Origin of the sequence: Kitasatospora sp. NPDC059812, from assembly GCF_042732075.1 — a bacterium.
In the GTDB taxonomy this organism is placed as follows: domain Bacteria; phylum Actinomycetota; class Actinomycetes; order Streptomycetales; family Streptomycetaceae; genus Kitasatospora.
Genome location: NZ_JBHWIO010000012.1, coordinates 63,445 through 120,083, shown reverse-complemented (window position 1 = coordinate 120,083; position 56,639 = coordinate 63,445). Strand labels below are relative to the sequence as shown.

The 56,639-nt window shown below is 71.5% G+C and carries 46 protein-coding genes and 2 pseudogenes; 20 read left to right on the top strand and 28 right to left on the bottom strand.

Translation table 11 applies throughout. The annotated features are described in order from the left end of the window. Positions 1–158 precede the first annotated feature (158 nt). Positions 159–1,871: an ABC transporter family substrate-binding protein gene (locus tag ACFV6D_RS09330; protein ID WP_380559012.1), complete on the top strand. Its 1,713-nt coding sequence runs from the start codon at positions 159–161 to the stop codon at positions 1,869–1,871. A 23-nt stretch (positions 1,872–1,894) separates the two neighbouring features. Here the strand turns inward: ACFV6D_RS09330 and ACFV6D_RS09325 are convergent, their stop codons facing one another. From ACFV6D_RS09325 to ACFV6D_RS09235, 19 genes are all read right to left on the bottom strand, one after another. Next, positions 1,895–2,944: an ABC transporter ATP-binding protein gene (locus ACFV6D_RS09325; RefSeq protein WP_063347953.1), complete on the bottom strand. Its 1,050-nt coding sequence runs from the start codon at positions 2,942–2,944 to the stop codon at positions 1,895–1,897. Between the two features lie 158 nt (positions 2,945–3,102). Next, positions 3,103–4,260, bottom strand: coding sequence for an ABC transporter ATP-binding protein (locus tag ACFV6D_RS09320; RefSeq protein WP_380559010.1), 1,158 nt, complete (start codon positions 4,258–4,260; stop codon positions 3,103–3,105). Then, entirely contained in the window at positions 4,250–5,302 is a 1,053-nt protein-coding gene (locus ACFV6D_RS09315; protein ID WP_063347954.1) for an ABC transporter ATP-binding protein, read from the bottom strand. The genes ACFV6D_RS09320 and ACFV6D_RS09315 overlap by 11 nt, the downstream gene beginning before the upstream one ends. Before the next feature lie 16 nt (positions 5,303–5,318). Beyond that, on the bottom strand, positions 5,319–6,233 hold the full coding sequence (locus ACFV6D_RS09310) for an ABC transporter permease (RefSeq protein ID WP_063351165.1): 915 nt from the start codon (positions 6,231–6,233) through the stop codon (positions 5,319–5,321). A gap of 76 nt (positions 6,234–6,309) precedes the next feature. After that, a complete protein-coding gene (locus tag ACFV6D_RS09305) occupies positions 6,310–7,236 on the bottom strand; it encodes an ABC transporter permease (protein ID WP_063347955.1) in 927 nt (308 codons plus the stop codon). Between the two features lie 117 nt (positions 7,237–7,353). Next, on the bottom strand, positions 7,354–8,979 hold the full coding sequence (locus ACFV6D_RS09300; RefSeq protein ID WP_380374694.1) for an ABC transporter substrate-binding protein: 1,626 nt from the start codon (positions 8,977–8,979) through the stop codon (positions 7,354–7,356). Positions 8,980–9,151: 172 nt separating this feature from the next. Beyond that, positions 9,152–10,168 (bottom strand): ABC transporter ATP-binding protein, encoded by a 1,017-nt coding sequence (locus ACFV6D_RS09295; RefSeq protein WP_063347957.1) that lies wholly within the window; start codon positions 10,166–10,168, stop codon positions 9,152–9,154. Continuing rightward, positions 10,161–11,213, bottom strand: a complete 1,053-nt coding sequence (locus ACFV6D_RS09290) for an ABC transporter ATP-binding protein (protein ID WP_063347958.1) — start codon at positions 11,211–11,213, stop codon at positions 10,161–10,163. Before ACFV6D_RS09290 ends, ACFV6D_RS09295 begins: the two co-directional genes overlap by 8 nt. 19 nt (positions 11,214–11,232) lie before the next feature. Next, entirely contained in the window at positions 11,233–12,177 is a 945-nt protein-coding gene (locus ACFV6D_RS09285; protein WP_063347959.1) for an ABC transporter permease, read from the bottom strand. Continuing rightward, on the bottom strand, positions 12,170–13,096 hold the full coding sequence (locus ACFV6D_RS09280) for an ABC transporter permease (RefSeq protein WP_063347960.1): 927 nt from the start codon (positions 13,094–13,096) through the stop codon (positions 12,170–12,172). Before ACFV6D_RS09280 ends, ACFV6D_RS09285 begins: the two co-directional genes overlap by 8 nt. 140 nt (positions 13,097–13,236) lie before the next feature. Beyond that, the gene (locus ACFV6D_RS09275; protein WP_063347961.1) at positions 13,237–14,874 is read right to left on the bottom strand and encodes an ABC transporter substrate-binding protein; all 1,638 of its coding nucleotides are present in this window, start codon (positions 14,872–14,874) and stop codon (positions 13,237–13,239) included. A 429-nt stretch (positions 14,875–15,303) separates the two neighbouring features. Beyond that, a complete protein-coding gene (typA, locus tag ACFV6D_RS09270) occupies positions 15,304–17,208 on the bottom strand; it encodes a translational GTPase TypA (protein ID WP_063347962.1) in 1,905 nt (634 codons plus the stop codon). Positions 17,209–17,480: 272 nt separating this feature from the next. Continuing rightward, positions 17,481–19,340 (bottom strand): ABC transporter family substrate-binding protein, encoded by a 1,860-nt coding sequence (locus ACFV6D_RS09265; RefSeq protein ID WP_380559008.1) that lies wholly within the window; start codon positions 19,338–19,340, stop codon positions 17,481–17,483. 103 nt (positions 19,341–19,443) lie between these two features. After that, positions 19,444–22,053 carry a SpoIIE family protein phosphatase gene (locus ACFV6D_RS09260; RefSeq protein ID WP_380423917.1) on the bottom strand — a complete coding sequence of 870 codons (2,610 nt, stop codon included), beginning with the start codon at positions 22,051–22,053 and terminating at the stop codon, positions 19,444–19,446. Between the two features lie 254 nt (positions 22,054–22,307). After that, a complete protein-coding gene (locus ACFV6D_RS09255; protein WP_380559006.1) occupies positions 22,308–25,061 on the bottom strand; it encodes a SpoIIE family protein phosphatase in 2,754 nt (917 codons plus the stop codon). Between the two features lie 179 nt (positions 25,062–25,240). After that, positions 25,241–25,657 carry an NUDIX domain-containing protein gene (locus ACFV6D_RS09250; RefSeq protein ID WP_063347964.1) on the bottom strand — a complete coding sequence of 139 codons (417 nt, stop codon included), beginning with the start codon at positions 25,655–25,657 and terminating at the stop codon, positions 25,241–25,243. Between the two features lie 10 nt (positions 25,658–25,667). Further along, a complete protein-coding gene (locus ACFV6D_RS09245; RefSeq protein WP_380559004.1) occupies positions 25,668–25,856 on the bottom strand; it encodes an SPOR domain-containing protein in 189 nt (62 codons plus the stop codon). 179 nt (positions 25,857–26,035) lie between these two features. Then, on the bottom strand, positions 26,036–27,388 hold the full coding sequence (locus ACFV6D_RS09240; protein ID WP_380559002.1) for a DUF4190 domain-containing protein: 1,353 nt from the start codon (positions 27,386–27,388) through the stop codon (positions 26,036–26,038). 249 nt (positions 27,389–27,637) lie between these two features. Beyond that, positions 27,638–28,456: a methyltransferase domain-containing protein gene (locus ACFV6D_RS09235; protein ID WP_380559001.1), complete on the bottom strand. Its 819-nt coding sequence runs from the start codon at positions 28,454–28,456 to the stop codon at positions 27,638–27,640. 160 nt (positions 28,457–28,616) lie between these two features. Here ACFV6D_RS09235 and ACFV6D_RS09230 point away from each other — a divergent pair. From ACFV6D_RS09230 to ACFV6D_RS09205, 6 genes and pseudogenes are all read left to right on the top strand, one after another. Beyond that, positions 28,617–29,764, top strand: a pseudogene (locus tag ACFV6D_RS09230) (dihydrofolate reductase family protein). Positions 29,765–29,821: 57 nt separating this feature from the next. Then, positions 29,822–30,487 carry an HAD-IA family hydrolase gene (locus ACFV6D_RS09225; protein ID WP_380558999.1) on the top strand — a complete coding sequence of 222 codons (666 nt, stop codon included), beginning with the start codon at positions 29,822–29,824 and terminating at the stop codon, positions 30,485–30,487. 90 nt (positions 30,488–30,577) lie between these two features. Then, positions 30,578–30,847, top strand: a complete 270-nt coding sequence (locus ACFV6D_RS09220; RefSeq protein WP_380558997.1) for a type II toxin-antitoxin system Phd/YefM family antitoxin — start codon at positions 30,578–30,580, stop codon at positions 30,845–30,847. Continuing rightward, positions 30,840–31,104 (top strand): annotated as a pseudogene (locus ACFV6D_RS09215) (type II toxin-antitoxin system RelE/ParE family toxin). Before ACFV6D_RS09220 ends, ACFV6D_RS09215 begins: the two are co-directional and overlap by 8 nt. 526 nt (positions 31,105–31,630) lie before the next feature. After that, the gene (locus ACFV6D_RS09210; protein ID WP_380423923.1) at positions 31,631–33,046 is read left to right on the top strand and encodes an AAA family ATPase; all 1,416 of its coding nucleotides are present in this window, start codon (positions 31,631–31,633) and stop codon (positions 33,044–33,046) included. Continuing rightward, positions 33,043–33,675, top strand: a complete 633-nt coding sequence (locus ACFV6D_RS09205) for a hypothetical protein (RefSeq protein WP_380423924.1) — start codon at positions 33,043–33,045, stop codon at positions 33,673–33,675. Before ACFV6D_RS09210 ends, ACFV6D_RS09205 begins: the two co-directional genes overlap by 4 nt. A 468-nt stretch (positions 33,676–34,143) precedes the next feature. Here ACFV6D_RS09205 and ychF read toward each other — a convergent pair whose 3' ends face one another. Beyond that, positions 34,144–35,217, bottom strand: a complete 1,074-nt coding sequence (gene ychF, locus ACFV6D_RS09200; protein WP_063347971.1) for a redox-regulated ATPase YchF — start codon at positions 35,215–35,217, stop codon at positions 34,144–34,146. Positions 35,218–35,447: 230 nt separating this feature from the next. Here ychF and ACFV6D_RS09195 point away from each other — a divergent pair, with 230 nt between their 5' ends. Continuing rightward, complete coding sequence (locus tag ACFV6D_RS09195) at positions 35,448–36,110, top strand: DUF6542 domain-containing protein (protein ID WP_380558995.1); 663 nt, start codon at positions 35,448–35,450, stop codon at positions 36,108–36,110. A gap of 22 nt (positions 36,111–36,132) precedes the next feature. On the opposite strand, the gene ppgK is transcribed toward ACFV6D_RS09195, so the two are convergent. Further along, entirely contained in the window at positions 36,133–36,879 is a 747-nt protein-coding gene (gene ppgK, locus ACFV6D_RS09190) for a polyphosphate--glucose phosphotransferase (protein WP_063347972.1), read from the bottom strand. 168 nt (positions 36,880–37,047) lie between these two features. Further along, a complete protein-coding gene (locus ACFV6D_RS09185; RefSeq protein ID WP_063347973.1) occupies positions 37,048–38,022 on the bottom strand; it encodes a 4-hydroxy-3-methylbut-2-enyl diphosphate reductase in 975 nt (324 codons plus the stop codon). A gap of 87 nt (positions 38,023–38,109) precedes the next feature. Here ACFV6D_RS09185 and ACFV6D_RS09180 point away from each other — a divergent pair, with 87 nt between their 5' ends. Together ACFV6D_RS09180 and xseA are read left to right on the top strand one after the other, a co-directional pair. After that, the gene (locus ACFV6D_RS09180) at positions 38,110–39,474 is read left to right on the top strand and encodes an APC family permease (RefSeq protein WP_380374720.1); all 1,365 of its coding nucleotides are present in this window, start codon (positions 38,110–38,112) and stop codon (positions 39,472–39,474) included. A 10-nt stretch (positions 39,475–39,484) separates the two neighbouring features. Next, on the top strand, positions 39,485–40,705 hold the full coding sequence (gene xseA / locus ACFV6D_RS09175) for an exodeoxyribonuclease VII large subunit (RefSeq protein ID WP_063347975.1): 1,221 nt from the start codon (positions 39,485–39,487) through the stop codon (positions 40,703–40,705). A 28-nt stretch (positions 40,706–40,733) separates the two neighbouring features. Here the strand turns inward: xseA and ACFV6D_RS09170 are convergent, their stop codons facing one another. After that, entirely contained in the window at positions 40,734–41,228 is a 495-nt protein-coding gene (locus ACFV6D_RS09170; protein ID WP_380558994.1) for a GNAT family N-acetyltransferase, read from the bottom strand. A 178-nt stretch (positions 41,229–41,406) separates the two neighbouring features. Here ACFV6D_RS09170 and ACFV6D_RS09165 point away from each other — a divergent pair, with 178 nt between their 5' ends. Together ACFV6D_RS09165 and ACFV6D_RS09160 are read left to right on the top strand one after the other, a co-directional pair. Continuing rightward, a complete protein-coding gene (locus tag ACFV6D_RS09165; protein WP_063347976.1) occupies positions 41,407–41,664 on the top strand; it encodes an exodeoxyribonuclease VII small subunit in 258 nt (85 codons plus the stop codon). 113 nt (positions 41,665–41,777) lie between these two features. After that, entirely contained in the window at positions 41,778–42,380 is a 603-nt protein-coding gene (locus ACFV6D_RS09160; protein WP_063347977.1) for a malonic semialdehyde reductase, read from the top strand. Positions 42,381–42,532: 152 nt separating this feature from the next. On the opposite strand, the gene ACFV6D_RS09155 is transcribed toward ACFV6D_RS09160, so the two are convergent. Further along, a complete protein-coding gene (locus tag ACFV6D_RS09155; protein ID WP_063347978.1) occupies positions 42,533–43,048 on the bottom strand; it encodes a DUF4245 domain-containing protein in 516 nt (171 codons plus the stop codon). A gap of 236 nt (positions 43,049–43,284) precedes the next feature. Here ACFV6D_RS09155 and glpX point away from each other — a divergent pair, with 236 nt between their 5' ends. After that, on the top strand, positions 43,285–44,325 hold the full coding sequence (glpX, locus tag ACFV6D_RS09150) for a class II fructose-bisphosphatase (RefSeq protein WP_063347979.1): 1,041 nt from the start codon (positions 43,285–43,287) through the stop codon (positions 44,323–44,325). Positions 44,326–44,412: 87 nt separating this feature from the next. Here the strand turns inward: glpX and ACFV6D_RS09145 are convergent, their stop codons facing one another. Next, a complete protein-coding gene (locus ACFV6D_RS09145; protein ID WP_380434508.1) occupies positions 44,413–44,796 on the bottom strand; it encodes a WhiB family transcriptional regulator in 384 nt (127 codons plus the stop codon). A gap of 313 nt (positions 44,797–45,109) precedes the next feature. Beyond that, entirely contained in the window at positions 45,110–45,835 is a 726-nt protein-coding gene (locus tag ACFV6D_RS09140) for a DUF1707 domain-containing protein (RefSeq protein ID WP_380342132.1), read from the bottom strand. Between the two features lie 205 nt (positions 45,836–46,040). On the opposite strand from ACFV6D_RS09140, the gene ACFV6D_RS09135 reads away from it, so the two are divergent. The 3 genes from ACFV6D_RS09135 (at position 46,041) to ACFV6D_RS09125 (ending at position 48,397) form a co-directional block, all read left to right on the top strand. Continuing rightward, positions 46,041–47,708, top strand: a complete 1,668-nt coding sequence (locus ACFV6D_RS09135; RefSeq protein ID WP_063347981.1) for a fumarate hydratase — start codon at positions 46,041–46,043, stop codon at positions 47,706–47,708. 159 nt (positions 47,709–47,867) lie between these two features. After that, complete coding sequence (locus ACFV6D_RS09130) at positions 47,868–48,140, top strand: type II toxin-antitoxin system Phd/YefM family antitoxin (protein ID WP_063351171.1); 273 nt, start codon at positions 47,868–47,870, stop codon at positions 48,138–48,140. Then, complete coding sequence (locus tag ACFV6D_RS09125) at positions 48,137–48,397, top strand: Txe/YoeB family addiction module toxin (protein ID WP_363372471.1); 261 nt, start codon at positions 48,137–48,139, stop codon at positions 48,395–48,397. Before ACFV6D_RS09130 ends, ACFV6D_RS09125 begins: the two co-directional genes overlap by 4 nt. A gap of 57 nt (positions 48,398–48,454) precedes the next feature. Here the strand turns inward: ACFV6D_RS09125 and ACFV6D_RS09120 are convergent, their stop codons facing one another. Then, positions 48,455–49,213 carry a GntR family transcriptional regulator gene (locus ACFV6D_RS09120; protein WP_063347983.1) on the bottom strand — a complete coding sequence of 253 codons (759 nt, stop codon included), beginning with the start codon at positions 49,211–49,213 and terminating at the stop codon, positions 48,455–48,457. Positions 49,214–49,410: 197 nt separating this feature from the next. On the opposite strand from ACFV6D_RS09120, the gene ACFV6D_RS09115 reads away from it, so the two are divergent. Further along, positions 49,411–49,629 (top strand): hypothetical protein, encoded by a 219-nt coding sequence (locus tag ACFV6D_RS09115; RefSeq protein ID WP_063347984.1) that lies wholly within the window; start codon positions 49,411–49,413, stop codon positions 49,627–49,629. A 246-nt stretch (positions 49,630–49,875) separates the two neighbouring features. On the opposite strand, the gene ACFV6D_RS09110 is transcribed toward ACFV6D_RS09115, so the two are convergent. Next, a complete protein-coding gene (locus ACFV6D_RS09110) occupies positions 49,876–50,160 on the bottom strand; it encodes a hypothetical protein (protein WP_063347985.1) in 285 nt (94 codons plus the stop codon). A gap of 215 nt (positions 50,161–50,375) precedes the next feature. Between ACFV6D_RS09110 and ACFV6D_RS09105 the strand changes: the two genes are divergently transcribed. The 3 genes from ACFV6D_RS09105 (at position 50,376) to ACFV6D_RS09095 (ending at position 56,544) form a co-directional block, all read left to right on the top strand. After that, positions 50,376–53,351 carry a BTAD domain-containing putative transcriptional regulator gene (locus ACFV6D_RS09105; protein ID WP_079135649.1) on the top strand — a complete coding sequence of 992 codons (2,976 nt, stop codon included), beginning with the start codon at positions 50,376–50,378 and terminating at the stop codon, positions 53,349–53,351. A gap of 470 nt (positions 53,352–53,821) precedes the next feature. Then, on the top strand, positions 53,822–54,586 hold the full coding sequence (locus ACFV6D_RS09100) for a class I SAM-dependent methyltransferase (protein WP_079135650.1): 765 nt from the start codon (positions 53,822–53,824) through the stop codon (positions 54,584–54,586). 80 nt (positions 54,587–54,666) lie between these two features. Next, positions 54,667–56,544 (top strand): SpoIIE family protein phosphatase, encoded by a 1,878-nt coding sequence (locus tag ACFV6D_RS09095; protein ID WP_380374730.1) that lies wholly within the window; start codon positions 54,667–54,669, stop codon positions 56,542–56,544. Positions 56,545–56,639 lie beyond the last annotated feature (95 nt).

The following is a 56,639-nucleotide window of genomic DNA, read 5'->3' as shown; positions in this document are numbered from 1 at the left end:
CCCGACCCACATATACTTAAAACACCCCCGCCCTTCACCACCCCCCCCCCCATGGGGGGCGCGGCCCCCCACCCGCCCCCCCCCTCGACAACTCCCCCTCCCGGTCAGCAAGATGTGACGCCACACCTTCCGCCACAGCCACCTCGGGGAGCACGCCGATGAGCCGCCGCCTCCAGCACCGGACGGCCCTGCTCGCCGGTCTCACCGCCCTGTCGCTCTCACTGACGCTCTGTTCGTGCGCCTCCGGCCAGGGCGGCGCCGCCGCGGACGGGCCGTCCGCCACCGGGGCCCCCAAGCTCACCTCGATCGACGTCAACCCGCGCGAGCGCTCCCAGCTGCGCCAGGGCGGCACCCTGCACCTGGCGATCGCCCAGTTCTCCCGCCAGTGGTCGCCGATCCAGACCGACGGCAGCGAGTCCTCGACGATCAGCGTCAGCAAGCCGCTGCTGCCGACCTTCTTCCGCTCCGACGCGGCCGGCACCCAGACCGTCAACCCGGCCTACCTGCAAGACGCCCACGCGGAGCTGCGGGACGGCCGGCAGGTCGTCGTCTGGACGCTCAACCCGAAGGCCCACTGGTCCGACGGCACCCCGATCACCTGGCGCGACCTCGAAGCCAACTGGCGCGCGCTGAACGGGAAGGACCCGGCCTACCGGCCCGCCAGCAACACCGGCTTCGAACAGGTCTCCTCGGTCGAGCGGGGCAAGGACGACTTCCAGGCGGTGATGACCTTCGACCGGCCGTTCTCCGAGTGGCAGTCGATGTTCAACGGCGCCGCCAACGCCCCGCTGCTGCCCGCGAGCCGGCTCGCCACCCCGGAGCTGTTCAACTCCGCCTACCTGGACGCGATCCCGGTCACCGCCGGCCCGTTCAAGGTCGAACGGCTGGACCGCGCCGCCCAGACCATCACCCTGGTCGCCGACCCCGCCTGGTGGGGCGACAAGCCGATGCTGGACCGGATCGTCTTCCACGCCATGCTGCCCAACGCCATGGCCCCCGCCTTCGCCAAGGGCGAGATCGACCTCTTCAACAACGGCCCGGACGTCGCCGGCTACCAGACCATCAAGAGCACCAAGGGCGCCGCCGTCCGCCGAGCCGGCGGGCCCGACTTCCGCCAGCTCACCCTCAACGCCCGCACCCCGGCGCTCAGCGACGCGACCGTCCGCCAGGCCGTCTTCCAGGCCATCAACCGGGACGCCGTCATCCGCTCCGACCTGAACGGCCTGGACTGGCCCGCCGCCCCGCTCAACAACCACCTGCTGGTCGCCAACCAGAACGCCTACCGGGACAACTCCCTCGGCCTCAGCCGCTACGACCCCGCCGAGGCCGCCCGCAAGCTGGACGCGGCCGGCTGGCGGCTCGACGGCGACGTCCGCAAGCGCAACGGCCGCGAGCTGAACCTGCGGATGGTCATCCCGGCCGGCGTCACCCAGGCGCAGAGCGAGGCCGACAGCGCCACCAGGACGCTCAAGGACATCGGCATCAAGGTCACCACGGTCACCGCCGCCGCCAACGAGTTCTTCGACAAGTACGTCAACCGCGGCGACTTCGACATCACCGCCTATTCGCTGCTCGGCACGCCCTTCCCGGCCAGCGGCAACCGCGCCGACTTCGTCCAGAACGGCGGCACCAACCACGTCGGCGCGGGCAGCCCGGCGGTGGACGCCGCCCTCGACCGGGCCGCCGCCGCACCCGACGCGGCCACCGCCTCCGAGGCGATCAACCAGGCCGACGGCGAGCTGTGGAAGGTGGCCGGCGTGCTGCCGCTCTACCAGCGCCCGCAGCTGTACGGCGCCCGCGCCAACCTCGCCAACATCGGCGCCCAGGGGCTGTCCGACATCGTCTGGGAGAACGTCGGCTTCGAGCGGTAGGCGGCGGCGACGCCCCGGCGCCCTCAGCCGTGCAGGGTCTCCCGCCAGAAGTGGCAGGCGCTGCGACGGCCCGGCAGTTCGGCGCCCTCGGCGTCCACCACCGGTACCAGCGGCGGGAGTTCGCTCAGGCAGCGGTCCTGCACCCGGTTGCAGCGCGGGTTGAACGCGCAGCCCTGCGGGACCTCCAGGAGGCTGGGCGGCAGGCCCTTGATGGCGTGGAGGTTCTGCCCCTTCTGGTCCAGCCGGGGGATCGAGTCGAGCAGGCCCCGGGTGTACGGGTGGGCGGGGCGCGCGTACAGGTCGCGCACCGGGGCCGTCTCGACGATCCGGCCCGCGTACATCACCGCGATCGTGTCCGCGACGTCGGCGACCACGCCGAGGTCGTGGGTGATCAGGATCAGCCCCATGTGGAACTCGTGCTGCAACTCGGCCAGCAGGTCCATCACCTGGGCCTGGACGGTGACGTCCAACGCGGTGGTGGGCTCGTCCGCGATGATCAGGTCCGGCTCCATGGAGAGCGCCATGGCGATCATGATGCGCTGGCGCATGCCGCCGGAGAACTGGTGCGGGTAGTCGCCGACGCGCTGCCTGGCCGCCGGGATCCGCACCCGGTCCATCAGCTCGATGGCCCTCTCCCTGGCCTCCTTGCGGCTGGCGCCGCGGTGCACCTGGAACATCTCGCCGAGCTGGTAGCCCACGCTGAGCACCGGGTTGAGCGAGGACAGCGCGTCCTGGAAGATCATCGCGATCTTCTGGCCCCGGACGAACCGCCGGGCCTTGGAGCCCATGGTCAGCAGGTCCTCGCCGCGGTAGAGGATCCGCCCGCCGGTGATCCGCCCGGGCGGCACGTCCAGGATGCCCATGATCGCCTGCGCGGTCACCGACTTGCCCGAACCGGACTCGCCCAGCACCGCCAGCGTCTCCCCGGCCGACACCGAGTAGCTCACCCCGTTGACGGCCCTGGCCACGCCGTCCCGGGTACGGAACTCGACGTGCAGGTCGTCGACCTCCAGCAGCGGGGTCCCGGGCACCAGGTCCTCCCGACCGCCGCCGATCACCTCCACCATGTCCATCCGAGCAGCCCTCCCCCAGCGCGGCAGCGAGCACCTATACGCGCAGAGCAACTATCAACGACCCGACCCCACTTGCGGAATTGCACGGCACGTCTCTTTTCCATCACAAGAAAGGGCGCACCCCCGGTGCGGGGGCGCGCCCTGGATCCCGCGAGCCGCTAACCGGGCCCGGCATCCCCCTGCCCAGCCTCACGCTCCGCCGCGCTCTGCCCAATCTCGCGCTCCGCAGCGCTCTGCCCAATCTCGCGCTCCGCAGCGAAGTGACACGCCGAGTCGTGCCGGGCCGCCCCGCCCAGCCAGGACGGCGAGGCGAGCAGCGGGATCTCGGCCGCGCAGCGGTCCTGCGCCTTCCAGCAGCGGGTGCGGAAGCGGCAGCCGGACGGCGGGTTGGCCGGCGAGGGCACGTCCCCGGTGAGCACGATCCGGTCCCGCGACTCCCGGGCCGTCGGGTCCGGAACGGGGACGGCGGAGAGCAGCGCCTGGGTGTACGGGTGGGTGGCGTGGTCGTAGATCTCGGCATCGCTGCCGATCTCGACCATCTTGCCGAGGTACATCACGCCGACGCGGTCGGAGATGTGCCGGACGATGGAGAGGTCGTGCGCGATGAACATGTACGAGAGGTTGAACTCGCCCTGCAGCTTGTCCAGCAGGTTGATCACCTGCGCCTGGACGGACACGTCCAGCGCGGAGACCGGCTCGTCGCAGATGATGATCTCCGGCTTGAGCGCCAACCCCCGTGCGATGCCGATGCGTTGGCGTTGCCCGCCGGAGAACTGGTGCGGGTAGCGGTTGATGTACTCGGGGTTGAGCCCGACCACGTCCAGCAGGTCCTGGACGGCCTTGCGACGGTCCCCCTTGGGCGCCACCTCGGGGTGGATCTCGAACGGCTCCCCGATGATGTCGCCGACCGTCATACGCGGGTTCAGCGAGGTGTACGGGTCCTGGAACACCATCTGGATGTTGCGACGGACGGCCTTCAGCGCCGACCCGGACAGCCGGGAGATCTCCTCACCCTTGTAGCGGACCGATCCCCCGGTGGCCGGCTCCAGGTTCATCAGCACCTTGGCCAGCGTGGACTTCCCGCAGCCGGACTCGCCGACGACGCCCAGCGTCTCGCCCTGCCTCAGGTCGAAGGAGACCCCGTCGACGGCCTTCACGGCGCCGACCTGCTTCCTGAACAGCACGCCCTTGGTCAGCGGGAAGTGCTTGACCAGGTCCCGGACTTCGAGGATCGGCTCGCCGCGCGGCACCTCCTGGGCGAAGGCGGCCTCCTCCGGCACCGCGGCGCCCAGTGCGCTGGACCCGTTAGCGGCCATGGAGGGTCTCCTTCCAGAAGAAGCAGGCGCTGCCCCGCCCGGCCAGCGGGGCTCCGTCGTCCTCGGCGACCGGGTACAGCTCCGGCACCTCGGCCCGGCAGCGGTCCTGCGCCCGCGGGCAGCGCGGGTTGAAGGCGCAGCCCTGGGGGATCCGCAGCAGGTTGGGCGGCAGGCCCTTGATGGCGTACAGCTCCTGGCCCTTCTGGTCCAGCCGCGGGATGGAGTCCAGCAGGCCGCGGGTGTACGGGTGCGCGGGGCGCGCGTACAGGTCGTGCACCGGGGCGGTCTCGACGATCCGGCCGGCGTACATCACGGCGATCTTGTCCGCGACGTCGGCGACCACGCCGAGGTCGTGGGTGATCAGGATCAGGCCCATGTGGAACTCCGCCTGGAGCTCCGCGAGCAGGTCCATCACCTGGGCCTGCACGGTGACGTCCAACGCGGTGGTGGGCTCGTCCGCGATGATCAGGTCCGGTTCCAGGGCCAGCGCCATGGCGATCATGATGCGCTGGCGCATGCCGCCGGAGAACTGGTGCGGGTAGTCGTTCACCCGCTGCTTGGCCGCCGGGATGCGCACCCGCTCCATCAGCTCGACGGCCTTCTCCTTGGCCTCCTTGCGGGACGCCCCCCGGTGGGCGCGGAACATCTCGCCGAGCTGGAAGCCCACCGTCAGCACCGGGTTGAGCGAGGACAGCGCGTCCTGGAAGATCATCGCGATCTTCTGGCCGCGGATCCTGCGCCGCTCCTCGTTGCCCATCTTCAGCATGTCCCGGCCGCGGAAGCGGATCTCCCCGCGCGGGATCCGGGCCGGCGGCATGTCCAGGATGCCCATGATCGCCTGCGCGGTCACCGACTTGCCCGAGCCGGACTCGCCGAGCACCGCGAGCGTCTCCCCCGCCCGGACGCTGTAGTCGACCCCGTTGACCGCCTTGGCCACGCCGTCCCGGGTGACGAACTCGACGTGCAGGTCGCGGACGTCGAGCAGCGGCCCCTCGTACGACGCGGCCCGCTCGGACCTGGTGGCGTCCACGGCTGTACTCACGTTGCGCTCCCCTCGCTCAGCGAAGCTTCGGGTCGAGGGCGTCGCGCACCGCGTCGCCCAGCATGATGAAGGCCAGCACGGTGACGGAGAGCGCCACGGCCGGGAAGAACAGCACGTACGGCGCCGTCCGGATCACCTTCTGGGCGGAGGAGATGTCGATGCCCCAGGAGATGGTCGGGTCCTGCAGACCGATGCCGAGGAAGCTCAGCGTCGCCTCGGTGGCGATGTAGCCGCCGAGCGCGATGGTGGCGACGACGATCACGGGGGCGATGGCGTTCGGCAGGATGTGCCGGAACATCAGCCGCCCCGTCCCGGCGCCGAGCGCCCGGCCGGCCACCACGTAGTCGGACTGTTTGACGGTCAGCACGGCGCCGCGCATGACGCGGGCGATCTGGGTCCAGCCGAGGAAGGCCAGCGCGATGACCACGCTCCACACCGTGCGGGTGGTGAAGGCGTTCAGCAGCACCAGGGCGCCGAGCAGCAGCGGGAGGCCGAAGAAGATGTCGGTGATCCGGGAGATCACCGCGTCGACGGCGCCGCCGAAGTAGCCGGCGACCATGCCGGCCAGTCCGCCGAGCACGGTGACCGCCAGGGTCACGCAGATGCCGACGGTGATCGAGGCCCGGGCGCCGTACACCACCCGGGCGTAGATCGACCGGCCCTGCCCGTCGTAGCCGAACCAGCCGGCGCCGAAGAAGTCCGTCCAGTCCGGCCGCCTGAGGTAGTCGTGGATCAGGTCGGCCTTGCGCGGGTCGGCGTCGGTGAACGCCCAGGGGAAGATCGCCATGACGACCAGCAGCAGGATCAGCACGGCGGAGATCAGGAAGATCGGCCGCCGGCGCAGGTCCCGCCAGGCGTCGCCCCAGAGGCTGCGGGCCTCCTCCCGCTTGGCCGGGTCGGGCTCGACCAGGGTCTCCTGCTCGACCGCCATGCCCTGCTCCCCGGCGTAGTCGAGGTGTGAGACCCCGGGCTTGGGGTGCGGCTCGTAGGAGTTCTCGTCGTGGATGTCAGGCATAGCGGATCCTCGGGTCCAGGACCGCGTAGAGCAGGTCGACGAGCAGGCTGGCGACGAGGTAGACGATCACCAGGACGGTCACGATGCCGACCACGGTGGGGCCTTCCTTCTGGTTGATCGCCCGGTACAGGACGTTGCCGACGCCCTGCACGTTGAAGATGCCCTCGGTGACGATCGCCCCGCCCATCAGGGCGCCGAGGTCGGTGCCGAGGAAGGTGACCACCGGGATCAGCGAGTTGCGCAGCAGGTGGCGGGAGATGACGGTCCGCCGGGGCAGGCCCTTGGCGACCGCCGTGCGGATGTAGTCGGCCCGCAGGTTCTCGCCGATGGACGTCCGGGTGAGCCGGGCGACGTACGCGAGCGAGAGCGAGCCCAGCACGATCGCGGGCAGGATCAGCTGGGAGAGGTCGGTGGAGTCCTGCACCGTCGGAGTGACCCAGCCGAGGTTGGTGGCGAAGATCGTCTGCGCGATGTAGGCCAGCACGAAGACCGGGATCGAGATCACCACCAGGGTGAGGATCAGCACCAGGGTGTCCTGGATGCTGCCGCGCCGGAGGCCGGAGGCCATGCCCAGGGCGAGGCCGAGGACCACTTCGAAGACGAAGGCCATCAGCGCGAGCCGGATGGTGACCGGGAAGGCGGTCGCCATGATCTCGGAGACGGGGCGGCCGGTGAAGCTCGTCCCGAAGTCCCCCTGGAAGAGGTTCCCCATGTAGTGCAGGTACTGCTTCCAGACCGGCTGGTCCAGGAAGTACTTGTGCTTGATGCTGGCCACGATGGCCGGGTCGGCGGCCTTCTCGCCGAACAGCGCCGACACCGGGTCGCCCGGCAGCGTGTAGACCATCAGGAAGATCAGCAGCGTGGTGCCAAAGAACACCGGGATCATCTGCAGCACCCGCCGCAGCACGTAACTGCCCATCCGAGCCTCCTTCCTAGACGTGCCCTGGGTGCACGGCCGGCCGGGGACGGTCGGCCGGGAGGGCCGGGCCCCGCCCTCCGTGCGGGAAGGACGGGGCCGGCGCGAGGGGTCGGGGGATCAGCCCTTGACCTCGACCTGGGTCCAGGCCGGGTTGCCGAAGGAGTCGAACTTCACGTTCTGCACCTTGGTCGAGTAACCCGAGTTGGTGCGGTAGTACCAGAGCGGGATGGCCGGCATCCCGCTCGGCAGCACCGCCTCGGCCTGCTGGTAGCCGGTCACCGTGTCGGCGACGCTGGCGGCCTCGTCGGCCTTGGTGGCCGCCTGGTCGAACTGCGGGTTGCTGTAGCCGAAGTCGTTGGACGCGGCGCCGGTGCGGTACACGTCGGACAGGAAGTTGGCGTTCAGCGGGTAGTCCTGCACCCAGCCGGTGCGGAAGGCGCCGTTGACCTGGTGCCCGGTGATCGCGGCGCGCGCGGTCTTGAAGTCGGGCTTCGGGTCGCCGAGGCACTCGACGCCGGTGCTCTGCCGGATCGAGTTGCAGACCGCGTCGACCCACTCCTTGTGGCCGCCGTCGGAGTTGTAGGTGATCAGCAGCTTGTTGCCGGGGACGCCGCCGCCGTCGCTGATCAGCTGCTTGGCCTTCGCCGGATCGAACTTGCAGAAGTCGCCGCAGGCGCCGTCCTTGTAGCCCTCGACGCCCTCGGCCACCCAGGCGGTGGCCGGCTTGCGGGAGTTCTGCAGCACCGTCTTGGTGATGGTGTCGCGGTCGATCGCCATGGACAGGCCCTGGCGCACCTTGGCCTTGTCGGGCGCGGCCCAGTCGGCCTGGTAGAGGGTGAAGCCGATGTTCTGGATGGCGCCCTGCGGGGCGTCGATCGCCCGGTCGCCGAGGTCGCTCTTGTACGTCGCCAGCGCGGACGGCGGCACCTGGTCCATCACGTCCAGGTTGCTGGACTGGAGGTCGGCGTAGGCGGCCTCGGACGTGGTGTACATCTTGAAGACGATGCCGCCGTTCTTCGGCTTGTCGACGCCCTGGTAGTCCGGGAAGGCCTTGGTGACGACCTCGGAGTTGTGGTTCCAACTGACGAACTGGTAGGGGCCGTTGCCCACCGGCTTCTGCCCGTACCCGGTCGGGTCGTTGAAGAAGGCGTCCGGCAGCGGGGAGAAGGCGATGTAGCCGAGCTTGTACTCGAAGTACGAGACCTTGTTGCTGAGCTTGACGGTGAAGTGCAGGTCGTCGACCACGGTCAGGCCGGACATCTTGGTCGCGGTCGGCTGGCCGCTGACGGGGTGGACGTTCTGGTAGCCCTCGATGTCGGAGAACCAGGAGCTGTTGATCTGGTTGTTGCTGGTGGTCGCGCTCCAGTTCCAGGAGTCCACGAAGTTCTTGGCGTGCACCGGCGTGCCGTCGTGGAACTTCCAGCCGTCCTTCAGCGTGACGTCGAAGGTCTGGGAGTCACTGGTGTCGATCTTGTCGGCGACCTGCATCCGGATCTTGGCGGTGGCGGGGTCGTAGTCGACCAGCCCCTTGAAGAGGTTCTGGATGATGCGACCACCGCCGACCTCGTTCGCGTTGGCGGGCTGCAGCGGGTTCTGCGGCTCACTGCTCTGGTAGCTGAAGCTCTTGCTGCTGTCCGACGAGCTGTTGCTGCTTCCGCCGCCGCCGCTGCTGCACCCGGTGGCCACCAGGGCCACGGATGTCGCAGCGGCGAGGACCCAGCGAGCACGGGCGGCTACGGGCATGGAGGTCCCTCCTCGTGGTGTGTGTCGCATCACACCCCATGAGAAGCGCGCCCGGTCGACGGCGCGAGTCGAATGCACCCGGACGGGTGCGTTGAGCGCCCCGTGAGTTGACGGAACGACGGAAGGGCCCGCGGCGCGAAGCCACGGGCCCTTCCGGGGATGCCACGGGGAGTCAGGCGGCGGCCGGCTCCCGGACCTCGGCGAAGTGACAGGCCGAGTCGTGCGCGGCCGGGCCCTTCAGCACCGAGGGCACCGCGAGCAGCGGGATCTCCTCGGCGCAGCGGTCCTCCGCCTTCCAGCAGCGGGTGCGGAAGCGGCAGCCGGACGGCGGGTTGGCCGGCGAGGGGATGTCACCGGTCAGGATGATCCGATCGCGGTTCTCGCGCGCCGTCGGGTCCGGCACCGGCACCGCGGAGAGCAGCGCCTGAGTGTACGGGTGGGTGGCGTTCTCGTAGATCTGCTCGTCGGTGCCGATCTCGACCATCTTGCCGAGGTACATCACGCCGACGCGGTCGGAGATGTGCCGGACGATGGAGAGGTCGTGCGCGATGAACATGTACGACAGGCCGAAGTCGCCCTGCAGCTTCTCCAGCAGGTTGATCACCTGCGCCTGGACGGACACGTCCAGGGCGGAGACCGGCTCGTCGCAGATGATGATCTCGGGCTTGAGCGCGAGACCGCGGGCGATGCCGATGCGCTGGCGCTGGCCGCCGGAGAACTGGTGCGGGTACCGGTTGATGTACTCCGGGTTCAGACCCACGACGTCCAGCAGGTCCTGGACGGCCTTGCGGCGGTCGCCCTTGGGCGCCACCTCGGGGTGGATCTCGAACGGCTCCCCGATGATGTCGCCGACGGTCATGCGCGGGTTCAGCGAGGTGTACGGGTCCTGGAACACCATCTGGATGTTCCGGCGGACGGCCTTGAGGGCCTGGCCGGACAGCTTGGAGATGTCCTCGCCCTTGAACAGCACCTGGCCGGAGGTGGCCCGCTCCAGGTTCATCAGCACCTTGGCCAGCGTGGACTTGCCACAGCCGGACTCGCCGACGATGCCGAGCGTCTCGCCCTTCGCCAGCTCAAAGGAGATGCCGTCGACCGCCTTGACCGCGCCGACCTGCTTCTTGAAGAGGATGCCCTGGCTCAGCGGGTAGTGCTTGACCAGGTCCCTGACCTCCAGGATGGGCTCAGCCATGGAGGGTCTCCTTCCAGAGGTGGCACGCGCTGCGGCGGCCGGTGAGCTCCTTGCCGTCCTTGTCCGCCACCTGGTGCAGCGCCGGGATCTCCGTGCGGCACAGGTCGGTGGCGACGTCACAGCGGGGGTTGAACGCGCAGCCGGCCGGGACCTTCAGCAGGTTCGGGGGCAGGCCCTTGATCGCGTACAGCTCCTGGCCCTTCTGGTCCAGGCGCGGGATGGAGCGGAGCAGGCCCTTGGTGTACGGGTGCGCCGGGTTGGCGTACAGGTCGTGCACCGGGGCGGTCTCGACGATCCGGCCGGCGTACATCACGGCGATCTTGTCCGCGACGTCGGCGACCACGCCGAGGTCGTGGGTGATCAGGATCAGGCCCATGTTGTACTCGGCCTGGAGCTCCGCGAGCAGGTCCATCACCTGGGCCTGGACGGTGACGTCCAGGGCGGTGGTGGGCTCGTCCGCGATGATCAGGTCGGGCTGCATGGAGAGCGCCATGGCGATCATGATGCGCTGGCGCATGCCGCCGGAGAACTGGTGCGGGTAGTCGCCGACGCGCTGCCTGGCGGCCGGGATGCGCACCCGGTCCATCAGCTCGATGGCCTTCTCCTTGGCGTCCTTCTTGGAAGCGCCCTGGTGCACCCGGAACATCTCGCCGAGCTGATAGCCCACGCTGAGCACGGGGTTGAGCGAGGACAGCGCGTCCTGGAAGATCATCGCGATCTTCTGGCCGCGGATCCTGCGCCGCTCCTCGTTGCCCATCTTGAGCATGTCCTGGCCGCGGTACAGGATCTCGCCCTGCGTCACCTTGCCGGGCGGCATGTCCAGGATGCCCATGATGGTCTGGGCGGTCACGGACTTGCCGGAGCCGGACTCTCCGAGCACGGCGAGCGTCTCGCCGGCCGCGACGGAGTAGTTGACGCCGTTCACGGCCTTCGCGATGCCGTCCCGGGTGTGGAACTCCACGTGGAGGTTCTTGACCTCCAGCAGCGGGGTGCCAACTTCGAGTCGGCCGCTCTTCTGGTTGTTGTTCTCGATCACGGTGGTCATCGGGTCGTCACCTCTTCTCTCAGCGGAGCTTCGGGTCGAGGGCGTCGCGCACCGCGTCGCCGAGCATGATGAAGGCCAGAACCGTGAGGCTCAGCATTCCGGCGGGGAAGAACAGGGCGAACGGAGCAGTCCGGATCACCTTCTGGGCGGTGTTGATGTCGATGCCCCAGGAGATGGTCGGGTCCTGCAGACCGATGCCGAGGAAGCTCAGCGTCGCCTCGGTGGCGATGTAGCCGCCGAGCGCGATGGTGGCGACGACGATCACGGGGGCGACCGCGTTCGGCAGGATGTGCTTCCACAGGATCCGGCTGGTGCCGGCGCCGAGCGCCTTGGCCGCCGTCACGAAGTCGGCCTGCTTGATGGTGATGACCGAACCGCGCATGACACGGGTCATCTGGGTCCAGCCCAGGGCGACCAGTGCGAACACCACGCTCCAGATGGTGCGCGAGGTGAAGGCGTTGAGGATCACCAGGGCGCCGAGCAGCAGCGGGATGCCGAAGAAGATGTCGGTGACCCGGGAGATGATCGTGTCGACCCAGCCACCGAAGTAGCCGGCCAGCATGCCGGTGATGCTGCCGAGGATGGTCACACCCGCGGTGACGCAGATGCCGACGACGACCGAGGCACGGGCCCCGTAGATCACCCGGGCGTAGATGCTGCGGCCCTGGAGGTCGTAGCCGAACCAGTCGGCCTGGAAGAAGTGGCTGTAGTTCGGCTTCGTCAGGTAGTGCGCGCGCAGGTCGCCGGCGCGCGGGTCCGCCGAAGTGAACAGCCCGGGGGCGATCGCGATGACGATCAGCAGCAGGATCAGCAGCGCGGAGATCACGAAGATCGGCTTGCGGCGCAGGTCGTGCCAGGCGTCGGAGCCGAGGCTGCGGGCCTTCTCGGGCTTGGCCGCCGCGGTGTCGGCGGCGCGCTGGGCCGGGATCTCCTCGGCCGTCTTCTTCTCGGTCAGGTCAGGCATAACGGATCCTCGGGTCCAGGACCGCGTAAAGCAGGTCGACGATCAGGCCGGCGGCCAGGTACACGAGCACCAGGAAGGCCACGAAGCCGGAGACGGTCGTGCCCTCCTTCAGGTTGATCGCGTGGAAGAGCGCGTTACCGACACCCTTGACGTTGAAGATGCCCTCGGTGACGATCGCGCCGCCCATCAGGGCGCCGAGGTCGGTGCCGAGGAAGGTGACCACCGGGATCATCGAGTTGCGGAGCAGGTGGGTGCCGATCACCTTGCGCCGCGGCAGGCCCTTGGCCACCGCGGTGCGGACGTAGTCGGCCTTGATGTTCTCGGCTATGGAAGTACGGGTGAGGCGCGCCACGTACGCCAGCGACAGCGAGCCGAGCACGATGGCCGGCAGCATCAGCTGGGTGATGTCGTTCGAGTCCTGGACGGTCGGCGTGACCCACTTCAGGTCGTCCGCGAAGACCGTCTGGAAGATGAAGCCGAGCACCGGAACCGGGATCGAGATCAGCAGCAGGGTCATGACCAGGGTGCCCTTGTCGAACGCCTTGCCCCGGCGAAGACCGGCGAACAGGCCGACAGAGACGCCCAGCACGATCTCGATGATGAAGGCCAGCAGCGCCAGCCGGACCGTGACCGGCAGCGCCTCGGTGATCACATCGAGCACCGGCCGTCCGGCCAGGGTGGTTCCGAAGTCACCGGTGAGCAGTTTCCCCATGTAATCGACGTACTGCTCGTACCACGGCTTGTCGAAGCCCATCTGGTGGGTCAGTGCGGCGAGCTGGGCCGGGTCCGGCGCCTTGTCGCCCCACATCGCGGCCACCGGGTCACCCGGCAGCAAGTGCACCATGACAAAGATGAGCAAGGTCGTTCCGAAGAAGACCGGGATCATCTGGAGCAGTCGCCTCGCGACAAAGCGCCCCATCGTGCCTCCATGTATGACTCTGCCGGGCCCGTCATCCCGGCCAGAGATAAGTCGGCGTGCCAACGGCCGGTGCCAGTCCTCGCCCTTGTGGGGATGGACGGGCACCGGCCGTTGTCACCGGGTCAGGCGGTGCCGACCGATTACTTCTTCTTGACCTCGACGTCGGTGTAGACCGGGTTGCCGAAGGAGTCGAACTTCACGTTCTGGACGTTGTTGGACCAGCCGGAGCTGGTCTTGTAGTACCAGAGCGGGATGGCCGGCATGTCCTTGGCCAGGACGGCCTCGGCCTGCTGGTAGAGCTCCGCGGTCTTCTCGACCGAGGTGGCCGCGTCGGCCTCCTTGGAGAGCTTGTCGAACTCCGGGCTGGAGTAGCCGGCGTCGTTCGCGGCGGCACCGGTGCCGTAGACGTCGCGCAGGAAGTTCGCGTTCAGCGGGTAGTCCTGCACCCAGCCGGTACGCATCATGCTCGACACCTGACGCTTGGTCACCAGGTCGCGCGAGGTCTTGAAGTCGGGCTTCGGGTCACCGAGGCACTCGACGCCGGTGGCCTGGCGGATCGAGTTGCAGACCGCGTCGACCCACTCCTTGTGACCGCCATCGGAGTTGTACAGGATGGTGATCTTGTTACCGGGGACACCGTTGCCCTCGGCGATGAGCTGCTTGGCCTTCGCCGGGTCGTACTTGCAGGCGTCGCCGCAGCTGCCGGCCTTGAAGCCCATGACGCCGGGCGCCACGAACGCGTCGGCGGGCTGACGCGTGCCGTTCAGCACGGTCTTGGTGATGGTGTCACGGTCGATGGCCATCGACAGGCCCTGGCGGACCTTGGCCTTCTCCGGAGCGTTCCACTCGGCGTTGTACAGCGCGAAGGAGATGTTCTGGATGGCGCCCTGCGGCTGGTCGACCGCGCGCTTGCCCAGGTCGTCCTTGTACTTGGGCAGGTCGGTCGAGTCGACCTGGTCCAGGACGTCGAGGGTGTCCGACATCAGGTCCTTGTACGCGGCCTCACCGGAGGTGTAGTTCCGGAAGACGATGCCGCCGTTCTTGGCCTTGTTGACGCCCGCGTACTTGTCGTAGGCGGCCAGGGTGATGGCCTTGTTGTGCTCCCACGAGACGAACTTGTACGGGCCGTTGCCGACCGGCTTCTGGCCGTAGCCCGCCGGGTCGGAGAAGAACCCGGTCGGCAGCGGGTAGAAGGCCGAGTAGCCGAGCTTGTACGTGAAGTACGAGACCGGGCTGGTCAGCTCGATGGTGAAGTGCGTGTCGTCGACGACCTTCAGACCGGACATGGTGTCGGCGGTCGGGTCACCCTTCTCCGGGTGAACGGCGTCGTAGCCGACGATGTCGGAGAACCAGTCCGAGTTGATCTGGTTGTTCTTGGTGTTCGCCGACCAGTTCCAGGAGTCCACGAAGGACTTGGCCGTCACCGGGGTGCCGTCGTGGAAAGTCCAACCGGACTTCAGCGTGACGGTGTAGCTCTTGGAGTCAGTGGTCTCGATCTTGTCGGCCACCTGGTTACGCAGGGCGCCGGTGGCGGGGTCGTAGTCGACAAGGCCCTGGAAGAGCTGCTTGACGATGCGGCCGCCCTGGTTCTCCATGGCGTTGGCCGGCTGCAGCGGACGCTGCGGCTCGCCGCTCTGGTAGCTGAACACGCCCTGGGCGTTGACCGCAGCGCCATCGGAGCTGCTCCCACCGGTGGAACCGCCACTGCTACAAGCAGTCGCGGCGAGGGCGACCGCAACAGCTGCGACAACCCACTTGGCCTGGCTCCCACCACGCATCGGTGTGCCTCCTGAATTCGACGTTGCAACGAGGAGGGCACTGCGGACGGGTGTTACCTGGCCCGCTGTGCCGTCCGCGCTCGTGGTTTCGGCGCGCACCCCTGCGCGTCACCCTTGACCCGAGCCTGACTGCACCCACTATCCGTCACGCACGGACACGAAAGTGACCAGTGACGATCTCAATTAGGTCACATGAACAGTCGGTAAGTTTCGAAAACCGGACATAAGAGACATAGCCAGACAGGCACCAAACGGACAGTCGTCATGAATGACGAACTGTCACGTTCGCTCAGCGGACACCTGGGAGTGATGAGCGCTATTCCGTTAATACGCCCGTCGACAACTTGGAGTAGTTGAAAAAGTTCGCCCCCCTCTCCATGGGAAAGGGGGGCGAAGCATTCCGGCCAAAGGCCGGTCAAGCCGTCCGGATCACGCCTTCTTGGCGCGCGAGGCGGTGCGGCCGCGGTCCTTCGCGTCGAGGACGACCTTACGGATGCGAACCGTCTCCGGGGTCACCTCGATGCACTCGTCCTCGCGGCAGAACTCCAGCGACTGCTCCAGCGAGAGCTTGCGCGGCGGGACGATCGACTCGGCCACGTCTGCGTTCGAGGAACGCATGTTGGTGAGCTTCTTCTCCTTGGTGATGTTGACGTCCATGTCGTCGGCGCGCGAGTTCTCGCCGACGATCATGCCCTCGTACACCTCGGTGCCCGGCTCGCAGAAGAGCACGCCGCGCTCCTGGAGGTTGGTCATCGCGAAGGCGGTGACCACACCGGACCGGTCGGCGACCAGCGAACCGTTGTTACGGGTCGTCAGGGTGCCGAACCACGGCTCGTGGCCCTCGTGGATCGAGTGCGCGATGCCGGTGCCGCGGGTGCTGGTGAGGAACTCGGTCCGGAAACCGATCAGACCGCGGGACGGGACGACGAACTCCATCCGGACCCAGCCCGAGCCGTGGTTGGACATGTTGTCCATCCGGCCCTTGCGGACGCCCATGAGCTGCGTGACCGCGCCCATGTGCTCCTCCGGCACGTCCACCGTGAGGCGCTCGACCGGCTCGTGGGTCTTGCCGTTGACCTGCTTGGTGACGACCTGCGGCTTGCCGACGGTCAGCTCGAAGCCCTCGCGGCGCATGGTCTCGATCAGGATGGCCAGCGCCAGCTCACCACGGCCCTGCACCTCCCAGGCGTCCGGGCGCTCGGTCTCCAGGACGCGCAGCGAGACGTTACCGATCAGCTCGCGGTCCAGGCGGTCCTTCACCTGGCGGGCGGTGACCTTGCGGTCCACCTTGCCGCTGGACTTCGCGTCCGCGCCCTTGCCGCTGCCGCCACGGCCGACCAGCGGCGAGGTGTTGGTGCCGATGGTCATCGAGATGGCCGGCTCGTCCACCGTGATCAGCGGCAGCGCGATCGGGTTCTCCGGGTCGGCGAGGGTCTCGCCGATCATGATCTCGGAGATGCCGGCGACGGCGCAGATGTCACCCGGGCCCGCCACCTCGGCCGGCTTGCGGGTGAGCGCCTCGGTCATCAGCAGCTCCGAGATGCGGACGCTGGAGATGGTGCCGTCGCGCTTGATCCAGGCCACGGTCTGGCCCTTGCGCAGCTCGCCCTGCTCGACGCGCAGCAGCGCGATGCGGCCGAGGAAGTTGTCGGCGTCGAGGTTGGTGACGTGGGCCTGGAGCGGCGCGTCGGCCTCGTAGGTCGGGGCCGGGACGTGCTCCAGCAGGGTGGAGAAGAACGGCTCCAGGCTGGTGCTGTCGGCCGGGACGGTGCCGTTCTCCGGCTTGGTCAGCGAGGCGACGCCGTCACGGGCACAGGCGTAGACGATCGGGAACTCGATCTGGTCCTCGTCCGCGTCCAGGTCCAGGAACAGGTCGTAGGTCTCGTTGATGACCTCGTCGATCCGGGAGTCCGGGCGGTCCGTCTTGTTGATGCAGAGGATGACGGGCAGCCGGGCGGTGAGCGCCTTGCGGAGCACGAAGCGCGTCTGCGGCAGCGGGCCCTCGGAGGCGTCGACCAGCAGGACGACGGCGTCCACCATCGACAGACCGCGCTCGACCTCGCCACCGAAGTCGGCGTGGCCCGGGGTGTCGATGATGTTGATGGTGATCGGCGCGCCACCATCCTTCGGGTGGTACTTGACGGCGGTGTTCTTCGCGAGAATGGTGATGCCCTTCTCGCGCTCCAGGTCGTTCGAGTCCATCATCCGGTCGTCGAGGTGCTGGTGGGCGGCGAAGGCGCCGGCCTGCTTCAGCATGGCGTCGACCAGAGTGGTCTTGCCGTGGTCGACGTGGGCGACGATAGCGACGTTGCGGATGTCGTTGCGCGTGGGCATGCCTAGCTGATTCTCCTGGAATCGTGGGTTGCGGCGCCCGGCCGCGAGACGCCGACCAGCGATCCCTTTGGATCGCCGCCGCCCGTTCCGCCTGCTACTACCGGTCCACCCGCCGTGGCAACGGACATGCCTCGGCTTCCTCCTATCGTACGGGGAAGCGCCCAGGTGAGCAGAAACGGGCAGGTCGGGCGGGATCAAGATCACAGACAGGTCACCCGTTCGTCACCCGGTGTTCGCTCTCCGACCGGCTCCGACGGGCCCGGGGAACGGGCTCAGCCGCTCCACCCCACGTCCTGGAAGCGCGGCCAGCCGTACCCCCAGACCCCGGCGCCCGCGACGCCCGCCCGGACGCCGACCAGCTCGGGCCGCTGGTAGAGCGGCACCGAGTGGCCGAGCTGCCAGATCCGCACGTCCGCCTCCTGGAGCAGGCCGAGCCGGGCGGCCGGGTCGAGCTCGGCGGTGGCGCGGTCGAAGAGCCGGTCGATCTCCTCGGTTCCGCTGCGGGCGTAGTTGCTGCCGAGGTCGAGGGTGCCGTCGGCGTCGGGCCGGGGCTTGGCGTAGACGGGCCGCTGCTCGCTCGCCGGGCTGGTGCCGGCGGGCCAGGAGAACAGGGCGAGGTCGTACTCCCCGGCGGCCAACTGGTCCTGGACGAAGGTGTCGGCGGACGCCGTCACGGCCTTCACCTCGACACCGGACTCGCCGAGGTCGGCGGCGAGCGCGTCGGCGGTCCGCTTGGCGGTCGCGGAGCCGGCCGGGACGAGCAGGGTGAGGGTGAGCTCCTTGTCGTCCTTGGTGCGGGTGCCGCCGGTGTCGGGCCGCTTCCAGCCCGCCTCGTCGAACAGCCGGGCGGCGTCGGCCGGGCCGGCGGCCGCACTGTTGTCGCGGTAGCCGTCCTGGTCGCCGGCGAGCAGGTGGCTGCCCAGCGGGGCGCCGGGCAGGCCGAGCGGGGTGAGCGCGGCGTCGGCGATCCGCCGCCGGTCGACGGCGCGGGTCAGGGCGAGCCGCAGGGCCGGGTCGGCGAGCGGGCCGTGGGCGGAGTTGAGGGTGAGCTGGGTGAGCGAGGCGCCGACGGCCCGGTGCACGATGACGCCGTGCAGTCCCTCGGCCCGCCGCAGGGCCAGCGCCGCGGCCTCGGGTGCGGCGCCCGGGGGCGCCGCCTCGGCGGTCGGCGTGCCGGAGGCGGCCGGGGTGTCGGTCGGCACGGCGGTCGGCGCGGCGGAGGCGGTGGGCGTGGCGGAGGCGGCCGGAGCGGGCGCGGGCACCGCCTGGTCCACCGCCGCGGTGAGCGGGGCGATGTCCAGCCGGTTCTGGTCGAGCGCGTCCAGCCGGCCCTCCGGCGGCGCGGCGATGAACTCGATCCGGTCGGTCTTCGGCTGGTCCCCCCACCACCGCGGGTTGCGGGCGAGGACGACCTGCCCGCCCGCGGCGTCGTACCCGGAGACGGTGTACGGCCCGGCGCTCAGGTGCTCGCCGCCGGTCAGCGCCCGGTTGAACGCGGCCGGGGTGGCCGTCTCGGCCGCCGGGTAGAGCGGGCCGAACAGCGAGCGCCATTCGGCGTACGGGCGCCGGAAGGTCACCCGGACTTCGTGCGGGTCGGCGCCCTGGGCGATCGCCTCGATGGCGTCGTACCCGGTCGGGCGGCCGCCCTGGTAGGCCGGGTCGAGGCCGGAGAGGGCGGCCCGCTGGGCGGTCAGGTCGGCGGCCGTGAGCGGGGTGCCGTCGCTCCAGACCGCGCGCGGGTTGAGCCGGTAGGTGACGACCTGCGGCTGCTTCCCGGGCGGGGTGGACTCGGCGCCGACCAGGTAGTCCGGGTCGGGGACGAGCCGGCCGTGCCCGTCGGGCCGGAACAGCGAGGGGTAGAGGGCGTGCGCGAGCAGTGCCGAGTCGGCGGTCGCCTCGCCCTGGTAGACGTTGAGCGTGGCCGGGACGCCGTCCACGGCCCAGCGCAGCTTGCCGCCGCCCCGGACGGCGGTGCGGTCGGCGGTCCGGACGTCCCCGGTGCCGGAGGTGGGGTCGGCCGAGGCCGGCGCGGGGTCGGGGGTACGGGCCGGATCCGGGCCGTCGGAGCAGCCGCCGAGGCCGGCGGCGAGCAGCAGCGCGACGGCTGCGGTGGTGAGCTGGCGGACGCGCATGGCGGCCATGGAACGCCGTCCGGGTGCCCGGGCCCGGGCCGACACGGCGGACCGCCCGCCGACTGCACCCGGACGGCCGAACCTCCGAGGGCCTCCAGCCGCCCTAGAGCCCCAGCTCGAACCAGACGATCTTGCCCTTGGGCGTCCGCCGACTGCCCCAGCGCTCGGCCAGCAGGCTGACCAGTTGCAGGCCGCGCCCGCCCTCGTCGGTCTCCTGGGCGCGCCGCTGCCTGGGCTGGGCGTAGCCGTCGTCCCAGACCTCGCAGACCAGGCCGCGATCGCGCAGCAGCCGCAGCCGGATCTCGCCCCGGCCGTGCTTGAGCGCGTTGGTGACCAGTTCGCTGACCAGCAGCTCGGTGGTGTCCACGAGCTCCTCCAGGCCGCGGGTCAGCAGCCAGCTGCAGGCCAGCTCGCGGGCCTTGGCGACGGAGGTGGGCTCGGGCGGCAGGAACCAGTTGCCGACGGCGTCCTCGGGGAAGGCGTGCACCTTGGCCATCAGCAGGGCGATGTCGTCCTCGCCGTGGTGCGGGTTGAGCTCGCCGAGGACGTGCTCGCAGAGTTCTTCGAGGCCCTTGCCCTTGGCCGACAGCGCGGTGCGGAAGCCGCGCAGGCCCTCGTCCAGCTGGTGCTTGCGGCTCTCCACCAGGCCGTCGGTGTAGAGGCCGAGGATGGCGCCGTCCGGGAGGGTCAGCTCGACCTCCTCGAAGGGCTCGCCGCCGACGCCGAGCGGCAGGCCGGGCGGGACGTCGAGCATCCGGGCGGGTTCGCCGGGGCTGAGCAGGACGGGCGGCAGGTGGCCGGCGTTGGCGATCCAGCAGCGCCGGGTGACGGCGTCGTAGACCGCGTAGACGCAGGTGGCCAGGTAGACCTCGCGGGCCTCCTCGTCGGCGGCGGAGGTGAGCCGGCCGTACGGGGTGGGCGGGCCGGCCGCCACGGTGTCGCCGCCGAGGCCGCGGGCGATCTCGTCGAGGGCGGTGAGCACCTCGCCGGGCTCCAGGTCGAGCATGGCGAGGGTGCGGACGGCGGTGCGCAGCTGGCCCATGGCGACGGCGGCGCGCAGGCCGCGCCCCATCACGTCGCCGATGACCAGGGCGGTGCGGTTGCCGGGCAGCGGGATGACGTCGAACCAGTCGCCGCCGACCTCGGTGTTGTTGTTGCTGGGCAGGTAGCGGCAGGCGATCTCCAGGCCGCTGGCGGCCGGGTTGCCCGGGGGCAGCAGGCTGCGCTGGAGGATCAGGGCGCGCTCGTGCTCGCGGCGGTAGAGCCGGGCGTTGTCGATGCAGACGGCGGCGCGGGCGACGAGTTCCTCGGCGATGGCGACGTCGCGGGCGTCGAAGGGCTCGCTGCCGATCGCACGGGAGAGCTGGACGAGGCCGAGCACCTGGTCGCGGGCGACCAGCGGGACGATCAGGGTGGAGCGCAGCAGCGGGTCGGGCCCGGGCTCGGGGACGACGCTGCGGCCGGTGCGCAGCGCCCGGGCGTGCGGGGAGCGTCGCGGGTAACAGAGGGTGCCGCCGGCCTCGGCGATGGGCAGGCCGGTGACCGAGCCGAGCACCGAGGAGGCGCCGCCGATGACGCTGGAGACGGCGACCCGGCGCAGTTCGCCGCTGCCGTCGGTGAGCACGGTGTCGCCGAGCCGGCCGGCGCTGGGCACGGTCTCGCCGGAGAGCAGCGCGGTGTACAGGTCGACGGTGGCGAGGTCGCAGAACGGCGGGACGACGACGTCGAGCAGTTCCTTGGCGGTGGTCTCCAGGTCGAGGGTGGAGCCGATGTGCGCGCTGGCCTCGTTGAGCAGGGCGAGGTTGCGGCGGACGCCGTCGGCCTCGCGCTCGGCGACGTGCCGGCTGGTGACGTCGGAGACCTGCCCGGCGAGGCCGATCGGCTGTCCGGCCGCGCCGTTGAGGCGGTACAGCGAGACGGCCCAGAGCCGGTTGCCCTCGCGGGTGGGGACGGCGCCGTGGAAGCGCAGGTCGAAGACGGGCTCGCCGGTGGCGAGGACCTTGCGCAGGGCGGCGGTGAGGCGGTCGGCCTCGGACGGCGGGAAGAGGTCGTGCGGGGTGAGGCCTTCGAGGTCGGTGGGGGCCAGGCCCATGCCGGAGGCGAAGGCGTCGTTGACCCGCTGGAGGCGCAGCCGGTCGTCGAAGAGGATGAAGCCGGTGGGTGTCTGCCCGAAGACGGCCTCGGAGGCGGCGAGGTCGGTCTCGACCCGGCGCAGTCGGCCGAGGTCGACGGCCAGGCAGGTGGCGCCGGCGGTGGGCAGGGCGCTGTCGGGCATCAGGTAGAGCTCGGCGAGGCCCTCGCCGCCGGCGGCGTCCCGGTAGGGGGCGGTGCCGACCCACTCCTCGCCGGCCAGGGCGCGTTCCAGCCGCGCGCGGCCGCGCTGCCAGAGTTCGCGGGGGACGAAGGTGGTGATCGGGTCGGCGCCGACGGCGTCGGGGGCGGGGACGCCGAAGAACTCGGCGGCGCGCTCGCTCCACTGGCTGATCCGGCCGTCGGGGCCGATGGTGAAGGTGGCGACCCGGATGTAGTCGTAGATCGACCCGGGGCCGCCCGCGCCCCACGGGTGGTCCGCGGCCCCGGGGTGGTGACCGAGGCCCACGGGGCCGGCGCCGGGCGGGTCCGCCGGTACGGGCAGGTGCGGTGAACCGGCCTGCCCGGGCACGACAGCATGACCGCTGCTGCTCGGCGCGTTCCGCGCCGGGGTGCTGTTCAACGGACCGACCCCTCCAACCCGCGACCGTCCGGATGTCGAGAAGACCGAGTATTCATCATCGAGGGGTACGTTCACACGCCCTCAACATCACAACATCAGATCGGGCGAAGGTTTTTGTCCTACCGCCCGCGCAACCACAATGCCACGTCCGCGCCCCCTTCCGGGCTGCGCGCTCCCCCCGGCCACCTGCTGGCATATGCGGTTCCGTCCTCCTCGCCCCCGCTCGGGCTCACGCCCCCGACCCGCTGCGCTCCCTATGACTCGTCGGGCTCATTACCCGGCAGCGTCTGCTCGAACCAGACCACCTTGCCGATGCCCTCGGCCCGGGCACCCCAACGCAGTGCCAGGCGACGGACCAGTTCCAGGCCCCGGCCGCCCTCGTCGGCCTCGGCCGCGTGCCGCTCCCGGGGCGGGTCGGGCAGCGGGTCGGAGATCTCGACCAGCAGCGTCTCGCCGAGCGTCAGCCGCACGCCGATGGGGGCGCTGGCGTACCGGACGGCGTTCGTGACCAGCTCGCTGACCAGCAGCTCCGTGGTGTCGGTGAGCTCCTCGACACCCCACTCGGCAAGCGCGGAGCGGACCAGCCGACGGGCCCGGGAGACGGCGGTGGGCTCGGCGGGCAGGGTCCAGCCGACCGTCGGGGTGCCGGCCTGGCCGTGGCCGAGCCGGGCCAGCAGCAGCGCGACGTCGTCCGGCTCGCGGCCCTGCTCCATGGTGCCGAGCACGGCCTCGCAGGCGGCCTGGATGGAGGCGTGCGGCTCCTGGAGCACGGTGACCAGCCGGCCGAGACCGACGTCGAGGTCCTTGTCCCGGGACTCGACCAGGCCGTCGGTGCAGAGGGCAAGCAGGCTGCCCTCGGGGATCTTCAGTTCGACGGATTCGAACGGGACGCCGCCGACGCCGAGCGGGGCGCCGGAGGGGAGGTCGAGGATCCGGCCCGCGCCGCCGCGCAGCGGGCCGCCGGTCCGGGTCGGCTCCCCGCCCTCCTCGCCCGGCACCACCAGGACGGGCGGGATGTGCCCGGCCTTGGCGACGGTCAGTCTGGCCGTCCCCGGGTCGAACACCGCGTAGACGCAGGTGGCGAGCAGCGCCTCGTCCGGGCCCTGGGCCAGGTCGTCGGCCAGTTCGTGGACGTGCCGCAGCAGGACGTCCGGCGGCAGGTCGAGGGCGGCCAGCACCCGGACGGCGGTGCGCAGCCGGCCCATGGTGGCGGCGGCCCGCAGTCCGTGGCCCATCACGTCGCCGACCACCAGCGCGGTGCGGTCGCCGGGCAGCGGGATGACGTCGAACCAGTCGCCGCCGACCTCGGCGCCGCTGCTGCCGGGCACGTACCGGTAGGCGACCTCGACGCCGGTGGGCTGCGGGACCTGCTGCGGGAGCAGGGTGCGCTGGAGGGTGAGCGCGGCGGTGCGCTCGCGGGCGTACAGCCGGGCGTTGTCCAGCGAGCTGCCGGCCCGGTCGGCCAGCTCGACGGTGAAGGCCAGGTCGTCCCGGTCGAAGCCCTCCCGGTAGCCGCCCCGGCTTACCAGCAGCAGGCCGATCACGATGCCGCGGGCGCGCAGCGGGACGACCAGCATGGAGTGCACGCCCAGGTCGTGGGCGGCCTGCGTCTTCGGGTCGCCGGGGTACGTCACGTCGTCGAGCTGGTCCGCGCCGGAGAGCAGTTCGGGGACGCCGGTGCGCAGCACCCGGCCGCAGGCGGAGTCCTCGGCGAAGGTGATCCGGGCGCCGCGGCGGAGCATCACCTCGACCTCGGGGCCGTCCTGGACGGAGGCGGTGCCGAGCTGGAGCAGCGAGGTACGGCGGTCGTGGCCGTGCCGGGGCAGGTCGTCGCCGTGCGCGACGGCCTGCAGCAGGATCACCGCGGAGTGGTCGGTGAGCCGGGGGACGACGGAGCTGGCGAGCTCCTGGGCGATCCTGGCGGCGTCGAGCAGGTCGCCGACCCGGGAGCCGAACTCGTTGAGCAGCGAGAGCCGGCGCCGGGCGTGCTCGACCTTGGCGACGGCGCGGTAGCGCTCGGTCACGTCCATCACGGTGCCGGAGATGCCGAGCACCCGGCCGGAGCGGTCGGTCATCCGGCTGTAGGAGATCGAGCGGTAGCCGGAGCGGGCGGTGACCGGGGAGGCCAGGGTGACGTCGATGACCGGCTCGCCGGTGGCCAGCACCTGGCGCTGGATCGCGGTGACCTCGTCGGCGGCCCGCTCGGGCAGGGTCTCGCCGGTGGTCCGGCCGACGTGGTCCTCCAAGGCGACGCCGTTCATCTCGGCCAGGGTCTGGTTGACGGCGGTGTAGCGCAGCTCGGTGTCCATGATCGCGATGCCCAGCGGGGACTGCTCGAACAGCGCGTCACGGACGGCGAGGTCGCGCTCGACGGCCCGGACGGCGGCCGCCTCGGCCATGTTGACCTGGAGGAACGGGGTGCCGTCGCCGTCCACCAGGAGGGAGATCCGGGCGTCCACCGCGATCGGCACGCCGTCCCGGTCGCGCAGTTCGGCGTTGCCGGCCCAGCGGCCGTGGCGCAGGGTGTCCTGGATCGCGGCCCGGATCCGGCCGACCTGCTCCTCGTCGGGGATCAGCTCGTCGATCCGGCGGCCGACCAGCAGCTCGTTCGGCCAGCCGAGCAGTTCCTCGGCGGCCGGGCTCCAGAGCACCACCCGGCCCGCGGTGTCCAGGATCGCGATGGCGACCTTCAGCATGTCGAGCAGGCTGCCCTCGCCCGGCACGCCGGGGCCGTACGGGGCGTCGGACGGCCCGCCGGGGAACGGTCGGGCGGGCCGGCTGCGCAGGCCGGGCTGGGGGCCCGGGTCGGAGACGGGGACAGCCAGGGCCGGCGCCGGCTGGTCGGGTCGCGGGACGTCGGGGGCATCGGCGGCGTCCCGCCGACGGCGGCCGGCCGGCGACTGCGGGGCGGCGGGCTGGGCACTCCGGCGCAGCCGGGCACGGGCGGCTGCGCTCCCCGCGGCGCCTGTCCGCCGTGCTCCTCCGCCGCCGTTCCCGGTACTCGACACCGACGGGGCCTCCGGCTCTGGTCGGGATCGGCGTCGCCGGCTGGGGCGGCTCACCGATGGTGACGAATAGTGCCGAAAAGTGACATACCCAGCAGAACCCAGGCTATCCCGGCCGCCGGGTCGTCTTGTCTGATTGACCTACCCCGTACCCCGCGCGTCGCACACCGGCTCAGGCCGCCCTATGCATGGAGCAACCGGGCGACGTGCGGCAGGACGTCGCGGTCGTGCTCGATCCAGTCGACGCTGTCCAGCTCGGCCGGGCCGAGCCAGCGCAGCTCGTCGTGGTCCTCCAGGGGACGGGGGTCGCCGGCCAGCAGCTCGGCCGCCCAGAAGCGCAGCTCCAGACCCGGCCGGACGCTCCACGCGCCCGGCAGCCGCTCCAGCGCCCGCGCCCGGACGCCCAGTTCCTCCAGCAGCTCCCGCTCCAGCGCCTGCGCCTCGGTCTCGCCGGGTTCGGCCTTCCCGCCCGGGAACTCCCAGCGCCCCGCCACCGCCGCGGGCGCGCTGCGCCGGGCGGCGAGCACCCGGCCCCGGTGGATGAGGGCGCCGCCGACGACGATCCGGGGCTCGACGGGGTTCTCGCTGGCCTTGTCCATGGGCCCGACCTTAGGGCGTGTCCGCCCCCGCGCCGTCCGCAGCCTCGGCCTCGGGCTCGGCCTCGACCCAGTACAGCTGCTTGTGGCCGCGGGCCTCGAACTCGGCCGCCAGCCGCTCCGCCGCGAGGCGGTCGAGCCCGCCCGCGACCAGGAAGCGGTTGCCGTTGTCGTCCTGCCGCATCACCCGAAAGGCGCTCATGGCGGGGAGCGTATCCCCGGCCTGCGTGGGGGTCGGGCCGGGGATCCGCCCCCACGACGCTACGGACAGCTCGCTACCGGCAGGTACGGGCGCGGTTAACGGCGGGTAACCCGGCCGCGCCCGGCGGCTCAGAACCGTCGGCGGCTCAGACCCCTCGGCGGCTCAGACCCCTCGGCGGCTCAGACCTGGAGGTCGGGCACCTGCTCGCCGGTGGACAGGCCGAGCCCGCGCCGGATCTCGATGCTGAGCGGCACCGACTTGGTCACCAGCGCCCGGGCCCGTCGGACGTCGCCCTCCAGGTCGTCGCCGGAGGCCGCCGCGTCCCAGGCGGTCGCGGCCGCCTCCTGGGCCGCGGCCAGCTTGCGGACCGCCGGCTTGACCTCGGCAGGCCACGCCGCCGACGCCTTGTTCAGCGCCGTGGCCTCCGCGTGGGAGGCGGTGGACATCCGCCGGGCCCACGTCCGGTACTCGGACGACGCGTCCGCGAAGCCCTTGCTCGGCTGCTCCGCGTAGGCGTCGTTGAAGCCCCGGACGGCCTCCAGGTAGGCCAGCTGGGCGGGGTTCAGGCTGCCCCGGTCGGTGCGGACCGTCCCCAGGTGCTCGCCGTCGCGGTCCTCGAACGCGCAGGTGACGTAGCGGTCGCCGGACCTCCAGTTGCCCCGCGTCGGGTAGAGGTAGACGTCGTCCATGCCGTCCGGGATCGCCCACTGGTCGAGGGCGTAGTCGTCGAGCACCGTGCGGCACAGGTCGGCGGCCTGCAGGCGGACCGTCGCCTCGCCCGGGTAGGACGGGCCGTCGCTCGCCGGGATCCGGGCGGTGCCGGCCACCTCGCCGTGGTGCGCGGCCGAGCACGGCACCCGGCGGACCCAGTAGAGCGTCTCGTCGCCGCCCTCGGGGTCGGCCCGGCTGCCGTTCTCGGGGGTGTTGTAGCAATCCCCGGACTTCAGCGCGGCCCACGGGACGGATCCGGCCGGGGCCTTCGTGGACTGGTCGAACCTGCCGCCCCCGGGGAACTCGAAGGTCGAACCGGCCACGGCGAGCGACAGCAGCACCGTGCCGACCACGCCGAGCACCAGGCCGGTCACCGCCATGCCGAAGCCGCGCTCCTTGCGGCGGTTGATCTGGACCAGCGCGATGATGCCGAACACCAGGGCCACCGGCGCCACCACGACCAGGCCGGTCACCAGGGCGGCGACCGCGAAACCGTTGGTGACGGGGGCGGGCCGGGGGTAGGGGAAGCCGGGCTGGAGGCCGGACTGTGCGGCGGGCGGCACCGATGCCCAGCCGCCGGCGGGCAGCAGCGGGGGCGGGGGCTGCGGCGGGGCCTGCGACGGCAGGGGCGCGGCCCACGGGTTGGCAGGCACGGGCGGGGCGGTCGGCACGGGCGGGGCGGCGGGCGCGGGAGGCTCGGGCTGCGCCTGCTGCTCCGCCTGCTCCGACTGCCCCGTCCGCTCGGCCTGCTTCGCCGTCGCGGCCTCGTGGGCCGGTATGCGGGGATCGGCCGCGGGCGGCTCGGACGCAGGCTTGGACACGTGGACTCCCCCGGCCCGCCGGTACGGGCATCGACTCGGCAGCTCGACTCGTCGGCTCGCCCCCTCCAGCAGCGGGCCGGACGGGCCCGAACGGCCCCGGTACGAGCGGACGCGCGACTTTACCCGATCTTTCCGAACGCCCGCGCGACCGTTTCCCCCACCCCGTCGCCTCGCCGCCATCTGCGGGGCCGCCCTGGCCCGGCCCCGATCTCGACCCTGCCCCCGGTCCTGCCCCGACCCTGCCCCCGGTCAGCCGCGCGCCAGGATCTCGCCGTGCAGCATGGAGAACCAGCCGTCCCCGGCGGCACTCCACTCCTGCCAGCCGGCCGCGATCCGCGCCAGTTCGGTCCGGTCCGCGAAGCCCCGCTCCACCGCCGTCCGACCGATGGCGGAGCCGGTCACCCGGTCCGCCCACATCCCGCCCCACCAGGCGCGCTGCTCGGGCGTCGTGTACGTCCAGGTGGTGGCGGTCGCGGCGATGTCGGTGAAGCCCGCCGCCCGCGCCCAGGACAGCAGCCGCCGCCCGGCGTCCGGCTCGCCGCCGTTGGCGCGGGCGATCCGCTCGTACAGTTCCAGCCAGCGGTCCAGCGCGGGCGCCTCGGGGAACCAGGTCATCGACGCGTAGTCGACGTCCCGGGCCGCGACCACACCGCCCGGCGCCGCGACCCGGCGCATCTCGCGCAGCGCGGCCACCGGGTCGGCCACGTGCTGCAACACCTGGTGGGCGTGCACCACATCGAACTCACCTTCCTGGTGTGGCAGTTCGTGGACATCGGCGATCTCGAACACGACATTGGACAGGCCCCGGCCGGCCACGTACGCGGCGGCCTGCTCCAGCACCTCGCCGGAGGTGTCCACGGCCACCACGCGACCGCCCGGGCCGACCAGCTCGGCCAGGTCGGCGGTGATCGTGCCGGGCCCGCAGCCGATGTCCAGCAGCGCCTGCCCAGGGCGCAGTTCGGGCAGCAGGTAGGCGGCCGAGTCGGCGGCCGTCCGGGAGCGGTGCGAGCGCAGCACGGCCTCCTGGTAGCCGTGGGTGTAGACGGTGGCGGGCTGCTGTCCGGTCATGGTGTCCCCCTGGGGCGTGGTCGGTTTCCGCGACGCCTTCGACGCTAGCGGACGTTCCGGATGTCGAGAAGATTCGTCTCACCTGTCGATCACCCGGCGACTGCACCACCCCCGGCGGCCGTACCGTGGGGGCGCACCCGAGAGAACGGTCCCCCCGCCCATGCCCGGCCAGCGCCCCTTCGTCATGCTGAGCGCCGCAATGTCCCTCGACGGCCACCTCGACGACGCCTCCCCCGACCGCCTGCTGCTCTCCAACCGGGCCGACTTCGACCGGGTCGACGCCGAGCGCGCGGCCGCCGACGCCGTCCTGGTCGGCGGCAACACGCTGCGCGCCGACAATCCGCGCCTACTGGTCAACGACCCCGCACGCCGGGCCGCCCGGCTCGCGGACGGCCGCGCCGAGTACCCGCTGAAGGTGACGCTCAGCGCGAGCGGCGCGCTCGACGCCGGCCTGCGCTTCTGGCACACCGGCGGCGCCCGGCTCGCCTACACCACGGACGCCGGCGCGACCGTGCTGCGGCCCCGCCTGGACGGGCTGGCCGAGGTGGTCGCGCTCGGCGGCGCGGTGGACCTCGGCGCGGTGCTGGACGACCTGGGCGCGCGCGGGGTGCGCCGACTGATGGTCGAGGGCGGCGGCGGCGTGCACACCCAGTTCCTGGCCCAGGGCCTGGCGGACGAGCTCCAGCTGGCGGTCGCCCCGCTGCTGGTCGGCCAGGCCGAGGCGCCGAGGTTCGTCCGCCCGGCCGCGTTCCCGGGTGGCCCGGCCCGGCGGATGCGCCTGCTGGAGGCACGTACGGTGGACGACGTCGTCCTGCTCAGGTACGCCCCGAAGGAGCCCGCCCCGTGACCGGAGCCCGTCCCGCGACCACCGACCTCGACCACCTGCGCCGGGCCGTCGAACTCTCCCGCCGCTGCCCGCCGTCCGCGACGGCCTTCTCGGTCGGCGCGGTGATCGTCGGCGCCGACGGCGAGGTCCTGGCGGAGGGCTACAGCCGGGAGGGCGACGCGCACGACCACGCCGAGGAGGCGGCCCTCGGCAAGCTCCCGGCCGGCGACCCGCGGCTGCGCGGGGCGACCGTCTACAGCTCGCTCGAACCGTGCGGACAGCGCGCCTCGCGGCCGGCGCCGTGCGCCCGGCTGCTGATCGCGGCGGGCGTGCCGCGGGTGGTGGTGGCCTGGCGCGAGCCGGACCTGTTCGTCGCCGACTGCCAGGGCACGGCCCTGCTGGCGGCGGCCGGGGTCGAGGTGGTGGAGCTGCCGGAGCTCGCCGAGGCGGCCCGCGCGGTCAACGCCCACCTGCTCGGCTGATCTTTTGTATCATCGGGGAACAAAGAGCTCGTCCTTCCTTGCCCGAGGAGCAGCCCCATGCCCACCGCACCCCTCCAGCTGACCGCTCGCGCCCTCCTCCTGGACATGGACGGCACCCTGGTCAACTCCGACGCCGTGGTCGAGCGCTGCTGGCACCGCTGGGCCGAGCAGCACGGCCTCGACCCCGTCGCCGCACTGGCCGTCGCCCACGGCCGCCAGGGCCACGCGACGATGGCCGAACTGCTGCCCGACCGCCCGGTGGAACTCAACCTCGCCGACAACCGGCGGATGCTCGCCGCCGAGCGCGCCGACACCGACGGCGTCGTCCCGATCCCCGGCGCCGCCGCCTTCCTCGCCGCCCTGAACGGCCTGCCGCACGCCCTGGTCACCTCCGCCGACGAACCGCTCGCCCGCATCCGGATGGGCGCCGCCGACCTGCCGATGCCGCCCGTCCTGGTCACCGCCGAGTCCGTCGGCGCCAGCAAGCCCGACCCGGAGGGCTTCCTCAAGGGCGCCGCCGCCCTCGGCTTCGCCCCCGCCGACTGCCTCGCCTTCGAGGACTCCGACGCCGGCATCACGGCCGCCCGCGCCGCCGGCATCCGCGTCATCGGCATCGGCCCCCGCGCCACCGCCCACCGACCCGACGCCCACGCCGCCACCCTCGACAACATCACCGTGACCACCACACCGGACGGCACCCTGACCATCAGCATCCACCCCTGACCGAACCCGCCGCCACGGCGGCCTACCGTCACGCCGCAAGGCCGCCCGACCGCATTGTGTGCACATGGAACACTCGGCACTCTTGAGCGCATGACGCAGCCCTTGCCCGTAAAGTCCATCCGCGACGTACGCGCGCACCTGGCCGAGGTCGTGGAGCGCGCCGACCGGGACGACGTACCCACGGTGATCACGCGCCGAGGCAAAGAAGTCGCCGCCGTGGTGTCCATCGAGGTACTTCGGAAGTACCAGGAGTGGGAAGAGCGCGAAATCAACCGGACCATCGACGAGCGCATGGCGAATCCGGCGGCCGGCATCCCGATCGAGGACGTCATGAGGGAGACGCTGGCGCGCAATGAGTGAGTTCCGGACGGTAGGCCGACCCGAGGCTCAGGGCCGAACTCCGGAAGATCCCTCACGACATGGCGCTGCGCATCCTGGCCAAGCTGGCTGAACCGGAGACCGATCCCCTCGGCTTCAACACCACTGCGCTCGTCTCCCAGCCCGAGCGTCGCCGCCTGCGCGTCGGCGACTACCACGTCGTCTACACGATCGACAACGGGGAATTGGTGATCTGGGTCATCCACGTGGGACATCGGTCCACCGTTTACGAGGCCTGATGACCGCGGACCCGGCGTCAGAACATCCAGCACCCATCCAGCACGATGACGCGGAAGGGGCCGGACTCGACAGAGCCCGGCCCCTTCCGACCTGCACATTCGACCAATCAGTCAACTCGTAGCAACCAGACGGCTACACGTTGAAGCGGAATGTCGAGCACAGAGCTCCGACCTGAGGAAACGTGACTTCGGAGGGGGCCATCCCAGCACCATCCCAGCACGGGAGAGGCGTCCCAGCACGCCCTGCCACCCTGACCCCCTCCGCGAACAGTTGACGTAGCGAGCAACTCGGAAACCTCGGCCGCGCGAAAATTCGGCCCCCGTCAGTCGTTGGAGGTGGCCGCAGACTACCGTTCGTCGCCAGGCTCATCCACGGCTAGGAGGACTGCGAGCCACAGACCGGCAGACTGGGGAAGACGAGGCGGCGCGGGCTCTCATCAACGATGTGGAGAGCAACCGACACACGTAACGGCCCTCCTCGCCAGTAGGCTTGGGCGGATCCGCCCGGCGAGCTTCCGGAGACAGCATGCTGACCCGCATCGAAGTCCACGGGTTCAAGAACCTCCTGGACCTGTCCATCGACTTCGGACCCTTCACCTGCATCGCAGGGGAGAACGGCACCGGCAAGTCGAATGTTTTCGACGCCATCCAGTTCCTCTCCCTGCTGGCCGACCAGTCGATGATGGAAGCGGCCCAAGAGGTCCGGGGCGTACACGGTGAGCGCCAGGGTGACCCTCGTGACCTCTTCTGGAAGGGCTTCGAGCCTGGCCATCACCGGATGCGATTCGCCGCCGAGATGATCGTCCCGCTCAACGCGGAGGACGACTTCGGCCGGGCCGCGAAGGCCACGACCACGTTTCTGCGGTACGAGTTGGAGGTCGGCTACCAGGAGCCGTCCGGCCTAGACCGTTTCGGCCGCCTCACCCTCCTCCATGAGACGCTGAGTCACATCACCAAAGGCAAGGCCCCCCGGCACCTTCTCTTCCCCCACAGCGTGAAGGACTTCCGCAACAGCGTCATTCAGGGCCATCGCAGCGGCGCCCCCTTCATCTCAACGACGACCGAATCCGGCGAGTCGGTGGTCAAAATCCACCAGGACGGTGGCAGTCGGGGCCAGCCCAAGCCAGCCGCAGCGTCCCGTGCACCCGCAACAGTCGTCTCCACCATCACCAGCAGTGACGACCCCACCATCCTCGCGGCTCGCCGTGAGATGCAGTCCTGGCGACGGCTAGCTCTTGAGCCGTCGGCTCTGCGCAGGTCCGACCGCTATGTCGACCCACAGGTAATGGGCGCCGACGGCTCCCACCTCCCCGCGACACTCTTCCGTGTGGCCCACGGCACTCCCGGCGCGGATCCCAGCCAGATCTACGCCAGGCTGGCGGGACGTCTATCGGACCTGACCGGTATCCATATCCGCGATCTGGATGTCGATCAGGACGAGGTCCGGCAGCTCCTCACAGTCAACGTACGCGAGGTGGCCGGCATGACGCTGCCCGCCCGTAGCCTCTCCGAGGGCACCCTGCGCTTCCTGGCCTTGTGCGTCCTGCTCGAAGACACGTCCGTAAGTGGTCTGATCTGCATGGAGGAGCCCGAGAATGGCATCCATCCCGCGAATCTCAACGCCATGGTCGCCCTTGTCCAGGACCTTGCCGTCGACCCGTCAGAGGAACCTGGAACAGACAATCCGTTCCGGCAGGTACTGATCAACACACACTCACCCGGGGTCGTACAACTCGTCGAACCTGAAGACCTCTTGTTCGCCGACACCGCTATCCACATGGCCGAGAACGGCTCTCTGAACCGGGCTCTCCGCCTGCGTCCACTGGCCGAGACGTGGCGGGCCACGAGGGCGGGAGGCGACTTCGTGACAAAGGCAGACATCCTGCCGTACCTCACCACACCCATCGGAGCGCAGCTCACGCTGGACTGGGGGGTCGCGTGACCGCCCGCGTTCTGTTCATTGGTGAGGGCAGCAGCGACAACGGCCTCGTACCGCACGTCGAATCCATTGCCGTGCGCAGGGGGCTCGATGTCTCGATCACCGTCCCTGACTTCGGCCTACTGCGGCCACCGCCCGGCCATTCCGTCCGGGACAAACTGCGGGCAGCCCGTAAGTTGCACGGAACCTACGACTTGGTTGTGGTGCAACGGGATGCCGACCGGGGTCCCGCCCAGGACCGCAGGAACGAGATCGAAGAGGCAGTGTGCGCCGAGTGGCCCGGTCTCCGGCACGTCGCTGTAGTACCTGTCCGCATGCTGGAAGCCTGGCTGCTTCTCGATGAGGCATGTCTGCGCCAGGTCGCCGAGAACCCGAGCGGCCGCGTCAGCCTTGATCTCCCCAAGGGCATCGCGGCAGAAAAGGTCGCCGACCCTAAACAGCTCCTCAAGGACTCGCTCGCGCAGGCAAGCGAGTACAAAGGACGCCGCCTCTCCCAGTTCCAGAAGCGCTTCTCACAGCACCGGCTGCGCATGCTCGAACTTTTGGACCCGGAGGGCCCGGTGACCTGCCTTCCGTCATGGCAGGATTTCGTCAAGGATCTAGACGAAGCGTTCGAGATACTCAACGACTGACCTAGCCCAAACCGCACAACTACCTTCAGGTGCAGCAAACTTCACGCGCAGCCGCCCCACGGCCAGTCGCCTCGTCGATGTCGGCCCAACAATATGCTGCGTCCGCATGATCGGGGCCGCCCTTCCCCACGCACACTTGGCGAGAGCGTCCTGGCTACGGCCGTGCGTGATCGCCGGCCGACGGCGCGGAGGCGACCGAAAGTAGGCGCCGCGGCAGCAGCCGTCTCTTGAGCATGAGGTAAGCGTCCTCTGTGATCAGAGGGCGTCTGTCGAGCTGCGGTCGCTTATCTCACAAGCCTTACCGAGCCCAGCACGGTAAAGGTGAGCAGGGACGAAAATTGGTGACACGGGCTCAGATTTCCCAGCACCATCCCAGCACGGGAAACAAGCAGGGCCCGACTCCGTAGAGCCGGGCCCCTTGTGACCTGCATGTTTGCCAAGTCAGCGACGTGGTGTTATTTCATCCGCTTAGACGTTGAAGCGGAACTCCACCACGTCGCCGTCCTGCATGATGTATTCCTTGCCCTCGATGCGGGCCTTGCCCTTGGAGCGGGCCTCGGCGATGGAGCCGGTCTCGACCAGGTCGGCGAAGGAGATCACCTCGGCCTTGATGAAGCCCTTCTGGAAGTCGGTGTGGATGACTCCGGCGGCCTCGGGGGCGGTGGCGCCCTTCTTGATGGTCCAGGCGCGGGTTTCCTTGGGGCCTGCGGTGAGGTAGGTCTGCAGGCCGAGGGTGTCGAAGCCGACCCGGGCGAGGGTGGCGAGGCCAGGCTCTTCCTGGCCCATCGACTGGAGCAGCTCCAGGGCCTCGTCGTCGTCGAGCTCGATCAGCTCGGACTCGATCTTGGCGTTGAGGAAGATCGCCTCGGCCGGGGCGACCAGCTCGCGCTGGACGTTCTTGAAGTCCTCGTCGGCCAGCTCGGCCTCGTCCACGTTGAAGACGTAGAGGAAGGGCTTGGCGGTCAGCAGGTGGAGGTCGCGGATCGGGGTGGTGTCGAAGCCGGCCTCGAAGAGGGTCTTGCCGGTCTCCAGGACCGCCTGCGCGGCCTCGGCGGCGGCCAGCACGGGGGCGGTCTCCTTCTTCAGGCGCGCCTCCTTCTGGAGCCGCGGCAGGACCTTCTCGACGGTCTGGAGGTCGGCCAGGATCAGCTCGGTGTGGATGGTCTCGATGTCGTCCTTGGGCGACACCTTGCCGTCCACGTGCACCACGTCCGGGTCGGTGAAGGCGCGCACGACCTGGCAGATCGCGTCCGACTCGCGGATGTTGGCGAGGAACTTGTTGCCCAGTCCCTCGCCCTCGCTGGCGCCGCGCACGATGCCGGCGATGTCGACGAAGTCGACGGTGGCCGGGAGGATCCGCTGGGAGCCGAAGATCTCGGCGAGCTTGGCCAGCCGCGCGTCCGGGACGCCGACGACGCCGACGTTCGGCTCGATGGTGGCGAACGGGTAGTTGGCCGCCAGCACGTCGTTCTTGGTCAGGGCGTTGAACAGGGTCGACTTGCCGACGTTCGGCAGGCCGACGATTCCGATCGTGAGCGACATGAAGCGCAGTCCCGTGGGCTTGGAGGAGTTGGGTCGGCACCGTGCGGGCCGACCCCCAAGTCTACGGGCAGCGCCTCACGCCCCGGTCGCCGCCGGGAGGGGCTTCAGGAACTCCGGCGGGGTGCCCGGGGGGCTGGGCCGGACAGGTCAGGCCGCTGAACGACGATCACATCAGCACTCCGCCAGGAGACACGGGACAAGACCTGAACGGTCCATTACACAGTGTGGCGATGATCGGACCGTACGTTGGGCGGGTGGAGCAGAGCATCCGTACCCAGCCGCCAGGGCCCAGACGCCGACCGCCGAACGGCGCGGCCGGGGCCGCCGTCCCCGGGCCCGGCCGGGCTCCCGAGACCGCCGGAGCCCCCGCAGCCCCCGCCGCCGCCCCCGCCGCCCGGCTACGCCCGGTAGCCGGGCCGCCCGCCGCCGCCCGCCCGGCCACCCCCAGGCTGCGGTTGCGGCTGCCGCTGCCCGGACGCTCCGAGACCCCGCTGTACGGGCGGCGCCGGACCGGACGGCCGACCCGGCTGACCGCCATCGGTACGGGCGTGGCCGCCGTGCTGGCGACGCTCGCCGTCGCGGGCCTGGACCGGCTGCTGTTCGACGGCCTCGGCTGGCTGTTCGGCCTCGGCTACCTGGTCGTCTGCTTCCAGCTGGCCGTCCGGGTGCGCTACGTCGACCTGCTGGCCGCACCGATCAGCGGGCCGATCGCCTTCGCGCTGGCGCTGCTGCTGCTCGGGCCGGTCACCTCCTCGGGCGTCACCGCCCAGGTGGTGGCGCTGGCGACCGGGCTGGCGCTGCGGGCCGGCTGGCTGTTCTCCGGCACCGGGCTGGCCGCGCTGATCGTGCTCGCCCGGTTCGTGGCCCAGCGCCGGATTCAGCGCTCCCGCTGAGCGGCGCCTCGGGCGGGCGGCCTCAGCCCGCCGCCCGGGCCGCCGCCATGGCGGCGCCGACGATGCCCGCGTCGTTGCGCAGCTCGGCCGGCACCACCCGCGCCTCCCGCTCCCGCAGCAGCGGCAGGAACTTCTCGTGCTTGCGGCTCACCCCGCCGCCGATCACGACCAGTTGCGGCGAGAACAGCATCTCGACCAGGTCCAGGTACTCGTCGACCCGCCCGGCCCACTGCTCCCAGGTCAGCCCGTGCCGTTCCTTGGCGGCCGAGGAGGCCCGGCGCTCGGCGTCCTTGCCGCGCAGTTCCAGGTGGCCCAGTTCGGTGTTGGGCACCAGCACGCCGTCGACGAAGAGCGCGCTGCCGATGCCGGTGCCGAAGGTGAGCACCAGCGCCACGCCCGACTGGTCGCGCCCGGCGCCGTGCACGGTCTCGGCGAGCCCGGCCGCGTCGGCGTCGTTGAGCACGGTCGCGGGCAGGTCGAGCGCCTCGCGGAACAGGCCCGCGGCGTCCAGGCCGATCCAGCCCTTGTCCACGTTGGCGGCGGTTCTGGTCCGGCCGCCGACCACCACGCCGGGGAAGGTGAGCCCGACCGGGCCCTGGTGGTCGAACTGGCGGACCACCTCGCAGACGGCGGCGACCACGGCCTCGGGGGCGGACGGCTGCGGGGTGAGCACCTTGTACCGCTCCTGGGCCAGCACGCCCCGGGCGAGGTCGACCGGGGCGCCCTTGATGCCCGAACCGCCGATGTCCACGCCGAATACCGCCGTCATCACGTCCACCCTCCGCCGGGGCCGCGGACCGCTTGTCCACAGCCTGTGCACAAAACTACGAGAGGGCACGGGTGGACGCACAGCAGAAAACCCGGCAACCCCGAGGGGGGTGCCGGGCTCTGCGCGAAGGGCCTGGGAGCGGTCCGGGGAGCGGCCCCCGGACCGGCCCTACAGCTTGCCCGCCGCCTCGGCGCGCAGGTCGCGGCGCAGTTCCTTGGGCAGCGAGAAGATCAGGTGCTCCTCGGCGGTCTTGACCGTCTCGACCGTGTCGTAGCCGCGCGCGGCCAGCCACTCCAGCACGCCCTCGACCAGGATCTCCGGGACGGAGGCGCCGCTGGTCAGACCGACCGTGCCGACGCCCTCCAGCCAGGCCTCCTGGACCTCCTCGGCGAAGTCCACCAGGTGGGCGGCCTTGGCGCCGTACTCCAGGCCGACCTCGACCAGGCGGACGGAGTTGGACGAGTTCTTGGAGCCGACCACGATCAGCAGGTCGGTCTCGGGGGCCATCTGCTTGACCGCGACCTGGCGGTTCTGGGTGGCGTAGCAGATGTCGTCGCTGGGCGGGCTGACCAGCGCCGGGAAGCGCTTCTTCAGCTCGCCGACGGTGGCCATGGTCTCGTCCACCGACAGGGTGGTCTGGGACAGCCAGACGACCCTGGACTCGTCCCGGACCCGCACGTTGGCGACGTCCTCGGCGCCGTCCACCAGGTGGATCCGGTCCGGGGCCTCGCCCATCGTCCCGACGACCTCCTCGTGGCCCTCGTGGCCCACCAGCAGGATGTCGAAGCCCTCGTCGGCGAAGCGCACGGCCTCCTTGTGCACCTTGGTGACCAGCGGGCAGGTGGCGTCGATGGTGGCCAGCCGGCCGGCCTTCGCCTCGTCGTGGACGGCCGGCGCGACGCCGTGCGCGGAGAAGACCACGATCGAGCCCTCGGGCACCTCCTCCGTCTCGTCGACGAAGATCGCGCCCTTCTTCTCCAGGGTCTGCACCACGTACTTGTTGTGGACGATCTGCTTGCGGACGTAGATGGGCGCCCCGTACTGCTCCAGGGCCTTCTCCACGGCGATCACGGCGCGGTCGACACCCGCGCAGTAGCCCCGGGGGGCGGCGAGCAGGACACGGCGCGGCGCGGTGTTGGACATGGCTCCATCGTACGGGCGGCGCCGAGCCGCGCCGACGGGAGGCACTTTCCGGACAGACCCGGTCGTCGGTGCTCAAATGTGGTGTCTATGAGCTCTGCGAACGGGCAAACGGAACCGGGCGGCCTGCGCCGCAGCCTGAGCGTCCGCGACCTGATGGTCTACGGCCTGCTGTTCATCGCTCCGATGGCACCGGTCGGCGTGTTCGGCGTCCTGGACGCCAGGAGCCACGGCGCCGTCGCCACCGTCTACCTGGCCGCGACCGTCGCGATGGGCTTCACCGCCTTCTCGTACGCCCAGATGGTGCGCGCGGTGCCGCAGACCGGCTCGGTGTTCGCCTACGCGCGGGCCGGGCTGGGCGAGGGGCCCGGGTTCATCGCCGGCTGGATGGCGATGCTCGACTACCTGCTGATCCCGGCGGTCGCCTACCTGTTCTCCGGGATCGCGCTGAACTCGCTGGTGCCCGGCGTCTCCCGCTGGGTCTGGACGGCGCTCGCAGTGGTGCTGACCACCGCGCTCAACCTGATCGGCGTGCGGACGGCGGCCGTGGTCGGCTTCGCGGTGCTCGCCCTGGAGATCGCGGTGCTGGCGGTGTTCGTCGCCGCGGCCGTGGTGGCCCTGGTCCAGGGCGGCGCCCGGCGCGGCTGGGACACCCCGTTCACCGCCGTCGGCGCCTTCTCGCTGACCGCGGTGATCTCGGCCGTGTCCGTCGCGGTGCTCTCCTACCTGGGCTTCGACGCGATCGCCACCTTCGTCGAGGAGGCGGTCGGCGCCTCGGCGGCGGTGGCCCGGGCCGTGCTCTGGTGCCTGGCACTGGCCGGGGTGCTGTTCGTCACCCAGACCTACCTGGCGGCACTGCTGGAGCCGCTCGGCCCGCAGCAGCTGGCGGCCGACCCGGCGGCGCAGGGCTCGGCCTTCTACGACACGGTGGAGAGCGGGGTCGGGCACTGGCTGCACGTCCTGGTGGCGGCCAGCAAGGCGATCGGCGCGGCCTTCGCGGCGCTGGCCGGGCAGGCGGCGGCCGGGCGGCTGGTCTACGCGATGGGCCGGGAGGGACGGCTGCCGCGCGTCCTCGGCACGGTCGACCCGGCCACCGCGGTGCCGCGCCGGGCGCTGCTGGCGGCCGCGGTGATCACGATGGCCGCGGCGGTCTGGGCGGCCAACCGGGACGACGGGCTGGACCAGCTGACCTCGGTGGTCAACGTGGGCGCGCTGACCGCCTTCGCGCTGCTGCACGCCTCGGTGATCGGCTGGTACACGGTGCGGCACGGCTCCCGGGACCGGGTGCGGCACCTGCTCGTCCCGGCCCTGGGGATCGCGGTGATCGCCGCAGTGGTCTACGAGGCCTCGACGACCGCGCAGCTCGTCGGGCTGATCTGGCTGGCGGTCGGGCTGGTGGTGCTGGGCGTCCAGGGCTCCCCCGCTCCGGGCGGCCCTGTCGGCCGACGCCGCTAGCCTCATACGCATGGCCAACACCAGCTCCCCCGAAGCCCCGATCCCGGTCGGCAAGGTCTCCGCGCTGATCGGCGGCTGGATCGACCGGCTCGGCGCGGTCTGGGTGGAGGGGCAGATCACCCAGCTCAGCCGCCGGCCGGGGGCGGGCGTGGTGTTCCTGACCCTGCGCGACCCGCAGGCGGACGTGTCGCTCACGGTGACCTGCTTCCGCTCGGTGTTCGACCAGGTCGCGGACGTGGTGCAGGAGGGCGCGCGGGTCGTCGTGCACGCCAAGCCGGAGTGGTACGCGGCGCGCGGGCAGCTGTCGCTGCGGGCCTCGGAGATCCGGCCGGTCGGGCTGGGCGAGCTGCTGGCCCGGCTGGAGCAGCTGAAGCGGCGGCTCGCCGGGGAAGGCCTGTTCGCGGCCGAGCGCAAGCGCCCGCTGCCGTTCCTGCCGCAGTGCGTCGGGCTGGTCACCGGGCGCGGCTCGGCGGCCGAGCGGGACGTGCTGGAGAACGCCCGGCGGCGCTGGCCGGCCGTCCGCTTCGAGGTGCGCAACGTCCCGGTGCAGGGGGTCAGCGCGGTGGAGCGGGTGAGCGCGGCCGTCCGGGAGCTGGACGAGCACCCCGAGGTGGACGTGATCATCGTGGCCCGCGGCGGCGGCAGCGTCGAGGACCTGCTGCCGTTCTCGGACGAGGGGCTGGTGCGGCTGGTCGCGGCCGCCCGTACGCCGGTGGTCAGCGCGATCGGCCACGAGCCGGACCAGCCGCTGCTGGACTTCGTCGCCGACCTGCGCGCCTCCACCCCGACCGATGCCGCCAAACGGGTGGTTCCGGACGTCGGCGAGGAGCTGGCCAAGGTCCGCCTGCTGCGGGACCGTGCCCGGCGGCACGTCCTCGGCCGGGTCGAGCGCGAGCAGCACGGGCTGGACGGCGTGCGCAGCCGCCCCGCGCTGGCCGCCCCGCACCGAATGCTGGACGGGCGCGGCCAGGAGGTCACCGCGCTGCTGGAGCGGGCCCGGCGCACCCTGCGGCACCGGCTGGACCACGCGCAGAGCGACCTCGGGCACACCCTCGCCCGGGTGGTCGCGCTGTCCCCGGCGGCCACCCTGGAGCGCGGCTACGCGGTGCTCCAGCGGACGGACGGCACGGTGGTGACCGACCCGGCGCAGGTCACGGCCGGCGAGGGGCTGCACGCCCGGGTCGCGGGCGGGGCCTTCGACGTCGCGGTGGCGGACGGTCAGGGCTCGTAGGAGCGCCCGGCGCCGCGGTGGACGACGGTCAGGCCTCGTGGGAGCGCTGCCGGGAGAGCGCGATGGAGTGCTCGCCGAAGCCGAGGCTGCGGTAGAGCGCCTCGCCGCCACTGCTGGCGTGCAGGTCGATCCGGCCGACCCGCTGGTCGTCGAACCAGTCCAGCAGCGCCTCGGTGCAGGCCCGGGCGTAGCCGCGCAGCCGGTGGCCGGGGTCGGTGCAGATGTTGAAGACGAAGCCGAACCGGCCGTTCGGGTTTCCCGGCGCGGGCAGCCGGTGCTCCAGCGTGCCGACCGCGCAGGCGGCGAGCCGGCCGGGCCGTCGCGGATCGTCCACCACGAAGGACGGCATGGTCAGTTCCCCGGCCGGGACGGCGAGGCGCTCGCGCAGCATCCGCTCGGCGGTGGTCTGCCAGGGCCCCGGCCCGGTCAGGCCGGCCATGCTGGGCATCGCCTCGAACATCAGGTCGCGCAGCCGGACGAGCTCGGGGGCGTCGGCCGGGGCGGCGGGTCGGACCGTGATCATGCGGCGGAGGGTAGCGCCGCCGGCCGGCCGGACGCATCCGATTTCGCCCCGCCGCCTCACCCGCTGCTTTCGCCTCGCTGCCTTTACCCCGCCGAGGCCGTTCCGGCTTTCGCCCCGCCGCGGCCGTTCCGTCGGCGCTGCGCCGGCTCTGTCGGCTCCAGCCCCTACGCTGGCACGCATGGCAGAGCAGCAGGAGCAGCAGGACGCGGCGGCACCGACCCCGGACGACGCGCTGGGCTACGAGCACGCCCGGGACGCGCTGCTGGAGGTGGTCCGGCAGCTGGAGAACGGCGGGACGTCGCTGGAGGAGTCGCTGGCGCTGTGGGAGCGCGGCGAGCAGCTGGCGAAGGTGTGCCAGCGCTGGCTGGACGGCGCCCGGGCCCGGCTGGACGCGGCGCTGGCCGCCGAGGAGGACGGGGCCGCGGGCGGGGAGTGACGCGGCTCACAGCGGGCCGGGGAATCGTTGAATCTTCACCCATGTTGAGATGGTGTGACCGGCCACGGCCGGTCAATCCGACGAACCCCCTCCCGCATGAGGTGCAGACAAGCATGACCACCGACGCCCTGGTACTCGACGCCGCCGCTCAGGACCTGCTGTTCCGCGAGGCCCGCACCGCGAACACCTTCACCGACGAGCCGGTGACCGAGGAGCAGGTCCAGGCCATCTACGAGCTGGTCAAGTACGGCCCGACCGCCTTCAACCAGCAGCCGCTGCGCGTCGTCCTGGTCCGCTCGACCGAGGGCCGCGAGCGCCTCGTCCAGCACCTGGCGGACGGCAACAAGGCCAAGACCAGCACCGCCCCGCTGGTCGCCATCCTCGCCGCGGACAACGAGTTCCACGAGGAGCTGCCGACCCAGTTCCCGCACTTCCCGCAGGCCAAGGACGTGTTCTTCTCCGAGCGCACCGTCCGTGAGCGCTCCGCCTCGCTGAACGGCGCGCTGCAGGCCGCCTACTTCATCATCGGCGTGCGCGCCGCCGGCCTGGCCGCCGGCCCGATGACCGGCTACGACGCCGAGGGCATCAACAAGGAGTTCTTCGGCGACGGCGAGCACTCGGTGCTGGCCGTGGTCAACATCGGCAAGCCGGGCGACGAGGCGTGGTTCCCGCGCTCGCCGCGCCTGGCGTACGACCAGGTCGTCACCACGGTCTGATCCGCCGCACGCGCGAGGGCCCGCACCGGTTCGTCCGGTGCGGGCCCTTTCCGTATGCGCACGGGGGCGTTCGGGGTCGTACGGGCGCGTCCGCGGGGCGTCCGCGGGGGCGTACGGAGCCGTTCCCCCGGGGGCGGCCCGGGGGGGACGGGCTACTTGAGCGCCTGGGCCAGCTCGGCCAGTTCCTCGTAGGAGGCGGTACCGGTGAGCACGGTGGTCGCGTCACCGGTCTGCACGGTCAGGGCGCGGGACTTCTCGCCCTGCACCCGCTCCCAGGTGCGCCCGGCGACCTCGGAGGTGCCGTCCGGCTTGCCGCCCGCGATCTTGTCGGCCAGCAGCGCGTCGCGGGGGACGTCGCTCTGCTCGACCGCCGCGTACTGGCCGGACGGCGTGACGAAGCCCAGGTGCCAGGCGTTGCCCTTGCCCTTGCTGATCGCGGCCGGCTGGTAGCCGACCGAGGTGGCCCGCCACTGGTCGGACAGCCCGTCCGGGGAGAGCAGCGGGTACGGCGCGCCGCGCTTCGCGGAGGCCGCCGCCACCTTGTACTCGACCACGTGCACCGGGTCGCTGTTCGCGTCGTGCGGAAGGAACAGGTACCCGATCCAGACCACGGCGCCGACCGCCAGCATCGACAGGACCATGTCCCGTACGGTCTCCCGGCCCCTCATGCGTTTGCTCTCTCCAGCCACCCCCACATGGTGACTCATCCCTACGGCGGTACGGCCACCCGGGGTGCCCGCGTACGGGTGAAGCGGGACGAACCGACCAGGTCGGGCGCCGGGTGGCGACCCGCGCCACAGACAGTCATCCCATAGGCAGATACGATCGCAGGACCCTCACCACGGCGTTCGACCAGGCAGTAGTCGGGCGCTTACTGGCCGTCGCGTACAGAGAGGTAACGACGATGACCACGCAGTACCCGAACCACCTTCCCAGCGCCCTGGAGGTCGCGCCCGAGGCTCCGGACCGGAACCTCGCGCTCGAACTCGTCCGGGTCACCGAGGCGGCCGCGATGGCCGCCGGCCGGTGGGTCGGCCGTGGCGACAAGAACGGCGCGGACGGCGCCGCCGTCAAGGCGATGCGCACCCTCGTCTCGACCGTCTCGATGAACGGCGTAGTCGTCATCGGGGAGGGCGAGAAGGACGAAGCCCCGATGCTCTACAACGGCGAGCGGGTCGGCGACGGCACCGGCGCCGAGTGCGACGTCGCGGTCGACCCGGTCGACGGCACCACGCTCACCGCCAAGGGCATGAACAACGCCGTCGCCGTCCTGGCCGTCGCCGACCGCGGCACCATGTTCGACCCCAGCGCCGTGTTCTACATGGACAAGCTGGTGGCCGGCCCCGAGGCCGCCGAGTTCGTCGACATCACCGCCCCCGCGGCCGTCAACATCCGCCGGGTCGCCAAGGCCAAGGGCAGCGCCGTCGAGGACGTCACGGTCGTCGTCCTCGACCGCCCGCGCCACGACGGCCTGGTCCGGGAGATCCGCGAGGCGGGCGCCCGGATCAAGTTCATCTCCGACGGCGACGTGGCCGGCGCCATCATGGCCGCCCGCGAGGGCACCGGCGTCGACCTGCTGATGGGCATCGGCGGCACCCCCGAGGGCATCATCGCGGCCTGCGCCATGAAGTGCATGGGCGGCGTCATCCAGGGCCGGCTGTGGCCCAAGGACGACGCCGAGCGGCAGAAGGCCCTCGACGCCGGCCACGACCTGGACCGGGTGCTCACCACCGACGACCTGGTCAGCGGCGAGAACGTGTTCTTCGTCGCCACCGGCATCACCGACGGCGAGCTGCTGCGCGGCGTGCACTACCGCCAGGAGACCGCCACCACCAGCTCGCTGGTGATGCGTTCCAAGAGCGGCACGATCCGCGAGATCAACTCCGTCCACAAGCTGTCGAAGCTGCGGGCCTACAGCGCGATCGACTTCGACCGCGCCAACTGACACCGGGCGACCGCACCCGCGGCCTCGGCGGAATCCCCCTCCGCCGAGGCCGCGGCGCGTCCGGCCCGGGGCACACCCGGAGCCCCGTCAGCCCGCTATCCGCCGCTGCCCCGCGACCACCCTGGTCGCCTCGCGCAGCTCCGACTCCCGGCGGCGGCGCCGGGCCAGCACCACCCGCCGCTCGGCGGCCGTCAGCCCGCCCCAGACCCCGTACGGCTCCGGCTGCGCCAGCGCGTGCTCGCGGCACTCCAGCAGCACCGGACACCGGGCGCACACCTGCTTCGCCTGCTCCTCGCGCGACAACCGAGCCGCCGTCGGCTCCTTCGAGGGTGCGAAGAACAGCCCCACCTCGTCCCGCCGGCAGGCCGCGCCGGTGTGCCAGGGACTGTCCTCGCCCGAGGACGCGCCCTGGGCGACGGTCTGGGAGCCCTGGCCGCCCGGGGGGTGCGGCTGCGGACTGCGCTCCAGCAACTGCGCGGCGGCGACGGGCGAGGTGGTGCGGGACTCGATCGGATGCAGCACGGCCGTACTCCTGACGAGACTCTCGGACACGGGGAAGCTCGCTCCCCTGCCCGGCTGCGAGCCCCCGCTGTCCAACCCCGAGTCGGCCGCTGGGCCGCCTCCGGTGCGCAGCCGTACAAGAAGCGATGTGCGGAAGGAACTACCCCGCCCGCCCGTGATTCATGCACACTGCACGCAATCGACTACGGAGCGCACCGGGGACAACGCAGAACGCCCGGCCGGGAGTTGATCCCCGGCCGGGCGTTCGACCCGCCAACCCCGGCTACTCGGTGCCGAGTTGCTTGCGCACCCACTCCTTGAGCTTCTTGCCCCGGCGCGGCTTGGCCTCGCAGCCGCCGAACACCGCGACGCCCTTGACCCGGACCACCGGCGCGTACGGGTCCGCCGCCGTCTGCTCCTTGACGTCGAATCCGCCGAAGATGCCGACGCCACCGCCGTGCAGGCTCACGTTCTCCGGCACCCGGATCTCGACGCCGCCGAACAGCGCCGTCACCTCGATCTCCACCTCGGGCGACTCGAACACGGCGTCGGTCAGGTCGATCTCCACCCCGCCGAACGCCGCGAACGCCTTCAGGTGCGACCCCACCCGCCAGCGGCCCTTGCGGGACGAGCCGCCGAAGATCGCCACCATCGACGGCGACTCCTGGCGCGCGGGCGGCAGCGCCGGCGTCACCGCACGCGGCGCCGGGGCCTCCAGCGGCGGCTTCTCGAACGACAGCGGCCGGTGGCCCGGCAGGTCCCTGGTCAGCGGCACCAGATCGCCGAAGGTCTTGGCGGCGTACGCGGCCCCGATCCGGTCCGCGTGCTCGTCCGCGTCCAGCCGGCCCTCGGCGTAGGCGTCCCGCAGCAGCTCCGCGATCCGCTCGCGGTCGGCGTCCGACACCCGCATCTCCGCCTGCGCCACCGGGGCGTGCGCCGGCTGGGTCTTCTGCTCCGGCAGCGGCCGGAGTTGCGGCTGCGGCTCGGGCCGGGTCTCGGGCTTGGTCATCGGTACGGGCGCCGGCACGGACGGCTGCCCCGGATCGTCCTGCGACGGCGAGTTGTCCACGGCCCAAGACTAGTCGCTCGCACGTGCGCCCGAGTGAGCCCGGTCACGCAGGCTGCCCTGTCCGCGTGCGACACGGAGCCGGGTCCTACCCTTGAGGGTGCTTCGCCGACGCAGCCGGACCACTGGAAACCTAAGGACCGCCCCCATGGCTCCCACGCCAGACTTCGAGTACAGCGACCTGCTCCCCCTGGGCGCTGACCCGACCCCGTACCGCAAGCTGACCTCCGAGGGTGTCTCCACCTTCGAGGCCGGCGGTCGCACCTTCCTCCAGGTCGAGCCCGAGGCGCTGCGGCTGCTCACCGCCGAGGCGATGCACGACATCTCGCACTACCTGCGCCCCGCCCACCTCGCCCAGCTGCGCCGCATCCTGGACGACCCGGAGGCCAGCCCGAACGACCGCTTCGTCGCGCTCGACCTGCTGAAGAACGTCAACATCTCGGCCGGCGGCATCCTGCCGATGTGCCAGGACACCGGCACCGCCATCGTCATGGGCAAGCGCGGCCAGAACGTGCTCACCGAGGGCGGCGACGAGTCGGCCATCGCGCGCGGCGTCTTCGACGCGTACACCAAGCTCAACCTGCGCTACTCCCAGATGGCCCCGGTGACCATGTGGGACGAGAAGAACACCGGCAACAACCTGCCGGCCCAGATCGAGCTGTACGCCACCGACGGCGGCGCGTACAAGTTCCTCTTCATGGCCAAGGGCGGCGGCTCCGCCAACAAGTCGTACCTGTACCAGGAGACCAAGGCCATCCTGAACGAGGCGAGCATGCTCTCGTTCCTGGAGCAGAAGATCCGCTCCCTCGGCACCGCCGCCTGCCCGCCGTACCACCTGGCGATCGTGATCGGCGGCACCAGCGCCGAGTTCGCGCTCAAGACCGCCAAGTACGCCTCCGCGCACTATCTGGACAACCTGCCGACCTCCGGCGACGCCAAGACCGGCCACGGCTTCCGCGACCTGGAGCTGGAGGCGAAGGTCACCGAGCTGACCCAGAAGATCGGCATCGGCGCCCAGTTCGGCGGCAAGTACTTCTGCCACGACGTGCGGGTCGTCCGCCTGCCGCGCCACGGCGCCTCGCTGCCGGTCGCCATGGCCGTCTCCTGCTCCGCCGACCGCCAGGCGCTCGGCAAGATCACCGCCGAGGGCGTCTTCCTGGAGCAGCTGGAGACCGACCCGGCCAAGTACCTGCCGGACACCACCGACGAGCACCTGGACGACGACGTCGTGCGCGTCGACCTCGACCAGCCGATGTCCGCGATCCGCGCCGAGCTGTCCAAGTACCCGGTCAAGACCCGGCTCTCGCTCACCGGCACCCTGGTCGTCGCCCGCGACATCGCCCACGCCAAGATCAAGGAACGCCTGGACGCCGGCGAGGGCATGCCCAAGTACCTCCAGGACCACCCCGTCTACTACGCCGGCCCGGCCAAGACCCCCGAGGGCTACGCCTCCGGCTCCTTCGGCCCCACCACCGCCGGCCGGATGGACTCCTACGTCGACCAGTTCCAGGCCGCCGGCGGCTCCATGGTCATGCTCGCCAAGGGCAACCGCAGCAAGCAGGTCACCGACGCCTGCGCCGCCCACGGCGGCTTCTACCTCGGCTCCATCGGCGGCCCGGCCGCCCGCCTCGCCCAGGACTGCATCAAGAAGGTCGAGGTCCTGGAGTACGCCGAGCTCGGCATGGAGGCCGTCTGGCGCATCGAGGTCGAGGACTTCCCGGCCTTCATCGTGGTCGACGACAAGGGCAACGACTTCTTCCGCGAGACCACCGAGGGCCCGCTGATCACCAGCCTCCGGGTCCGCTCCAAGGAGTAACCGCCCCGGCCTCCCCAGCCGCCCCCGCCTCCTCAACCGCCCCGGCCGCGTTCGTCGCGACCGGGGCGGTTCTGCATGGACGCAATACACTGGCAGGTGGTACTCAGGACTCGTACCATGGCGGTACCGAGAACCGGTACGAACATGGAGGGCATGGCGATGGCGATCAGTGCGAGCGAGGCACGCACCCAGCTCTTCCCGTTGATCAAGAAGGTCAATGACGACCACGCCCCGATAAGGATCACCTCCAGAAGCGGGGACGCGGTCCTCATGTCGGCCGAGGACTACGACGCGTGGCAGGAGACGATCTATCTCCTGCGCTCTCCCGCCAACGCCCAGCGGCTCATGGCGGCCGTCGCCCGCGACAAGGCCGGCCACCCCGGCGTCACCAGGACCCTGGAGGAGTTGGAAGCCCTGGCGGGTGAGGTGTGAGGAGTGTCCACTTCGACCCGGACGCCTGGGAGGACTTCCTGTTCTGGCTCGGATCGAACCGGAAGATGGCTCAGCGGATCACCCGCCTGGTCGGCGAGATCCAGCGCGACCCCTTCAGCGGGATCGGCAAGCCCGAGCCGCTGAAGGGCGACCTGGCCGGCTACTGGTCACGCCGGATGGACGACGAGCACCGCCTGGTGTACCGGGCCGACGAGAAGGAAGTGATGATCCTCAAGGCCCGCTACCACTACCAGTAGCGACGCACCCCGCCCCGGCCGCGTTCGTCGCGACCGGGGCGGCCGCGTTGCGCGTGCTCACGCGTCGAAGTCGTACTCCAGGACGTAGGAGGCGGCGTCGAGGATCATCTCGTTGAGCTCGACGACCTGGCCCTCGTCGGCGAAGGCGGTGCGGCAGATCAGGATGACCGGGGTGCCCGCCGACAGCTCCAGGCGGGCCGCCTCCTCCGCGCCGGGCATCCGGGAGCGGACCTCCTCGCGGAAGTGGACGGGCTTCGCGCCGATCTCGGCCAGCCGGGCGTAGGTGCCGCCCGGGCCGGTGTCCTCGCGGGTGATGGCCGTGCCGGCGACCAGGCCGGCCGGCAGATAGGAGGTCGACAGCAGCACCGGCTTGCCGTCCAGCACGAAGCGGCGGTGCCGTACGCACATCGACGCGCCCGGATCCACTCCCAGCACCCGGGCGACGTGCTCCGGCGCGCCCCGTTCGGTGACGGACACCTGGTCGACCACCAGCAGGCGGTTGTCGATGTCCGCCGACCATATCGACCGGCCCGAGCCCCACTGCCCCTGCGCCAGCCGCTGGATCCCGCGCCGGCGCAGCGGCCGGAAGTCCCGGACGAAGACCCCGGCTCCCCGGCGCGCCTCGGCGATGCCCTCGCTCTGCAGCACGCCGAGCGCCTGGCGGGCGGTCATCCGGGCCACGCCGTACTCGTCCATGAGGTCGTTCTCGCCCGGCAGCCGGTCACCCGCGCGGTACCGGCCGTCGTCGATGGCCGCCTTCAGCGTGTCGGCGATCCGTTGGTACTTGGGCTGTTTGTCGCCACTGCTGCCGGTCATCGCCGCTCCCTCTCCCTCGGACAAATCGTAGGCGCGACCGCGGCGGACGGTAAGCGGCTACGACTGTTGACATCTCTAGAGATATTAGCTTCTCTAGAGATGCTGGGTAGTCGCCGAGCACCACACACACGGACAGCGACCAGGGCGCGGCCCCCACCCGGCGCCGCACCCGCACCAGAACAGCGAGGAGCAGTGCGGTGAGCACCCGTCAGCGCGACTCCGCGGCCTACCGGCCGCACGTGGGTGAACTCGTCCTCGACCGGAGGACCGGACGCACCGGCATCTACATGGACACCATCGGCGGGGAGCACTACCTGCGCCCCGAGGGCGGCGGCCTCGAATGGACCGCCGAACCCGGACGGGTCTCGCCCGTTCCCGGGCCCCGCGATTCAGCCGAATACGATCTTCCGCGCTAATTGCGGCAAAAAGCACGCAAACAGCAGCATTCCCACCCGCAATCCCCCCGAGTGAATCCGGAATTCCGGAACGCCCCGCACCCACCGTCGGGCACGTTACGGATATCGCCGGTCACCATGAGTGCACCACGGGCTGGATTCGGCCACCGGGCGGGCACCGGTGCCGAATGGGGCACGCCCAAAACCCACAGCGCCCCCGTGCCCGGACCGGGACACGAGGGGCACGGGGCCTACGGCCGGACCGGCTTACGGGTGGCCGGAGATCATGCCTTCCGGCTCGTACCGCTTGCCCGGCCCGCCCGTGGCCGGCGCGACGGGCTCCACCACGTGCGCGGCCTCGTCCCCGAACAGGTCGTTCTCGATCGCCGCCTTCTGCGCGTCGGACGGCGCGGTGTACTCGGTCGTGTTCGAGGACGCGGCCACCGCGTCCTCGACAGCCTTGCCCGCCTCCACAGCGACGGCCGGGGCATCCGTCGTCGCCGCGTTCTCGGGCGCCGACGCCACCGGGGTCTCGCTCTGGTCGTTGGCCATTGGGCGGCCGCCTTTCGGTCATCAAATGTGTCTCGCCCGACCTCCGTGGCACGGGCGTGCGGACAGTATCGTAGGGTTGATTAAATGTCCGATAAACACCGTGCGGCTTGCGCTGCCGTCCGGCAGAGTCGGGCGTCCGCCTAAGCTGAAGCACCACGGCGGACCGCCGAGCGCCCTTTCACGGAATCGACACCACAGGCCATCGGGGGACTTTCATGGAGTTTCGGGAGACGCCGCAGACCTCTGCGCTGCGCTTCCAAGTCCTCGGTCCGGTCCAGGCCTGGCTCGACGGCAAGCCCCTTTCCCTCGGATCCCCCCAGCAACAGGCAGTTCTGACCACCCTTCTGCTGCATTCCGGACGCCCGGTCACCACACAGGACCTGGTCGACGCGCTCTGGGGCGAGCGCCACCCGGCCCAGGCGGTGGCGGCGCTGCGCACCTACGTCTCCCGCCTGCGCTCCGTCATCGAGCCCCGGCGGGAGGTGCGCCGGCCCTCCGAGCTGCTGATCTCGGTCGCCGACGGCTACGCGCTGCGCATCCCGGGCGAGGCCCTCGACCTGACGGTCTTCGAGCGGCTCTCCGCCGAGGCCGCGGCCGCCCGGGCCGCGGGCGACAAGCACGAGGCGCACCGGCTGCTGGCACGGGCGCTGGACCTGTTCAGCGGCCGACCGCTCACCGGCATCCCCGGCCCCTACGCCGACACCCAGCGGCTGCGGCTCGCCGAACGACAGGTGGCCGCCGCCGAGGAGCTGTGCGCCGTCGCCCTCGACATCGGCCTGCACGCCGAGATCGTCGGCGAGCTGAACAGCCTGACGGCCGAACACCCGCTGCGCGAGCGCCTGAGCGAGCTGCTGATGCTGGCGCTGTACCGCTGCGGGCGCCAGGCCGAGGCGCTCGGCGTCTACACCGACACCCGCAAGCTGCTGATCGAGGAGCTCGGGGTCGAACCCGGTGCCGGCCTGTCCGCGATGCACGCCCGCATCCTGGCGGCGGACCCGACGCTCGCCCTCCCGGCCGTACCGGCCCCGGTGAGCCGCGAGGACGGTCCGGCCGCTCCCCCGGCGCCCGCCCAACTCCCGGCCGACGTATCGGACTTCAGTGGCCGCACCGACCTGGTGAGCGACCTCTCGACGGTCCTGATGAACGCCACCGGCCAGGCCGTGGTGGTGACTTCGCTGGCCGGCATCGGCGGGGTCGGGAAGACCACCCTCGCCGTCCACGTCGCCCACCGCGTCCGCGGCGAGTTCCCGGACGGGCAGCTGTACGTCGACCTGCGCGGCGCCGGCACCTCGCCGGCCGACCCGGTGGCCGTCCTGGGCGACTTCCTGCACGCGCTCGGCGTCACCGACAGCCCCGACTCCCTCGAACAGCGCGCCGCCCTCTACCGGTCGCTGCTCGCCAGCCGGCGGATGCTCATCCTGCTCGACAACGCGCGCGACGCCGAGCAGATCCGGCCGCTGATCCCCGGCGTCTCCGGCTGCGCCGTGCTCGCCACCAGCCGCTCCCGGCTGGCCGGCATCCCGGGTGCGCAGTTGTTCGACGTCGAGGAGCTGACCCCGAACGAAGCGCTGGCGCTGTTCTCGGCCATCGTCGGCGAGCAGCGGGTCGCCGCCGAACCGGAGGCGGCCATGCAGGTGGTCACCGCCTGCGGGTTCCTGCCGCTCGCCGTCCGCATCGCCGCCGCCCGGCTGGCCAGCCGTCCGCGCTGGAGCGTCTCCGACCTGGCCAGACGGTTAGCCGACCAGCGGCGGCGACTGGACGAACTCCAGCTCGGCAACCTCGCCGTGGAGACCACCATCGGACTCGGCTACGGCCAGCTCTCGGCGGACGAGGCCCGCGCCTTTCGGCTGCTCGCCCTGATCGACTCCCCTGACATCCCGCTGCCCGCCGCCGCGGCGCTGCTCGGCGCGAACGAGTACACCGCCGAGGACCTCGCCGAGGCGCTGGTCGAGGCGAACATGCTGGAGTGCTTCACCCCCGGCCGCTACCGCTACCACGACCTGCTCCGGCTCTACGCCCAGCGGCAGAACGAGCGGATCGGCGACACCACGGAGCAGGAGCGGGCGGTGCTGCGCCTGCTCGACCTGCTGATCCCGACCGTCCGCAACGCGGCCCAGGTGATCGAGCCCGACGACCAGCTCCCGGAACCGCTCAACCCCTTGGGCTCGTCAGGCCTGGACCTGCCGACGAGCCAGGACGCCCGGCAGTGGCTGCGGACGGAGATCACCTTCCTGCTCAGCGCCGTCGAGGCGGCCGTGCGAGGACCGGACTTCGTGCTGCGCCCGGCCGTCGACCTGCTGATCGTCCTGAACAGCCTGGTCACGGATCCCACGCACGGCTCCCGGATGCGCCGGTTCCTGGTGACCGCCGAGCGCAACGCCGCCGCCTACGGAGACGCTGCCGCCCTGGCCCGGGTGCACTTCGCCTTCGGCACGCTGCAGTCGATCACCAATGACTTCCAGGGCGCCGAACAGTCGCTCCGCAAGAGCCTGAGCCTTCAGCGCTCCGACGACATGACGATCCTGCGGTCGGCGGCGAGCAACGACCTGGGGATCATCCTCAGCCTGACGAACCGCCCCGCCGAGGCCATCCCGCTCTTCGAGCAGGCCCTGGGCATCAGCCGGGTGGTCCGCGTTCCGATCAACGAAGCCCGGCTGCTCGGCAACATGGCGCGGGCACAGCTCAAGCTGGGAGACACCGAGACCGCTGTCCGCTCGGTCATCGAGGCGGTGGCGACGGCCCGGACGTCGAGCAACGGCCCCTGCCTCGCCGACACCCTGTACCAGACCGGTGTGGTGCTCGCCTCCACCGACGAGCCGAGGGCGGCGGTGGGCTACCTGAGAGAGGCCCACCAGCTGTTCCAGGCCCAGCAGAATCCGCTCTGGGAGGGCTACACCCTCGCCCGCCTGGCCTCCGCCCTGCTCGCCGCCGGACAGCACGCCGAGGCGGCCGAGGCGGCCGGCGAGTCGCTCGTGATCGCCCAGGAACTGGACGCCGCCTACTGCCAGGGCCTCGCGAACGCCACCCTCGGCGAGGCGCTACTGGCGCTGGCGCAGCCCGCCCGCGCGCTCGCCTGCCTGCGCGAGGCGCACGCGATCTTCACGCGGCTCGGTGTGCCGGAGGCCTCCCCCGTGGCGGACCTCATCTCCCAACAGCACACCGAGCCTCCCCCATCTTCCCCAGCGCCGTAGGTCTCCGCCCCCGGCAGAGCCCCTACCCCCGTTGTGCGCGTCGGCGCCCCCGCAGCCCCCCGGCTGCGGGAGCGCCCTCAACGCTTCCCCGGCGCTGGACTCCACTCTGCACTCCGGCGATTGACGTTCGATAAACGCCCGACGGCCGGCCCTCGGCCCGGCGAAACCGCAGCTCAGCCGTTCCACCACGGCGCGCCATGCGGCGCGCGGAGCCCGCGCGCACCACCCCCGCCCGCACCGTCGTGCTTCCGCAACCCCGTCCACACCGGCCCAAGCATGACGAGTTGGCTGGAAAGGGACCCCATGGCGCAGAGATCACGCATATTCTCAGATGCCAGTACACACACGAGTGTCTGCCGGCAACGTGTGGGCCGGCGAGGCAGGACGGGCGCCGGGGCGGACGGCATCCCGCTCCCGTGCGGCCGCGTGCAGCCGGCCGGAGGCCACGGGTGGAAGGGTGCCTCTCAATCGTGACGACCGGACAGATATCCGACTCGTTCCCCGTCGACGAGGACGCGGGAGACGACGGGCCCGACGTGCGGCGGCGCCGGGCGGCGCGTGCCCTGCAAGCCGTCGCCTTCGACACCATCGGTGCCGGGTACGGCGAGGCGTTCCCGGCCAAGGACGGGCAGCTGGCCTGCGGACGGCAGCTGCTGGCCGAGCTCGAACCCGGCGCGCGGGTGCTGGACGTGGGCTGCGGCACCGGGGACCCGACGGTCCGGCAGCTGGTCGCGGGCGGGCTGCGGGTGACCGGGATAGACCTCTCGGACGTGATGCTCTCGCTGGCCCGGCAGGCCCGGTTCCCGGGCGAACACCCGCCGGAGTTCCATCGGATCGACCTGTTCGATCTGGCCACCGAGCGCGCCGGGCAGGTCTGGAACGCCCCCGGACTGGGACCGCTGGGCAAGGACGGGTTCGCCGCCGTCACCGCGTTCTTCTCGCTGATCCTGCTGCCGCAGGACGAGATCCCGACCGTGCTCGCACGGCTGCGCGAACTCCTCCGGCCGGGCGGACTGCTGGCGCTCGGTATGGTCGAGGCGGATCTGGATCACGTTCCGCTTCCGTTCCTTGGCAGAGAGCTGCGGATCAGTGGGTACCTGAGGGAGGATCTGGAGCGGGTTCTCGTCACGGCGGGCTTCACCGTCGAGGAGTGCTCGGGGCATCCGTACGCGCCGGCCAGCACCACGCTGCCGCCGGAGGAACAGCTGTTCCTGTGCTGTCGACGCGTCGGCTGACCCACCGGACGGCAGCAGGGCCCGCCAGCAGGACACCGCAGACCACCACAGAGACCACACCGAATCCAGGACAGGCAGCCGTGCGCGACCAGCTCAAGACCGAGGGCGGACAGCCGCCTGCCGTCCCGGGCCAGCGCGGCCTGCCCCTGGCACCAGCTTCAGCACCGGTGCCGGCACCGGCACACCAACCGACCGCGCGCCCGGAGCGCGAGGACGTGGCGGGCCGGCTCGGCTACCTCGACCTGGCCACCCGGCGGATCAACAGCGCGCTCGACCTGTCCGCGACACTGCGCAACATCGGCCGGGTGCTCGTCCCCACGCTGGCCGACGCCGCCGTGGTCCACCTGCGCGATCCGCTGCCCAACGTCGAGCGCGAGCCCGGCTTCCCGGACGAGCTGCGGATCCACCACAGCACCGGCACCCGGATCGGACGGCGCGGCCGGCCCAGCGGAGCAGACGACCGGCACCGCTCCCGGTACGGCTCCCGCTCCACCGCCGACACCGGCCCCGCCACCCCGGTGACCCGCGGCGGGGCGCTCGCGCACGCCCTGCTGAGCCGCCGCCCCGCCGAGTCCGCGGTGCTCGGCTCGCCCGGCGCCGAACGCACCGAGGCACTGCTGCGCGAGCTGTACGGCACCCGCGGGCTGGCCCGGCTGGCCGCGGGCACGTCGGTGCTGGCTCTGCCGCTGCGCGGCCGCAAGGCCGTGCTCGGCCTGCTGGTGCTGATCCGCCGCCCTCCTGAACGCACCGGCCGGCCCGCCTTCGACGCCGCCGACACCGCGACCGCCGCGCACCTCGCCACCCAGGCGGGGCTGGCGGTGGACACCGCCCTGCGGTACGCCCGCGAGTGGGAGATAGCCAACGAACTCCAGCGCAGCATGCTGCCGTTGCGCCTGCCGCAGCCGCACGGCGTGCGCCTCGCCCAGCGCTACCTGCCGGGCGAGCGCGGCGCGCAGGTCGGCGGCGACTGGTACGACGCCGTGCCACTGCCCGGCAACCGGGTCGCCCTGATCGTCGGCGACGTGATGGGCCACTCGCTCACCTCGGCCGCCATCATGGGCCAACTGCGCACCAGCGCCCAGACCCTGGCCGCCCTCGACCTGCCCCCGCACGAGGTGCTCTACCACCTGGACGAGCAGGCCCAACGGCTCGGCCGCGAACAGCACCTGGCGACCTGCGTGTACGCGGTGTACGACCCGATCGCCAACCGGGTGGTGCTGGCCAACGCCGGGCACGTCCCGCCCGTCCTGGTCCGGCCGGACGGCACCGCCGAGTTGGTGGAACTGGACTCCGGGGCCCCGATCGGGGTCGGCGGGGTGGACTTCAACTCGGTCGAGCTGCCCGCCCCGCCCGGCTCGGCCCTGCTGTTGTTCACCGACGGCCTGGTGGAGACCCGCAGCCGCCCGATCAGCGACGGCCTGGAGGTGCTCCGCGCCCGGATCGCCGCCGCCCGCTGGCAGTCCCCCGAGCAGTTGTGCCAGGAGGCGCTGCGGATCCTGCCGCCCGGCGACCGCGGCGACGACATCGCCCTGCTGGGCGCGTGCTTCGACGGCATCCCGGCCGGGGACGTCGCGCACTGGTACCTCCAGCCGCGCAACGAGACGCCCGGCCGGGCCCGCCGGCTGGCCGCCCACACGCTGCGCCGCTGGGGGCTCGGCGAGCTCAGCGAGGCGACCGAGCTGATGATCAGCGAGCTGGTGACCAACGCCGTCCAGCACGCGACCCGCCCGGTCACCCTGAGCCTGGTGCGCACCACCCGGCTGCGCTGCGAGGTCGGCGACGACAGCCCGCTGCTGCCGCGGCCGCGCCGTACCGGGCCGGAGGACGAACGCGGTCGCGGCCTGCAGATAGTGGCCCGGTGCGCGGACCGCTGGGGCGCCACCCGGCTGGGCACCGGCAAGGTCGTCTGGTTCGAGCAGCGACTGCCCCAACCGCCCGTCGAGCCGCGGCTGCCGTAACCGCCCGGCCGCTCGTCGAGCCACGGCTGCCCCCGCGCGCACCGGGGCAGCGGGCGCCCCGGAGCCGGTCACACCCCCGCCCGCGCCAGGGCCCG

Bases quoted from the DNA above. Each gene is read 5' to 3' on its own strand.
- ACFV6D_RS09330 (WP_380559012.1), top strand. From the start codon at position 159: ATGAGCCGCCGCCTCCAGCACCGGACGGCCCTGCTCGCCGGTCTCACC.
- ACFV6D_RS09325 (WP_063347953.1), bottom strand. From the start codon at position 2,944: ATGGACATGGTGGAGGTGATCGGCGGCGGTCGGGAGGACCTGGTGCCC.
- ACFV6D_RS09320 (WP_380559010.1), bottom strand. From the start codon at position 4,260: ATGGCCGCTAACGGGTCCAGCGCACTGGGCGCCGCGGTGCCGGAGGAG.
- ACFV6D_RS09310 (WP_063351165.1), bottom strand. From the start codon at position 6,233: ATGGCGGTCGAGCAGGAGACCCTGGTCGAGCCCGACCCGGCCAAGCGG.
- ACFV6D_RS09305 (WP_063347955.1), bottom strand. From the start codon at position 7,236: ATGGGCAGTTACGTGCTGCGGCGGGTGCTGCAGATGATCCCGGTGTTC.
- ACFV6D_RS09300 (WP_380374694.1), bottom strand. From the start codon at position 8,979: ATGCCCGTAGCCGCCCGTGCTCGCTGGGTCCTCGCCGCTGCGACATCC.
- ACFV6D_RS09295 (WP_063347957.1), bottom strand. From the start codon at position 10,168: ATGGCTGAGCCCATCCTGGAGGTCAGGGACCTGGTCAAGCACTACCCG.
- ACFV6D_RS09290 (WP_063347958.1), bottom strand. From the start codon at position 11,213: ATGACCACCGTGATCGAGAACAACAACCAGAAGAGCGGCCGACTCGAA.
- ACFV6D_RS09285 (WP_063347959.1), bottom strand. From the start codon at position 12,177: ATGCCTGACCTGACCGAGAAGAAGACGGCCGAGGAGATCCCGGCCCAG.
- ACFV6D_RS09280 (WP_063347960.1), bottom strand. From the start codon at position 13,096: ATGGGGCGCTTTGTCGCGAGGCGACTGCTCCAGATGATCCCGGTCTTC.
- ACFV6D_RS09275 (WP_063347961.1), bottom strand. From the start codon at position 14,874: ATGCGTGGTGGGAGCCAGGCCAAGTGGGTTGTCGCAGCTGTTGCGGTC.
- typA (WP_063347962.1), bottom strand. From the start codon at position 17,208: ATGCCCACGCGCAACGACATCCGCAACGTCGCTATCGTCGCCCACGTC.
- ACFV6D_RS09265 (WP_380559008.1), bottom strand. From the start codon at position 19,340: ATGCGCGTCCGCCAGCTCACCACCGCAGCCGTCGCGCTGCTGCTCGCC.
- ACFV6D_RS09250 (WP_063347964.1), bottom strand. From the start codon at position 25,657: ATGGACAAGGCCAGCGAGAACCCCGTCGAGCCCCGGATCGTCGTCGGC.
- ACFV6D_RS09245 (WP_380559004.1), bottom strand. From the start codon at position 25,856: ATGAGCGCCTTTCGGGTGATGCGGCAGGACGACAACGGCAACCGCTTC.
- ACFV6D_RS09235 (WP_380559001.1), bottom strand. From the start codon at position 28,456: ATGACCGGACAGCAGCCCGCCACCGTCTACACCCACGGCTACCAGGAG.
- ACFV6D_RS09225 (WP_380558999.1), top strand. From the start codon at position 29,822: ATGCCCACCGCACCCCTCCAGCTGACCGCTCGCGCCCTCCTCCTGGAC.
- ACFV6D_RS09220 (WP_380558997.1), top strand. From the start codon at position 30,578: ATGACGCAGCCCTTGCCCGTAAAGTCCATCCGCGACGTACGCGCGCAC.
- ACFV6D_RS09210 (WP_380423923.1), top strand. From the start codon at position 31,631: ATGCTGACCCGCATCGAAGTCCACGGGTTCAAGAACCTCCTGGACCTG.
- ychF (WP_063347971.1), bottom strand. From the start codon at position 35,217: ATGTCGCTCACGATCGGAATCGTCGGCCTGCCGAACGTCGGCAAGTCG.
- ACFV6D_RS09195 (WP_380558995.1), top strand. From the start codon at position 35,448: ATGATCGGACCGTACGTTGGGCGGGTGGAGCAGAGCATCCGTACCCAG.
- ppgK (WP_063347972.1), bottom strand. From the start codon at position 36,879: ATGACGGCGGTATTCGGCGTGGACATCGGCGGTTCGGGCATCAAGGGC.
- ACFV6D_RS09185 (WP_063347973.1), bottom strand. From the start codon at position 38,022: ATGTCCAACACCGCGCCGCGCCGTGTCCTGCTCGCCGCCCCCCGGGGC.
- ACFV6D_RS09180 (WP_380374720.1), top strand. From the start codon at position 38,110: ATGAGCTCTGCGAACGGGCAAACGGAACCGGGCGGCCTGCGCCGCAGC.
- xseA (WP_063347975.1), top strand. From the start codon at position 39,485: ATGGCCAACACCAGCTCCCCCGAAGCCCCGATCCCGGTCGGCAAGGTC.
- ACFV6D_RS09170 (WP_380558994.1), bottom strand. From the start codon at position 41,228: ATGATCACGGTCCGACCCGCCGCCCCGGCCGACGCCCCCGAGCTCGTC.
- ACFV6D_RS09165 (WP_063347976.1), top strand. From the start codon at position 41,407: ATGGCAGAGCAGCAGGAGCAGCAGGACGCGGCGGCACCGACCCCGGAC.
- ACFV6D_RS09160 (WP_063347977.1), top strand. From the start codon at position 41,778: ATGACCACCGACGCCCTGGTACTCGACGCCGCCGCTCAGGACCTGCTG.
- ACFV6D_RS09155 (WP_063347978.1), bottom strand. From the start codon at position 43,048: ATGAGGGGCCGGGAGACCGTACGGGACATGGTCCTGTCGATGCTGGCG.
- glpX (WP_063347979.1), top strand. From the start codon at position 43,285: ATGACCACGCAGTACCCGAACCACCTTCCCAGCGCCCTGGAGGTCGCG.
- ACFV6D_RS09140 (WP_380342132.1), bottom strand. From the start codon at position 45,835: ATGACCAAGCCCGAGACCCGGCCCGAGCCGCAGCCGCAACTCCGGCCG.
- ACFV6D_RS09135 (WP_063347981.1), top strand. From the start codon at position 46,041: ATGGCTCCCACGCCAGACTTCGAGTACAGCGACCTGCTCCCCCTGGGC.
- ACFV6D_RS09130 (WP_063351171.1), top strand. From the start codon at position 47,868: ATGGCGATCAGTGCGAGCGAGGCACGCACCCAGCTCTTCCCGTTGATC.
- ACFV6D_RS09120 (WP_063347983.1), bottom strand. From the start codon at position 49,213: ATGACCGGCAGCAGTGGCGACAAACAGCCCAAGTACCAACGGATCGCC.
- ACFV6D_RS09110 (WP_063347985.1), bottom strand. From the start codon at position 50,160: ATGGCCAACGACCAGAGCGAGACCCCGGTGGCGTCGGCGCCCGAGAAC.
- ACFV6D_RS09105 (WP_079135649.1), top strand. From the start codon at position 50,376: ATGGAGTTTCGGGAGACGCCGCAGACCTCTGCGCTGCGCTTCCAAGTC.